This is a genomic window from Scleromatobacter humisilvae, from assembly GCF_023231945.1.
In the GTDB taxonomy this organism is placed as follows: domain Bacteria; phylum Pseudomonadota; class Gammaproteobacteria; order Burkholderiales; family Burkholderiaceae_C; genus Scleromatobacter; species Scleromatobacter humisilvae.
Genome location: NZ_JAJLJH010000010.1, coordinates 166,689 through 223,389 on the forward strand (window position 1 = coordinate 166,689; position 56,701 = coordinate 223,389).

Consider the following 56,701-nt stretch of genomic DNA (forward strand, 5'->3'; position numbering starts at 1 on the left):
TGGACGTGCCGGCCGCGGTGTTGTTGACGAAGTTGATGCCGTGCGCGTTGTTCAGGTTCTTGCCGTAGATCGACAGCTTCACCTTCGAGATCTCGATGCCGGCGTTGAGGTCGAACGTGTGGTACGCCGGCACGTCCAGCGGGTACTTGCCGAGCGTCGTGTTGCTGAAGTTGGAGATGCGCTTGCCGATGTAGTTGTACGAGCCGCCGGCCCATGCCGGATGGCCGGCGAGCGCGAAGCGGTAGTCGGCCGCGAGCGAACCCGTCCACTTCGCGGTGAACGGCATCGGATCGCCGCTGATGCCGCCGAGCGCGGGCGCGGCTTCCGTCAGGCGCGAGTTGGTGTAGGCGCCGGTCGCGCGCAGCGTCAGGTCGGGCACCGGGAACAGCAGGTAGGTCGCCTCCGCGCCCTTCGAGCGCGCGTTGCCGCCGTTGGTCAGGTACTGGTAGGTGACGCCGTCCTTGGTGGTGGACGTCTGGGCCTGCACGTCCTTCCACTCGGTGTCGAAGATCGCCGCCTCCAGCGACATCAGCTTGCCGCCGAAGCCCGACTTGAAGCCCACTTCGTAGCTGGTGACCGAGTCCGGCTTGAAGGTCGTCGAGCCGTTCGCGAGGATCCCCGGCGGCAGCGCGCTGGGGCCGCCGACGCGATAGCCGGTGGCGACGCTGCCGTAGATCGACATGTCGGCCGCGGGCTTCCACTTGGCGCTCAGCAGGTAGTTCGTCTTGTCGCTGTCGGCCTTCTGGTCGATCAGCGCCGGCGTGCCGACCAGCACCGACTTCTGGTAGTCCTGGTGGTACTTCTGCGTCGAGCTCGCGTAGCGCAGGCCGGCCATCAGGTCGACGGTGGGCGTGACCGCCCACGTGGCGTTGCCGAAGACCGAGACCTGGTCGAACTTGGTGCCCAGCATCGCGTTGAACAGCGGGCCGCCCAGGCCCGCGAAGGGCACGCCGGCGACCAGCGGCAGCAGCGGCGGCAGCCTGTTGACGCTGTCCTCGTGCGTGTAGAACAGCCCGGCCTCGTACTCCAGCTTGTCGTCGAACAGGCTCGTGCGCGCGCGCAGCTCCTGCGAGAAGCGCTTGGTGGAGATCGTCTGCCGCTCGGGCAGCTCGATGCCGGGGATGGGCAGCAGCGCGCCCAGCGTGGGCGTGAGGTCGACGTTGGTCTCCGCCGCCAGCTTCTGGTACGTGGTGGACGAGACGAGGTCGAAGTCGCCGGCGCGGCCCTTGAGCGTGCCGTTGTAGACGTCCAGCGTGATGGCCTCGTTCTCGGGCAGCACGTGGCTGTGCTCCAGCTCGCCGGTGACGGGCGTGAACGCCGCGGTCTTGACGTCCTCCATGCCGATGCCGCCCGACTTGAAGTGCTGCGTCAGCGCCGACAGGTTCAGCGACCAGTCGTTGCTGATGCTCCAGCCGAGGGCGACGCGGCCGCCGCGCGTCGTGGCCTTGTTGTCGTCCTTGGTGCCCAGTTCCGGGTTGTCGATGTAGCCGGCGTCCTTGCGATCGAGCACGCTGACGCGCAAGGCCAGCTTGTCCGTCATCAACGGGATGTTGAGCGACGCGCGGCCTTCGCTGCCGGTGCCGCCGTCGGTCACCTTGTTGGCGCCGGCCGAGATCGAGCCGCCGAAGGTGTGGCTGTCCGGCTGGATCGTCACGTAGCGCACCAGGCCGCCGACGGCGCCGGCGCCGTACTGCGTGCCCTGCGGGCCCTTGAGCACCTCGATGCGGCGCAGGTCGGCGGGATCGAGGTCGGGCGTCAGCGTGCTGCCGGTCGCGTAGGACGTGATCGAGCCGACCGGGGCCTCGTCGATGTAGAACGCGGTCGATGGCGTGGCCTGAGAGATGCCGGTCGAGATGCCGCGCAGCACGACCGACGTGTAGCCGCGGCTCAGCGCGATGATGGACATGCCGGGCACCTCGGCGACGTAGTCCTCCAGCCGGTCGAGGCCGCCTTCGGTCAGCCGCGACGCGCTGATCGCGGTGACCGAGGCCGGCACGTCGATCAGCGCCTGTTCGCGCTTCTGCGCGGTGACGATGACCTCGGTGATCGCCTGCGACTGCGATTGCGTCTGCGCCGGCGCGGACGCCGGTGCAGAAGCCGCCGCCGCCTGCGCGTGCGCCTGGTTGGCGTGCAGGGCGAGGGCCGCGCACAGGGTGGCTGCCGCGATGGCGGTCGGGCGGGCGATCGGGGCGTGCATGGCGCGGGTGGATTGCGCGGTCTGGGCGGTCTTCAAGGTGTTGTCTCCATCTGATTGACGTGAGTCGCCCCCGCGCGGTCGTGGTGCCGCGCTCCAGGAGGCTGGACGAAAGCTGCCGGGGGTGGCTAGAAGATCTTTCCGGGATTGAGGATCGATTTCGGATCCCACGCACGCTTGGTGTCGCGCATGAGGTCGACGACGGGCTGTCCGACCTCGGCGATCAGCTTGGTCTTCTTGCCCATGCCGATGCCGTGCTCGCCGGTGCAGGTGCCGCCCGCGGCGAGCGCGCGGTCGACCATCGCGGCGTACACGCGGTCGACCGCCTCGCGTTCCTGCGGCGCATCGGGCATCGCCAGGAACAGCACGTGGAAGTTGCCGTCGCCGACGTGGCCCAGGATCGGCGCGACGAGGCCTTCGCGGTCGATGTCCTCGCGCGCCTGCGAGACGGCGTCGGCCAGCGCGGAGATCGGCACGCAGACGTCGGCGACGATGCAGACGCAGCCCGGACGCAGCGCCAGCGCCGCGAAGTAGGCCATGTGGCGCGCGCGCCAGAACTGCGTGCGGTCCTCGGGATGCGTGGCCCACTTGAAGTCGATGCCGCCGTTGGACGCGGCCACTTCCTGCGCCAGCTCGGCCTGCTCGCGCACGGCGGTCTCGCTGCCGTGGAACTCGAGGAACAGCGTGGGCTTCTCGGGCAGGCCCAGCTTCGAGTGCAGGTTGCACGCGCGCACCTGGTGCTCGTCGAGGAACTCCATGCGCGCCATCTGCGCGCCGCTCATCACCAGCTCGGTGACGGTCGCGACCGCGTCGTGCAGCGTCGGGAACGCGCAGCTCGCGGCGGCGACGTTGGACGGCAGCGGATGCAGCCGCAGCGTCAGCTCGGTGATGATGCCCAGCGTGCCCTCGGCGCCGATCATCAGGTGCAGCAGATCGAAGCCCGCGGACGACTTGCGCGCGCGCGTGCCCAGGCGCACGAGTGTGCCGTCGGCCAGCGCCACCTCCATCGCCATCACGTTGTGCTGCATCGAGCCGTAGCGGATCGTCGTCGTGCCCGACGCGCGCGTCGAGGCCATGCCGCCGATCGAGGCGTTGGCGCCCGGGTCGACCGGGAAGAACAGCCCGGTGCCCTTCAGCTGCGAGTTCAGGTCCTCGCGCGTGATGCCCGGTTGCACGACGCAGTCGCCGTCCTCGGCGTGGATCGTGATCAGCGAGTTCATCAGCGACATGTCCAGGCACACGCCGCCGAACGGCGCGCTGACGTGGCCCTCGAGCGAGCTGCCGGCGCCGTAGCCGATCACCGGCACGCCCAGCGCGTTGCAGCGCGCGAGGATCGCGCAGACCTCGTGCTTGTCGCGCGGCCACGCGACGACGTCGGCGGGCAGGTGCGTGTCGAGCGCCTCGCCGCGCGCGTGCTGCTCGCGCACCGCGCGGCTGGTGTTGACGCGGTCGCCGAGCGCGCCGCGCAGGAAGGCGACGATCTCGTCGATCGCGGCGGGTTGGACGTCGAAGGCGGTGGTCATCGTGGCCTCAGGAAGTCTTGCGGACGCGCTTGGCCGCGGCGGCCTTGGCGAGGGTCGCGACGGGCGCGGGCGCCGGCGACTCGACGATCTCGAGCGGCTGCGACTCCTGGCGCATCACGTGGATGATGGCGAGGTCGAAGTGGCACGACATCGCCGACGCCGCCCCCATCGAATCGCCGGCGCAGATGCGTTCGACGACGTCCTCGTGGCCGTCGATCACGCGGGTGAGCTCGTGCGGCATGCGGCGGTCGTCCAGGTGCATGCGCGCGGACGCCTCCACCGGCGTGCGCAGCGCGTGCAGCAGCATCGAGTTGAGCGGGTTGCCGCTGGCCTCGGCGATCAGCGCGTGGATCGCCATGTCGCAGGCGACGCGGCGCGTCTGGTCGGCGCCGGCCGCGCGCATCTGCGCGGCGAGTTCGCGCAGGCAGCGGCGCTGCGCGTCGGTGGCGTAGCGGGCGGCGAGCTGCGCGGTCTGCATCTCGATGGCGCGGCGCGTCTCCAGCACGTGGGCGACGGTGACCTGCGCGGTGTTGAGCGCGTAGTCGAACACCTGCATCAGCACGTTCGGGTCGATCGGGCGCAGGCGCGGCTGGCGGCCGGCCTCGATCTCGAGGATGCCGAGCGCGGCGAGCGTGCGATACGCCTCGCGCACGCTGCCGCGGCTGACGGCCAGGTCGCGGCTGATCTGCACCTCGCTGGGCACCGGCATGCCGGGGCGCAGGCCGTCGCGGTTGACGAGTTCGAGCAGGTGGCGCGCGACCTGCGCGGACAGCGTGGGTCGTTCGAGGGGAGACAGCGGCGTGACGGAATCCATGGCGGTCTTGTCCGGTGTGTGAGTGAGGTTCAGCAATTGACGGCGTCGGCGAGCGGACGTCCCGGCGCCAGCAGCGCGGCGTGGAAGCGTTCGCCGATGCGGCGGTAGCCGGCGGCGTTCGGATGCACGCCGTCGGGTTGCAGCGCGGCGTCGGCGTGGCCGAACAGCGCGAGCCCGTCGACGTAGTGCAGCGCGGCGTCGCCGTGCTCGCGGTGCGTCGAGACGATCTCGCGCAGGATCTGGCGCATGTGCGACGCACTCAGGCCCTGCTGGTCGCCCGCGTCCTCGCCGGCCTGCAGAAGGAACGGCGAGACGATGGCCATCGGCGTGCGGCGGTGCCGTTCGCGGATCAGCGCGATCATCGCGTTCGCCGAGTCGCGGAAGGTGCGCTCCTTGAGCATGCCTTCCGACCAGACGTTGACGCCGAGTTCGAGCACGATCGCGGCGGCCGGCTCGTCGCGCAGCATGCGGGCGGCCGAGGCGCTGAGCAGGCATGAGCCGGCCCAGCCGAGATTGAGCAGGCGCGCGTCGGCCATCGCGCAGGCGACGGCCGGCCACGATTCCGACCCGCCGGCCGCGCTCGCGCATTGCGTGTTGGAGCTGCCGTGGAACACGAGGCGCGGCCGCGCGTCGGGCCAGGGTTCGATCACGGCGCCGTCGTCGACGGCGATGCGTTCGATCGCGATGGTCGCGGCCGTCGGGAACCACAGCTCGATGCGCTTGTCGCCAACGGGCAGATCAGCCAGCGCGAGCTGCGCGCGGTCGTCGCCCAGCACCTCTCCGAGCGGGATGCGGTTCGCGCCGCCTTGCGAAGAGACGCGGCGCACGCGCTCGCCGTCGACGAACAGGTCGTAGTGCGACGGCCACTCGGGCTTGTCGGCCGCCCAGGTCTGGCGCTGCTGCGTCCACAGCTGCAGCGAGCGCGAGTCGGTGCGCAGCCGCAGCCGTACCCCGGACGGTATCGCCGCGACCCAGCGCGTGAAGCGATCGTGCAGGTGCCGATCGGCCAGCGGCATGCGCAGCGGCTGCACGGCGGCGCCGCGCGGCAGCAGGCCGACGTGGCCGTCGAGGAACTCGCCGAGGCGGTGCAGGGGAACGCCGGTCATGACGCCGCCAGGCGGTCGAGGCGGCGCAGCCGCAGCGTCGCGGCGTCGAGCGCGCCGTCGGGCACCGCGACCCGCAGCGTGCGCGATTCGCCGGCGCGCAGGTCGAAGTGGTTGTCGGAGAACGTCGTCGCCGGATGCGGCGCGAGCAGGTGCACGTTGCAGGCGTAGGCGTCGCTGGAGATCGCGACCTCCAGCGTGCGCGCATCGACGCGCTCGCTGGTCATGCGCAGCGTGGCGTCCGGCAGCGGCAGGTCCTTGAACGGCGTGAACAGCAGCCGGTTGGCCGGCGCCCGCGGCGAGCGCAGCATCAGCACGCGATCGGGCGCGGCCGCGACACGCGCCGCGTCCGCGCGCCAGATCGGCCGGCTCGCGTGCGGTTCGATGTCCGCGACGACGTCCTCGTGCCAGCACGCGCTTCCCGCGAGCGTCGCGAGGTCGATCGCGATCCGGACATCGATACCCTTGGCTGTATCGTTGGACAGCCACAGCTCGACGCCGCCGTCGTCCAGCACCTTGATCGACGCCACGACCGGCGCGAACGCGCGCTTGACCGCGAAGTACGCCGCCTTGCAGGTGCGGTCGAAGTCGACCAGGCTCCAGCTGATGCCGGGCCAGCAGTCGTTGAACTGCCACACCAGCGCGCCCGAGCAATGCGGCATGCGGCGACGGAAATGCTCGATGCCGAACTTCAGCCCTTCCGCCTGCGTCAGCTGCGTGAAGTCGACGTACTGTTGCAGCGTCGCGGGCAGGCCGGTGCTCGTCACCAGCAGGTCGTCGACCTTGTTGTTCGGCTTGTCCTTGATGCGGTTGAGGAAGGCCGTGCTGCCCAGATCGAGCGAGCCGGGCCGCGTCCAGCGTTCGAGCGTGGCCAGCGCCGGCGAGGCCTGGATGCCGAACTCGCTGACGAAGCGCGCCGTGTCCTCGGCGTAGCGCGTGTAGGCGACCGTCTCGGGCGTGCGCCGGATCACGCCGATCATCGTTTCCTCGGGCACCGGCGGGATGCCGTGCCAGACCGTCCAGTTGTGCTCGTCGCCGATGCGCATGCTGTTGGCGTTGGCGCCGCCGAACGGGCTGCTGGGCCGGTAAGGCGTCGTCGGGTCGAGGGCCGCGAGCACCTCGGGCATCAGCTCGTGGAACAGCGATGCCCCCTGCATCGCGTTCGGGCCGGTGCCTTCGAGGTGGTCGGAGATGTTCTGGATCACCTGGCACTCGTTGTTGCCGCACCAGACGGCCAGCGACGCGTGATGGCGCAGCCGTCGCACCTGGTGCCCGACCTCCGCGCGCACGTTCGCGATGAAGGCCGCGTCGTCGTCGGGGTAGCGCGCGCAGGCGAACATGAAGTCCTGCCACACGAGCAGGCCGAGGCGGTCGCAGGCGTCGAAGAAGTCGTCGGACTCGTAGATGCCGCCGCCCCACACGCGGATCATGTTCATGTTGCCGGCGACGGCGCGTTCGAGCAGCGGCGTCGTGTCGCGCCCGGTCAGCGCGCCGACGAGGCTGCTGGCCGGCACCCAGTTGGCGCCGCGCGCGAACAGCGGCACGCCATTGAGGACGAAGCGGAAGAAGCTCGCGCCGGGCTCGTCGGCGTCGGCGCGGGTGTCGATTGCGATGGTGCGCAGGCCGACGCGCAGCGAGCGTTCGTCGACGACGTCGTCGCCGTGGCGCAGCGTGACGGCCAGCGTGTAGAGCGGCTGCTCGCCGAGGTCGGCCGTCCACCACAGCCGCGGCTGCGCGACCTGCAGCTGCAGCCTGCCGGTGCGTGTCGCGAGATCCAGCGCGGTCTGCGCGACGACGCGGCCGTCGGGATCGGCGAGCGCGATCTCCGCGGCCAGGCCGGTGGTGACGCCGAACGCGTCGGCGGCGATGTCGATCTCGACCTGCGCCGAGGCGGCGTCGCATTGCAGCGTGCGCAGCGCGACGTCCGCCAGCGCGGCGTGGCGCGCGCGTTCCAGCCGCACCGGCTGCCAGATGCCGACCGTCACCAGGTGCGGCGCGAAGTCCCAGCCCCAGCCGAACTGCGCCTTGCGCTGCAGGTTGCGCTTGGTGATGGCCGTCGGCGACGAGGCGAGCGCCCAGCTCGGCGCCTCGCGGTCGGCGGTGACGATCGCCGGCGGCGTGAAGCGCACCGCGAGCGTGTGCGTGACGCCCGCGCGCACGCGCGACGTGACGTCGAAGCGCGCGGCCAGGAACATGTTGTCCGACTCGCCGAGAAGTTCGCCGTCGAGAAGGATCGTGGCGTGGGTGTCGAGGCCGTCGAAGACGAGCGTCAGGCGCTCGTGCGCGGTGGCGGCGGTCGCGGTGAACGTCGTGACCCACCACCACTCGCGGCCCTCGACCCACGCGCAGGCGGCCTCGTTCTCGTCGCGCAGCGGATCGGGCAGGCGGCCGGCGCGATGCAGCGCGGCATAGGTGTCGTCGGGAGCGGTCGCGGCGATCCAGCGGTCGTCGACGGCGGGCATGCCGGTGCCCGGTTCGACGTCGCGGATCAGCCAGTGCTCGAGCCGCATGTCAGGCCTCCGCGCCGCCGGTGATCGTGGCGACCACGCGCGCGAACGACGCCTCGGTGGCGCGCAGCACGATCGAGCCCACCGCGCCCATCACCACCGCCAGCGCGACGATCGCGATGACCAGCGCGTTGGGCGAGATCGCGCTGAGCTTGTCCGACAGCCCGCCGATGGCCAGCGGGCCGACGACCTGGAACAGCTGCCCGACCATCAGCATCACGCCCGCCGTGCGCGAGCGCATGCTGGCCGGCGCGAGATCCTGGATCGCGTTGGGCGAGATCAGCACGTTGGCGATCAGCGGCGTGACGATCAGGCCCAGCACGCAGAACACGTCGAACGACGAGCGCACGAACAGCAGCAGCACCGTCAGCGAAGCGAAACCGAGATTGCCGAGTGCGAGCAGGCGCAGCGTGCCGGCCGGGCCCATGCGCCTGCGTGCCCACTTCATGCCGATGACGGCCAGCGCGGTGCCGGCCAGCGTCGCCAGGAAGAACGACGCGCCGACGCCGTTGCCCAGCTGCTGCGGCGAGACGCCGAAGCGGCGCGCGACCATGATGGGGATCCAGCTGCCGACGGCCGAGAAGCCGACCATCGTGAAGCCGGTGCCGCAGACCACGCCCGCCAGCGTGCGCCAGTGCGCGCGGATGTAGGCGCCGAATTCCTGGCGCGAGACCTGTTCGGCGGCCTCGGTGTGTGCGTCGTAGCGGCCGCGCGTGGCGCGCGGCATCACCAGCACGAGCAGCGCGGTCGGCACGCCGGCGGCGGCCGTCGCGAAGAAAGCGAGGCGCCAGCTCTCGAGGTGCTGCATCGCCGCGGGCAGGTGCGGGCGCGCGGCGTCCGACAGCGTGACGGCCGCGCCGCCCAGCGCCGAGCCGATCGACGCCGCCAGCAGCGTCACGAGCCCGAAGATCGTGTTGGCCGCGACGCGCTGCGAGCGCGGGAACAGGTCGGGGATCAGGCTGTTGTTGACCGGCAGCGGGCTGCCCTCGGCCAGGCCCAGGCCGACCGACGCGAAGAACAGCGTCGAGAAGCCGTCCGACGTGCCGCGCAGCGCGCCGCACGCGCTCCACAGCACGACCGAGCCGGCAAGCACCCAGCGGCGGTCGAAGCGGTCCGCCAGCCAGCCGAACGGCGCCATCGTCACCGCGGTCGCCAGCGTGAAGGCCACGCCCTGCAGCAGGCCCAGCTGCGTGTCCGACAACGCCAGCGTGTGGCGCAGCGGCTCGGCCACCAGCGTGAAGATGAGCTTGTCGACCAGGCCCAGCACGACGACCATCGACAGCACGCCCAGCGAGAACCACGCACTGAGCGGCGCGCGCTGCTTCGCGACGGCAGGATCGTCCGCGACGGGCGCGGCGCCCATCAGGCCGACGTGCGCCGTCATGCGGCCTCCTTCAGCGCGAGCCGTTCGACGAAGCGGTTGACCGCGCCGGCGAACTCGGCCGGCAGCCACAGCGAGACGCCGTGCTCGCACGGGAAGCGCGCGACGTCGGCGTGGCGCGCGGCGGCGAGGAACTCGGCCTCGCCGGCGACGGGGCCCGCGTCCTTGTCGCCGTTGATGAACAGGATGGGCGCGGCGATCTTCGGCACGTCGGCCAGGAAGTCGCGATTGCCGAGGCTGTCGACGGCCTCGCCCCAGGCCGCCAGGCGCAGGCCGCCGGCGACCAGCGCGTTCACGTCGTCGGGTCCGAGCAGGCCCTTCTTGACGAGTGCGGCGCTGCTCTTGGCGATGAGCCGCTTCGGGCCCAGCAGCGCGGCCATCATGCGCATCATGACCTTGCGTGTGCGCAGCTGGCGCAGCGTCTTGCCGGCGATGTTCTGCGTGCAGCCGCCGATCGCGAGGCCGGCGACCCGGTCGGTCGGCAACGCCAGCGCCGACGCCATCGAGGTGTACCCACCCAGCGAGTCGCCGACCAGCGCGACGCGGGCCGGCGCCAGGCGGCGCACCTCGGCGGCGACGGTCTCGACCGCGCCCTCCAGCGTGAAATGGCTGTCGCTCTTGCTGCCGTGGCCGGGCAGGTCCAGCGCGACGACGCGCCAGCGCGGATCGAGATGGCGGCGCACCGGGTTCCACATCGCCTGGTTGCCGCCGGCGCCGTGCAGCAGGATCAGCACGGGCGCGGTGCCGGTGTCGAGGGTCGTGGAAGTCATTGTTGGCGGTCTCCGTACATGTCCAACCTGTCGGACATGTTGTCTCTGTGACGCCATTACGCGGCGAATCTGCCTGGCTGTACACCCCGTGTTTCCACTAGTTGGGCTGTCGAGAACTCCCGACCTGTCCAATAGGTTGGCGCTTGTCGAGGCCGTCATTGCGCCGACAGCAGAACACGGCAGACTCTCGCTTTTCGCTCGACAGCTCCTCGATGAATTCGCCCGCGCCCAGCGTCGCCGCCCCGTCCGAACGGCCTTCCGCACTCGCCGTCCTGCTGGTGTTCCTGCGCCTGGGCCTGACGTCCTTCGGCGGCCCGGTTGCCCACCTGGGCTACTTCCGCGCGGAATTCGTCCAGCGGCGCCGCTGGCTGGACGACCGCGGCTTCACCGACCTGGTCGCGCTGTGCCAGTTCCTGCCCGGGCCGTCGAGCAGCCAGGTCGGCATCGCGATCGGCATGCTGCGCGCGGGCTGGCTGGGCTCGCTGGCGGCGTGGCTCGGGTTCACGCTGCCGTCCGCGCTGTTGATGACGGGCGTGGCCTACGGGCTCGCGGGGCACGCGCAGCTCGCGCAGTCCGGGGTCGTCCACGGGCTCAAGCTCGCTGCGGTGGCGGTGGTCGCCCAGGCGGTGTGGGGCATGGCGCGGAGCCTGTGCCCCGATCGCCCGCGGGCGGGCCTGGCGATCGGTGCGGCACTGCTGACGCTCGCGCTCCCCGGCTGGATCGGCCAGGTCGCGGCGATCGCGCTGTCCGCCGCCGCCGGCCTCGGGTGGCTGCGACCCGAGGGGGAACCGGCGGCCGCGCACCAGGCCTTCGGCGTGTCGCGCCGCGCGGGTGCGGTGTTGTTGTCGATCTTCGGGCTGCTGCTCGCTGGACTGCCGCTGCTGGCGGCCGCGCTCCGATCGCCGGTGCTGCACCTCGTCGACGGCGTCTTCCGCGCGGGCTCGCTGGTGTTCGGCGGTGGACACGTCGTGCTGCCGCTGCTGGAGGCGGTCGTCGTGCCGTCGGGCGCGGTGAGCAACGCGGACTTCCTCGCCGGCTACGGCGCCGCCCAGGCGCTGCCGGGGCCGCTGTTCGCGTTCGCCGCCTTCCTTGGCGCGTCGATGCACGCGGCGCTGACGGGATGGCTCGGCGCCGTCGTGTTCCTGCTCGCGATCTTCGTTCCCGCCTGGCTGCTCGTGCTGGGCGCGCTGCCGTTCTGGGACTCGCTGCGGCAGCGCGCGAGGGTGCGCTCGGCGATGGCGGGGGTCAACGCGGGCGTCGTCGGCGTCCTGCTGTCGGCGCTCTACGATCCGGTGTGGACGAGCGCCGTCCACACCCGGGGCGACTTCGCGCTGGCGCTCGCGGCGTTCGGGCTGCCGGTGACGGCGCGGGTCTCGCCGTTCATCGTCGTGGCCCTGGTGGCCGCCGCCGGCGCGCTGCTCGCGACCGGCTGAAGCCCCGGATCAGCATGGGAGAATTCGGCCATGCCCGACTTCTCCGCCCTCAGGCTGCGCACCGCCCGCCTCGACCTGCGCCCGCTGGCGCCCGCCGACGCGCCGTTCCTGTTCGCGTTGAAGTCCGACGCCGTCGTCCAGCGTTACGGCAGCCACTCGCCGTGGACGGACCCGCAGCAGGCCGTCGACTACATCGAGCGCGATCGCCGCAGCGTGGCCGAGGGCCGGCACGTGCAGTTCGCGATCGTGCGCCGCGAGGACGACGCGGTCATTGGCACGTGCACGCTGTACCAGCTCGACGCGCAATGCCGCCGCGCCGACGTCGGCTATGCACTGCTGCCGTCGGCCTGGGGCCGCGGCCATGCCAACGAGGCGGTGACGACGCTGCTGGACTGGGGCTTCGAGCACCTGGATCTGAACCGCGTCGAGGCCGACATCGATCCACGCAACGCGGCTTCCGCGCGCGCGCTGGAGCGCCTCGGCTTCACGCGCGAGGGCCATCTTCGCGAGCGCTGGATCGTCGGCGGCGAGGTCTGCGACTCGCTGATCTACGGCCTGCTGGCGCGCGAGTGGAAGGCGCGGCCATGAACCAGCCCGGCGTGCTGCAGGACCGGCCGCACCTGTGGGCCTTTCTCGTCGGCTGCATCGCCGTCACCGCCGGCGTGGCGATGCACCTGCCGATGTTCTGGATGGGCCGCTTCAACCATTTCCACCTGGCCGAGATGCCGATGGACGGCGGCATGCTGTGGGGCATGGCGCTGATCGTCGGCGGGATCCTCGTCGCTGGCTACGGCCTGCTGCCGCGCGACGCGATGCACCCGGTGCACGCCGATGCGCTGCTGCAGATCGCCGCGCCGGAGGACGCCCCGCTGGGCGCCGCGCACTGGCGCCTGATGGTGGTGTTGACCGTGGCGCTGGTGATCGACGTGATGAAGCCCGCGAGCCTCGGCTTCGTGCTGCCCGGCATGCGCGCCGAGTACGTGGTGAGCAAGGCGACCGTCGCATGGCTGCCGTTCGCGGCGCTCTCGGGCACGGTCGTCGGCTCCGTCATCTGGGGCTGGCTGGCCGACATCTACGGACGGCGCGCGTCGATCCTGCTGTCGGCGGTGATGTTCGTTGGCACCGCGATCTGTGGCTCGATGCCGAACTTCTGGTGGAACGTCGGCATGTGCTTCCTGATGGGCGCGGCCGCCGGCGGCATGCTGCCCGTCACCTACGCGCTGCTGGCCGAGACGATGCCCTCGCGCGAGCGCGGCTGGGTGCTGGTGCTCGTGGGCGGACTGGGCGCGGTCGGCGGCTACCTCGCGGCCAGCGGCTGCGCGGCGTGGCTGGAGCCGATCTTCAGCTGGCGCATCCTGTGGTTCCTGAACCTGCCGACCGGCCTGCTGCTGATCTTCCTCAACGCGTTCATTCCCGAATCGCCCAAGTACCTCGCGGCGCGCGGCCGCATCGCCGAGGCGATCCGCACGCTGCGTGGCTTCGGCTGCGACGTGCATGCCGAGCCCAAGGCGCCCGCGCCGCCGGCCGCGCCCGGCGCCAACGCGCACATGACGCACGAACTCGCGGGCCGCACCTGGGCGCTGAGCATCGCGGCCGTCGCGTGGGGCCTGATCAACTTCGGGCTGCTGCTGTGGATGCCGATCCACCTGGTCGAGAAGGGCTACAGCATGGCGGTGTCGAGCCGGCTGTTGTCGGCCTCGGCGCTGATCGCCATCCCCACCGTCTTCGTCGCCGCTTTCCTCTACAGCCGCTGGAGCAGCAAGGGCGCGCTGCTCGGCTCGATCGGCGTCACCGCGCTGGGCCTGGCCGGCGTGATGCTGCTGGAGTTCGCGCCCGCCGGCACGATGAGCCCGGTGGGCCCGATCGCGCTGCTGATCGTCGGCATCAACGCCATCATCGCCATGCTGCTGCCGTACGCGGCCGAGAGCTATCCGCTGGCGGTGCGCGGCCGCGCCACCGGCTGGATCGCGGCCTGCACCAAGGGCGGCGGACTGGTCGCACAGCTGCTGAGCCTGCTGGCGCTGGTGCCGGGGCTGTTCATGGCGGCCATGGCGATCCTGGTGCCGGTCGGGCTGTCGCTGGTGCTGGTGTGGCGCTTCGGCGCCGAGACGCGCGGGCGCGACCTGCGCGACTTCGAGGCGGGCTGATGGCCGGGGTCGGCGTGCGGTCCTGCACGGATTGAGCTTCACCATCGCTTCATGGGTGCCGATATCGAGAGCTGATCGGAGGTTCGCTGGCTCCGACCCATCCTCACCCCTGGAGCCCGAATGCACTTGTTCCCGACGCGCTGGATCCCCACGGCCATCGCCGCAGCCTCCCTCACCGCCCTGACCGCCTGTGGTGGCAGCGACTCCCCGGCCGCGCAGGCCACCGCCTCGAACGACGCGGCCACCGTCCCCTGGAACACCGCGACCACGCTGGCCGTCACGTCCAACGACACCATCGCCAACGGCAGCGCGAGCATCGCCGTCACCACCGCGCCGGCGCACGGCACGGCCGTCGTCAGCGGCACCGGCATCGTCTACACGCCCGCCGCCGGCTATTTCGGCGCGGACACCCTGCAGTACACGCTGACCGTCGGCGACAAGACCTCCGTGGCCGCCGTCGCGCTGTCCGTCGCGGCGCACATGACGGTCAAGGGCACGGTGCGCGACGCCGCGATGCCCGGCGCGCAGGTCGTGCTGACCGTCGGCGGCACGGCGCTGCCGGCCGTCACGGCGGACGCGGACGGCAACTACTCGGTGGACGTCACGACGACCACGCCGTCCGCCTTCATCACGCTCAAGGCCACGGGCGTGGGCGCGCAGGCCAACGTCGTGCTGTCCAGCCTGGTGGGCGACGCCAGCGCCACCGCCGCCGTCGCCGCGACCGATGGCAGCGTCACCGCGGCGGCGCTGCCGGCAGCCAACGTCACCAACGTCACCACCGCCGAGGCCGTGCTCGCCGCGCAGGCGCTCGGCAAGACGCCGGCCAGCAGCGCGGACATCGCCGCCGCGCAGGGCCAGTTCTCGTCCGCGCAGACGCTGCAGATGGCCACCGCCATCAAGCTGGTGGCCGATGCCGGCGTCGCGCTGCCCAGCGGCGCGGCCAACACGCTGGCGCTCGTCGCCGATCCGACCGCGTACGCGAGCTTCGTCACGACGCAGGCGACGACCAATGCCACCGTCTTCAACGCGACGCAGGCGGCGGTGCTGGCCGATCCGGCGATCGCCGTCGCGCCGCCCGCGCCCGCCGCCGGCGCGGCGGATGTCGACATGGTGCTGACGCTGGGCCAGGGCGCGGGCGCCAACGGCGTCACGAAGATGACGCTGAAGGCCGACGGCACCGCCGTCGTCGCGGGCGCCCCCGCGCAGACCGCGACGTGGCAGGTCAACGGCTCGGAGATCGACGTCGCCTACGACAAGCCGATCACGTCCACCACCTACGACATCGCTTCCGACGGCAACCAGTGGCCGGCGACCGAGACCGACTTCGGCTTCAAGGTGCGCCAGCTGGGCACCGGCACCGCCACGCAGGCGTTCGTCGGCAGCACCACGTTCACGCAAGGCCCGGACAACGGCAACACCAAGGCGCTGCCCGAGACCTGGCTGACCGAGACAATCGTGACGGCGACGCAGGCCTTCCACGACACCGACTTCGCGGTCGGCACCGAGTGGGCCGGCGTGCTGACCACGGACTTCGATCCGGGCACCGCGAACTACACGAACCAGGACACGCTCAAGATCGTCGACGCGACGCACGTGCTGTACGAGCGCACCGGCGTCACGGGCACGTACGCGATCACCGGCGGCAGCCTGGTCGTGACGCTGCCCACCGGCGCGTCGTTCAGCTACACGCGCCTGTTCACCGGCCCGAAGGGCGAGGAGCGCTGGCTGACGTCCGGCCTCGTCAACGGCGCGCAGACCTGGGTCTACGACGCGGCGGTCGTCAAGGTCACGCCGGGCCTGTCGTTCACCACGGCCAGCGCCACGAACGACTACCTGAGCTACATCAACGCCGGCCTGGCGACCGGCCAGTTCTACATCGACCTGCTGCAGAACGGCACCGGCGCCGGCTCCAGCGTTCCGGGGTCTTCGGCGCTGCAGACGCCGCTGGGCACGTGGACGGTGCTCAAGGACGGCACCGAGTCGCTGACCCGCTACTACTGCGAGTCGGACAGCAGCGGCGTCGGTTTCTGCAGCCCTGGCGACATCGCGTGGAACGTCGCCAACGGCTACAACTGGGGCCAGACGCGCACCTGGACGCTGCTCGCGACCTCGGGCAACAACGTCTACGTGATGGAGCGCCTGACCAACCTCGACGGCAGCTACGACCAGTACCGCACCAACGTCTATACGAAGACGAACTGATCGCGCCGCGACCCGCCGCCAAGGGTGCGTCCGCGAGGGCGCGCCCTTCTTCTTTCAGCCTTCCGATTCCGGTTCGGCGTCGACGCGCGCGGGAATCGTCTGCAGCGCCAGCTCCGCGCTGTTCAACGCGCCCTCGATGAAGCCCTGGTAGTCGGAGTAGGCCTCGCCGACGATGTGCACGTTCTTCGCGCCGCTGCCGAAGTCGAAGGCCTTGAAGCAGTCCATCACCTTCCAGCTGCGCACGCCCGGCTGCCAGCCGTGGTTGGCGGCGCCGTAGGGCGCGCGCGCCCAGTCGCGCAGGCCGTACGTGATGATGGAGTTGCGGATGTAGGCGGTCGCCTGGTCCAGCGTCATGTCGTTGAACAGCTTGCGCGCGCTCTCGGTCAGCCGCACCGGGCGCTCGCCGTCCTCGTGGCCCTCGAGCGCGCGCTTGACGTCGCGCGCGACGAACAGCGCGAACGCGTCGACGATGCGGCCGTTCTGGTCCAGCTCCGCGCGGTCGTGGCGCTCGGTGTCGATGACGTAGTGGCGCCAGAACTCGGTGGCCGGCGTGTCCATGTACAGCAGGATCATGCCGTGGCCGTCGGCATCGGCTTCGCGCGGGCGGCGGAAGTAGTGGATCTCGCGCGTGGGCATGCAGTTGGCGTGCTGCTGCGGCGGCTGGTCGTAGTCCCACCAGGGCGCGTTGCTGACGAAGAAGACCTTGAGCATCGGAAAGCCGTTGACCGAGTCGAGCTGCGAGGCCACGTGCTCCGGCAGGTGCTGCGCCAGCTTGACCAGCGGCAGCCGCGGCATCGCCAGGATCAGCCGCTGCGCGACGAGGGTCGCCGTGCCGCTGTTGGTGCGCACGTCGAGCTCCAGCGCGCGCGCGCCGAGGCCGCTCGGTCGGAAACCCAGCAGGGTATGCCCGCCGGCCAGCGTGACGTTGGGATGCGCGCGCAGCACGTCCATCAGGCCGTCGGACAGCCGCGACGACCCGCCCGCGATGCTCGCGAGCTGCTGGCCCACCGTCTTCAGCGCGCGCAGCCACCAGATGATCCACTCGGCGGCGTTCAGGTTCTCCGGGATCATGTGATAGAAGGTGCCGGTGTCGCGCAGCTTGACGACGGCGCGGTGGCTGAGGATGCCCTGCGCCGACAGCGCGTTCCAGAAGCCCGTGGCCCACAGCGGCTGGCCGTGCAGCTGCGCGTGCTTGCGCAGGCGCGTGTAGTCGACCTCGGTGAGGCCGTCGATCCAGGCCTGGTCGTCGGGCGCGCGGCCCATGATCAGCATGATGCCGCGCCGCAGCAGCTGGAGCGAGTTCAGGCCCTGTTCCTCGGGCGTGAGGTCGTCGTCGGGCGCGACGATGGTCTCGCCGGTCGGGCCGGCGAAGTCCACCAGCTCGACGCCCAGCTCGCCGCACAGCTTGGCGAAGCGCGGCTGCAGCGTCGGCTCGAAGCGCATCGGGCCCATCTCGGCGATGAAGCCGTCGAGATCCTCGGTCTCGATGCGGCCGCCCCAGCGGTCGGACGAGGCCTCGAGGATCAGGATGCGGTGGCCGGCGTCGGCCAGCTGGCGCGCGCAATACAGGCCGGCGATGCCGCCGCCGGCGATGACGATGTCGTGGGAGTTCATTCGGGACGCGATTGCGGGGATGCGGCGCATTGTCCCCCGCGCCCACGCGCCGCGTCACCTCGCCTTGGTGATGCTGCCCAGCCCGCCGCCGTGCGTGTTGACCGTCTTCGGGTCGCCGTAATAGGTCAGCGAGCCCACGCCGCCGAGGCTGGCGTCGAGCTCGTTGCTGGCCCACACCTTGACCGAGCCGACGCCGCCCACGTTGACCCTGGCCGTCTCGGCATGCAGCTCGCGCGTGTCGATCGAGCCGACGCCGCCGACGTTCATCGTCAGGTTCTTCACCGTGCCGTCGGCCTTGAGGCTGCCGGCGCCGCCGAAGCGCACCTCGAGCCTGTCACCGCTCATGTGCGTGATCGTCGTCTCGCCGGCGCCTGCCATCGTGAACGCGGTGAGCTGCGGCACGGTGATCGTCACGTTGAGCGCGTCGTGGTTGCGGTTGAAGTTGGTGGTGTCGCGGTTCATGTGCAGGCGCAGCTCGTTGTCGACGACCTCGGTCCGCAGGTCGGCCACCAGGTCGTCCGTCCCGCTGACCCGCACCGACTGCACCTTGCCGACCTCGATGTGCAGATTGACCGGCCCCGAGTTGGAGATCGCGCTGAACGGCGCGACGCTGCGCATCTCGTCGGCGGCATGGGCCTGCAGCGCGAACAGGGCGGCGGCGGTGGCAAGCGAGAGGGTCAGGGCGTGGCGCATGGCGTTCCTTGTGATGAGGTGGTCGGATGAAATCGATTCTAGGAACGCGATTCGCGCGCGGCCACGCCGGTGCGACGAGGTGCGGCTGGGCGGGACGCGACGTCTTTGCGCGCGACGGAGCGAGGCTCAGGCCATGGGCGACAGCTGCGGCGCGATCACCTGCGTCAGCCAGGCCATCACCGCCTGGACGCGCGGCGCGAGCTGGCGCCGGTGAGGCAGCATCAGCGAGACCGGCATCGCCGGCGCGCGGAACTCCGGCAGCACGTCGACCAGCCGGCCGGCGGCGATCAAGGGCTCGGTGCCGAGCGCCGGCGCCTGGATCAGCCCCAGCCCGGCCAGCGCGGCGGCCTGGTAGGCGTCGGTGCCGTTGACCGTCACGTGCGCACGCATGGGCAGCGTGCGGTGCTGGCCGCCGGCGTCGACATAGTCCCAGCCCGCGCCCTGTGCGTTGAGCGAGGGCATGTAGTGGACGACGCGATGCTGCGCGAGGTCGGCCAGCGTTTGCGGCGTGCCGTGCGCGCGCAGGTAGGCGGGGCTGGCGACGTTGCGCATGCGCAGGAAGCCCAGCGGGCGCGCGACGAGGTCGGAGTCGACCAGCGCGCCCACGCGCAGCACGCAATCGAAGCCCTCGTGCACGAGGTCGACGCGGCGGTCGGTGGTGCTGATGCCGACCTCCAGCAGCGGGTGCGCGGCGAGGAACTCGGGCAGCCGCGGCAGGACGAAGTCGCGGGCCAGGGTGTTGGGCAGGTCGATGCGCAGCCGGCCGGTCAGTCCGCTGGACGCCGGCTGGAACATCGCCTGCAGCTGCTCGGCCTCGGTCAGCAGCTCCTTGCAGCGGTCGAGGAAGCGCTCGCCGTCGGGCGTCACGCGCACGCTGCGCGTCGTGCGCTGAAGCAGCCGCGTGCCCAGCTGCGCCTCGAGCTGTTGCACGGCCGTCGACACGCGCCCCTTGGCCAGGCCCAGCTGTTCGGCGGCGCGGCTGAAGCTCGCCAGCTCGGCCACGGTGGCGAAGATGCGCAGTTCGTGCAGGTCCATGGCGGCAATTGTTCTGTTTGGCGGAACAGTGTGGCGTTGGTTGCGGACTTTATCCGCCAGGCGGAAATTCCTAAAGTCCCTCCAATCGATTCAACAACCGGAGCACCGACATGACCACGACCCCCACCATCGCCCTCGTCACCGGCGGCAGCCGCGGCCTCGGCCGCAGCGCCGTGCTGAAGCTCGCCGAGCGCGGCGTCGACGCGATCCTCACGTACAAGAGCAACGAGGCCGAGGCGCACGAGGTCGTGCGCCAGGTCGAGGCGCTGGGCCGCAAGGCCGTCGCGCTGCAGCTGGACGCCGGCGACAGCAGGAGCTTCGCGGCGTTCACGCAGCGCGTGAAGGCCGCGCTGTCGGCGACCTGGCAGCGCGCGGACTTCGACTACCTCGTCAACAACGCCGGCATGGGCGTCGCCCACGCCACCGTCGCCGAGACGACCGAGGACGACTTCGACCTGCTGTTCAACGTGCACTTGAAGGGCACGTTCTTCCTGACGCAGAAGCTGCTGCCGCTGATCAAGGACGGCGGCCGCATCCTCAACACGTCCAGCGGCCTGGCCCGCTTCGCGCTGCCCGGCTACGCGGCCTATGCGGCGATGAAGGGCGGCGTCGAGGTGCTGACGCGCTACCTGGCCAAGGAGCTGGGCGCGCGCGGCATCGCCGTCAACACGATCGCCCCGGGCGCGATCGCCACCGACTTCGGCGGCGGCCGCGTGCGCGACAACGCGCAGCTCAACGCCTTCGTCGCCTCGCAGACCGCACTGGGCCGCGCCGGCCTGCCCGACGACATCGGCAACGCGGTCGCCGCGCTGCTGACCGACCCGAGCGGCTGGATCAACGCGCAGCGCATCGAGGTGTCGGGCGGCATGTTCATCTGAACACCCCCTGCGCCACGAAAGACGCGGGAATCGAGCCCGCGTTTTCATTGGCAGTGCGCGCGATCAGTGCGGACGGATGTGCCCGTGCTCGCCCATCTTCGGCGGCTTGCCGGTGACCGAGGCCTCGGCCATCTTGTACAGCTGGACGAGCTTGCTTTCCTTGACGTCCCAATAGTCGGCGTGCTCGATGCGCACGCGCACCAGCGCGAGGTCGGGGTCGGTGATGCCGCCCTTGAACCAGGCCTCGGCGCCCTTGTTCCACAGCGCCTGCTTCCTGGCCTGGTCCTCGACGATCTCGGCCACGCCCGAGACGGAGACGTACGTGTCCGAGCTCGGGTTGGCATACGACACGTTGACCTGGTCGTCGCCCTCGAACTCGGCGACGGGGTCGCCCGAGCGCGACATGAAGAACCACAGCGCGTTGTCGTCGACGTGCCTGGCGTTCTGCGTCGTCATCGGCCGCGAGTGCAGGTGGCCGTGGTTGGGCTTGTGCGTGGTGAACATCGCGAACTTGATGTCCTTGATCAGCTCGGTGAGCTTGCCCTGGCCCTGGGCCGTCTGGTCGTGTGCGTCGTACATGCGATGAACTCCTGTAAGGTGTCGTGTTTGCCTGCTCGCGGCAAGGCCGGGGCCCGCGCATCCGATGACCGACACGCCGCCTTCCTCGACCCGACGCGCACGCTGCGAGCGCTGCGGCCTGCCCGCGCGCACCTGCGTGTGCGCGCTCGTGCCGCGCGTGGACAACATGGTCGAGGTGCTCGTGCTGCAGCATCCCGACGAGGCCGGCGAGGCCAAGAACAGCGCTCGCCTGCTGCGCCTGGGACTCGTGCGCTGCCGCGCGGTCGTCGGCGAGTTCTTCGAGCCGGCGGCGCTGCTGGCCTTGCTCGACGGTGATGTATCCGGCAGCGCACTCCTTTACCCGGCGGATACGGCAGCGGGTACGGGACTGACACAAATCTTCGCGCCGCCGGCGCCGCCGGCGCGCCTGGTCGTGCTCGACGGGACGTGGCGCAAGAGCCTTCGCATGCTGCATGCGAATCCTTTGCTGCAGTCCTTGCCGAGATGGGTGATCGAACCGCCCGCGCCGGCGCGCTATGCCGCGCTGCGCAAGGCGCGCCGGCCCGCGCAACTGAGCACGCTCGAGGCGGCCTGCGCGGCGCTCGCGCGCATCGAGGACGCGCCGGGACGCTATGCGCCGCTGCTGGCCGCCTTCGACCGCTTCGTCGCGGACGGGGCCTCGCGCGCGTCACGCGGGCGTGGCCCGGAATGAAGATCGCCGCCGTGCCGGACGGACACGGCGGCGATCGGTCCGCGCTCCGAAGGCCCGCCCTCGCGGGCGAGCGGGGAGCCCGGGTCACTCGGAACGGCGCGCTCAGTTGCGGTCGGAACGCGGCGCGGGCGTGGCGTCGGCGGCCGGGGCGACCGAGGTGTCGGTGGACGAGGCGGCCGGCGCGGCGGTGGTGTCCGTCGTGGTCGTGGTCGTCGTGTCGGTCGGCGCGGTGCTGTTCAGCGTCGAGGCCGGATCGGCCGTCGTGGTCGCGCTGTTCGACATCGAGCTGCTGTCGGTCGTCGCGGCCGGCGTGGATTGGGTGGTGGTCGTCGTCGTGGTGTCGGTCGACTGGGCGACGGCAGCGCCGATGCCGGCCAGCAGGGCCGCGGCGGCGGCGACGGCGGACAGCTTCTTCTGATAGCTTTGCATGGGGATCTCTCCAGAGTTGAGTGTGTTGCGGAAGCTCGGCACCCGCCGGGATTCCTGGCGAAGGAAAACGCGGCAAACCGAGTGCCGCTCCTGTAAGGAAACGCTGCTTGCGTAACGCGGCGGCGCTGCGGTCGAGTTGCCCCCGCCGTCGCGCGGACTCGCAAACTCTGCGAGCATTGCAGCCCTCACTCAAGCGCAAGCGCGGAGATCTTCATGGAGATGACCCACGACCTGATCGTGATCGGCGGCGGCTCGGGCGGCGTGGCCGGCTCGCGGCGCGCGGCGGCGCTGGGCGCCAAGGTCGCGATCGTCGAGGCCGACCGCTTCGGCGGCACCTGCGTGATCCGCGGCTGCGTGCCCAAGAAGCTGATGATGTACGCGGCCGGCTTCGCGCATCAGTTCCGGGACGCCGAAGGCTTCGGCTGGAGCGACGTGCAGGCGCGTTTCGAGATGCCGCGCTGGGCCGACGCGAAGAAGCGCGAGATCGACCGCCTCGAGAAGATCTACGACGAGATGCTGGCCAACGGCGGCGTCGAGATCGTGCGCGGCCGCGGACGGCTGGCGTCGGGCTGCGAGGTCGACGTCGACGGCCGCCGTCTCGCCGCGCCGCGCATCCTCGTGGCGACCGGCGGCGCGCCCTCGGCCGACGCGTTTCCCGGCCTGGCCGCGGCGATGACCTCCAACGAGGTGCTCGACCTGCGCGAGGTGCCCGAGTCGCTGCTGGTGATCGGCGGCGGCTACATCGCGGTGGAGTTCGCGAGCATCCTGGCCGGGCTCGGCGCGAAGGTGACGCTGGCCTATCGCGACAGCCATCCGCTGCGCGGCTTCGATGCCGAGCTGCGCGGACGCCTCGCGCTCGCGCTCGGCGAACGCGGCATCACGCTGGCCTGCGGCGTGGCGTTGACAAGGCTCGAGCGCGATGACGCCGGCTTCGCGCTGCACCGCGCCGACGGCAGCGTGCTGCGCGCCAAGGCCGCGCTCAACGCCACCGGCCGCAAGCCCAACACCGCGGGCCTCGGGTTGACGGACGTCGGCGTGCAGCTCAACGCGAAGGGCGCGATCGTCGTCGACACCGAGAGCCGCACCGCCGTCTCGACGATCTGGGCCGTCGGCGACGTCACCGACCGCGTCAACCTGACGCCGGTGGCCATCGCCGAGGCGCGCGCGTTCGCCGACACCGAGTTCGACAAGGATCCGAAGCGCGTCGACCACCGCGTCGTCGCCAGCGCCGTGTTCACCGATCCGCCCATCGGCACCGTCGGCCTGACCGAGCAGCAGGCCGCGCTCCGCGGGCCGGTGGACATCTACGCCGCCGACTTCCGCCCGATGAAGACGGCCTTCGTGGGCGGCACGCAGCGCACGTTCATGAAGCTCGTGGTCGACGGCCTCGACCAGCGCGTGCTGGGCGCGCAGATGATCGGCCCCGACGCGCCCGAGATCATCCAGAGCCTGGCCGTGGCCGTGACCTGCGGCGCGAGGAAGTCGGACTTCGACCAGACAATCGCCGTGCACCCGACGCTGGCCGAGGAGTTCATGCTGATGCGCACGCCGGTGCGCCGCGTCGCGCAGGCCGTGCAGCCGCCGGCCGCTCCAGTCGCCGGTTAGGAGTGCGCGCCATGGAGCGATTCACCGGCGGCTGCCTCTGCGGCGACGTGCGCCTCGTCGCGACGGGCGAGCCGCATCGCGTCGGCCTGTGCCATTGCCTGGACTGCCGCAAGCACCACGGCGCCCTCTTCTACGCCGCGGCGATCTTCCCGCAGGACGCGGTGGCGATCGCGGGCGACACGCGCGACTGGGCCGGACGCCATTTCTGCCCGCGTTGCGGCTCGTCCGTCTTCGCGCGCTTCGGCGATGAAGTCGAGGTGCACCTCGGGTCGTTGGATGCCCCCGACCAACTGGTGCCGACCTACGAGAACTGGGTCGTCCGCCGCGAGTCGTGGCTGCCGCCGTTCCCGCTCGCGAAGCACTACGAGCGCGATCGCGAAGGAACGGGACGGTCGGAAGGCTAGGCCGCGGAACGAGGCGTCGCGAGTCGCTCTGTCAACGCGAACAGTCCCTGCACGAGCAGCGCCAGCACCGCGGCCGGCACCGCGCCGGCAAGCAGCATCGCGTGGTCGTTCAGGGCCAGGCCGGTGACGATGCGGTCGCCCAGGCCGCCGGCGCCGACGAAGGCCGCGATGGTGGCGGTGCCCACCGTGATGACGGCCGCGGTGCCGATGCCGGCCATGATCGTCGGCAGCGCCAGCCGCACGTCGACGGCGCGCCAGCGCTGCGCGGGCGTCAGGCCCAGCGCAGTGCCGGCCTCGCGCAGGCCGGCGGGCACGCCCAGCAGGCCGGTGGCCGTGTTGCGCGCGATCGGCAGCAGCGCATAGAGCGTCAGCGCGACCAGCGCGGGCCCCGTGCCGATGCGGCCCAGCAGCGGGATCAGCATCGCCAGCAGCGCCAGCGACGGGATCGTCTGCAGCACACCCACCGTCGCCATCACCGGGCCCTCGCTGCGTGGCCAGGCCGCGGCCGCGGCGCCCAGCGGCACGCCCAGCAAGGTCGCGCAGAGCACGGCCACGGCGACAAGCAGCAGGTGCTGGCCCAGCAGCGGCATCAGGTCGGCGGCGAGCAGGCGCGCGAGGAAGCGCTGCCCGATGTGGCCGCTGTGCGCGTCGTCCGCGACGGGCGCGGAGACGTCGAGGTGGCCACCCAGGAAGTCCTTGGCGATGTCGGCGAAGGGCTCGTGGCGCAGCTCGGCGCGGCCGTTCATCGCGATCATCGCCGCGGCCGGGATGCGGTTGGCCAGGCCTTGCAGCGCCTGCCACTGCGCCGGGTGGCGCGTGGCGGCGTCGAGGCGATACAGCAGCACGGCGTCGTAGTGCGGGAAGTAGTCCTTGTCGTCGGCCAGCACGCGCAGGTGGCGCGGCGCGATCTGGGCGTCGGTGGTGTAGATGTCGGTGACGGCGATCTTGCCGCTGGCCATCGCGTCGTACGACAGGCCGTGGTCGATGCCCAGCGGCCGCGCCGTCAGGCCGTAGCGCTTCGACAGGCCGGGCCAGCCGTCGCCGCGGCCGAGGAATTCGTGCGACAGGCCCAGCACGATGTCGGGGTGGTCGGCGAGGTCGCTGATCTTCGCGATGTGCAGGCGCTCGGCCTCGTCGGCGGGCATCGCGAGCGCGTAGCCGTTGGCGAAGCCCAGCGCCGCGCCCAGCCCCAGCCCTTGCTCGGCGAGCTCCCTGGCGATGACCTCTCGCGAGGCGGGCGCGCGGTGGCCCAGGATCTCGGCATCGATCGTGCCCAGGTATTCGGGGTAGACATCGATCGCGCCGGCCTTCAGCGCGGCCAGCACGACGGCGGTGTTGCCCAGGCCCTGCCGGTGTTCGGCCGGGCCCGCGGTCGCCGCGGTCTGGCGCAGGATCTCGCCCAGGATGTACGACTCCGTGAAGCGCTTGGAGCCGACGATCAGCGCGCCCTCGGTGCTGGTCGACGCCGCGGACGCCGGCGCCAGCGCGAGCGCGCGCGGGACGGCGTTGATCTGCTTGTCCGCGGCGCGCGCGATCGGTGCGATGGCGAACAGCGCGGCGGTGGTCGCGGCGGCCGCCAGCGACGCGAGCAGGCGCTTGGCGGCCGGCAGGCAGGCCAGTCTCATGCGGGATCCACGGCAGTTGCGAAGGAGGGCTATCGTCGCACGGCCGTGGCCCGAAAGCACGGGCTGCGGGAAAATGCAGCATTCGCTTACCTCGTGCCGCCCCGTGTCCCCTGAATCCGTTGAAACCGCCGCCGACGCCGCCTCGCTCAATGCCGGCACCGCGTCGCTGGCCGATCTCGCGCAGCGCGAGCGCTTCCTCGACGCGCTGGCGCAAGGCGTCGCCGATGGCAGCGTCACGCGCGTGCTGCTCAGCAAGCCGGTGGCCAAGGGCGACGACCTCGAGCGCGTCACGGCGCGCCCGCTGCTGCTGCGCGGCGAGCGCGTGCTGTCGTTCGTGTTCAAGCATCGCACCAGGGACATCACGAAAAACGAGCCGATCGACGCGGCGCTCGAGACGATCGCCGCGCTCGTGGGCGCGCGTTTCGCGCACGCGCACCTGTTCGCGCGCGACGCCGAGCTGCAGCTGATGATGAGCCGCAAGGGCCGCTACACGCTGCATCGCGCCAAGGCCAATGCGGACGATGCGACGCGCGATGCGGTCGCCGCCGCGAGCGACGACGAGCCCGCGTCGCACGACCGCCAGAAGCACCGCTACCTGAGCCTGGACGCGCCCTTCCTCGTCGAACTGGGCGTGACCACCGCGCGCCACGAGCTGGTGCCGGCGATGGCGCGCAAGTGGAAGCAGATCAACAAGTTCGTCGAGGTGATGTCGCACGCGCTCGAGTCGGCGGGCATCGCCGCGACCGCGCCGCTCAACGTCGTCGACTTCGGCGCCGGCAAGGGCTACCTCACCTTCGCGCTGCACGACTGGCTGCGCCGGCAGGCGGCCGGCGCGCCGCGTGCGCTGGACGTCGTCGGCGTGGAGCTGCGGCCCGATCTCGTCAAGCTGTGCAACGACGCGATCGCCAGGTGCAAGCTGCAAGGCCTGCGCTTCGAGGCCGGCGACGTCAGCAGCTTCGTGCCCGAGCGGCTCGACGTGATGATCGCGCTGCACGCCTGCGATACCGCCACCGACCACGCGCTGCACACCGGCATCCGCGCGGGCGCGTCCATCATCATGTGCTCGCCGTGCTGCCACAAGCAGATCCGGCCGCAGATGCAGATGCCGTCGCTGCTCAAGCCGATGCTGCAGCATGGCATCCACCTGGGCCAGCAGGCCGAGATGGTGACCGACGGCCTGCGCGCGCTGCTGCTCGAGGCGCACGGGTACGACGCGCAGGTGTTCGAGTTCGTCGCGCTGGAGCACACCAGCAAGAACAAGATGATCCTCGCGGTGCGCCGACCAGGCCGTCAGGACACGCCGCAGGCCGAGCGCCGGCGCGCCGACGTGCTGGCGCAGATCGCGGAACTGAAGCAGTTCTACGGCATCCGCGAGCACTGCCTCGAGACGCTGCTGGCCGAACCCGCCTAGTCGACCGGGTGCCGCCTGAACTGGGCGAGCAGCAGCAGGTCGTAGGTGATCTTCAGCACGCCGCAGGCGATCAACGGCGCGGCCAGCACGCCGCTGGCCAGCAGCGAGGCGCCGATGGTCGGACCCAGCGCCGACGCGAGGCTGCGCGGCACGGCCGTGAAGCTGGCGGCGGCCGCGCGCTCGGGCGGCGTGACGACGGCCATCACGAAGGCGTTGCGCGCGGGCACGTCCATCGACGACAGCACCCCGCGCAGCAGCAGCAGCACCAGCGCCATCGGCAGGCTGGTGGCGAACGACGCCGCGATCAGGAACAGGCTGGCCGGGATGTGCGTGAACGTCATCGTGTTGACGAGTCCGAAGCGGCGCGCGAGCGGCGGGGCGAGCAACTGCGAGGCGGTCATCATCAGGCCCGACGCGAAGAAGAACTGGCCGGTATGCGCCAGCGACAGCCCGAAGCGCTGGAACAACCACAGCGCCATGATCGAGTTGACCAGCAGGCCGCCGGCGAACGAGTCGATGCAGAACAGCCCGGCCAGCCGCATCACGATGCCGCGCGACGGCCCGAGCGGCTGCGGCGCATCGAGGTTCGCGGCCGACGCGTCGCCGGCCGCCGCGCGATCGCGGTGCTCGTGCGCGATGAAGCCGCGATAGAGCAGCGCGACCACGCCGCCGATCAACGCGTACAGCACGAACATCGCGCGCATCGCGGCCTGCACGTCGCCGCCGACATGCGCGCGCCACCACGCCGGCCAGGCCGAGGCAAGCGCGCCGATCGCCGCGCTCAGGCCGCCCGCGAGCGCGTAGCGCGAGAACAGCGCGGTGCGCGCGCGGCTGTCGGCGGCCGCGCGCGCCAGCCGCGCGTGCTCCAGCGGCAGGAAGACGCTGACGTCGCCCGAGCTCGGATTGAGCGTACCGACGAAGGCCACCAGCGCAAGCGGCCAGAAGGCGCTGAAGCCCGCGAAGCCCAGGCCGGTGGCCACCATCGTCCACGCCGCGGCGAGCATCAGGCGCGATGCCGGATAGCGGTGGCCGAGCGCGCCGACCGCGATCGTCGCGGCCGCCGAGCCGGCCAGCGTGAGCGTGCTCAGCACGCCGATCTCGACCACGCTCATCCCCAGCGAACGCAGGTAGGCCGGCAGCAGCACCGCGACGTAGCCATCGGCGAAGCCGCGCAGCATCCGGCTGGCCAGCAGCCAACCCGCCGCGGGTTCGACACCGGCCGGCAGCCACCAGGAGGGAGTTCGCATGACGTCGATTGTGCGGCGAGGGGTGTCGTGGCGCGCCAAATGGTCGATTAACCGACCGAATTACACCGGGGGACGTGGCCATCCCTTGAACAGGCGACTTCGTGGCTTGGGCGATCCGGGACGACATGGAAGCATGGCGCTCGCTCGTGTCGGCGGCGTCGAGCTGGGTCGATGCCGCACGACCGGGCATCAACTCAAGGAGGCACCTGGATGGATTCGTTCGCTGAACTCGGCCCGCTGGCCCGGGATGCGGGCCGTTGGCGCTCGTTGGGCGCGCTGTTCACGCTGGCCGCGGCCAGCGCGTTGACGGGTGCGCTGGTGGCCTGCGGCGGGGGCGGTGGTGGCGAGGCTCCCACCCCGTCGCCGCCGCCGGCCCCGGCGCCCCCTGCGCCCACGCCTTCGCCGGCCGCGCCCATCGCCGCCCAGCTCACGGTGCCGACCCCCGTGGACTACGACGCCGATCGTCTCGCCGCGTTCAAACGGCTCAACGAGATCCGCCTGTCGGCCGGGCTGGGGATGCTGGCGCAGAACACGAAGATGGATCAGGCGGCGCAGTCGCATGCGGCGTGGATGGTCACGAACGACTCGTTCACGCATGACGAGGTGTCCGGCACGCCGGGGTTCACGGGCGTGAACTGGGCGCGGCGGGACGAGGCGTTTGGCTATGTGCCGATTGAGGGAAGCGAGGTCATGGCCCAGGGCCCGGCGTCGGCCGGCGTCGACATCCTGGTCAATTCGGCCTATCACCGCGCGGCACTTCTCGCATTCGAGCCGGTGGACGTCGGGGTCGGACGGTCCGGCGCCAGCGCGGCCAGCGTCACGACGCCGCTCGTCATCGACCTGACCAAGCCCGGATACGACACGGTTCGCGGGGCGGGCCAGTCCGCACAGCCATCGATCAACGGCGTCGCCGTGTGGCCCCTCGACGGGGCGAGCAACGTCCCGCTGCGCCTGGGCAACGAGAGCCCCAACCCCGTGCCGACGCAAGACGTCCTGACCTTGGGAACACCCGCCTCCCTCAACGTGGCGGAAGGCCAGAGCATCGCGGCGACGCAATTCACCTTGACCAATGTCGCGACCGGCAACGTCGTGCCCACGCATCTGCTGACCAACGCGAACGATCCGAACTTCGCCACGCCCGAGTCGTTCATCGCCGCCGTTCCACTGGCGCCGCTGTCGCCCGGCACCACCTACCGGGTCGTCTTCTCGGGGAGCACCCGTCAGTTTCCGACCGGTGCGATCCAGTCCGTGAATCGCACCTGGTCGTTCACCACGGGGTCGCCATGAATGGCGCTACCGTTGCGCCTGGCAGTTGTTGAAGGCACCAGCGCGGATGTAGTTGTCCCAGTTCAAATAGAACGGCCCCAGAAGGCCATTCGAGAAGTGGTCGCCGTCCGAGCAGGCCGCGAAGGTGCCATCCCAGCAGTAGCACGACCCGAGCACCGCGGGGATCTCGGTGGCCTCCTCGGGGTGCGTCGGCATGCCGACCTCCTCGAGCGTTGTCATCGAGCCGAAGGGGACGCTGACGGTGAGTCGCGGATTCCACGAATCGTACATGTTGATCACCCAACCGTAGCCGATGCCCGGCGCAAAGGTCCACGAGACCCAGGCCAGGTCGCCGGACCTGGTGTAGAGCGGACCGAGCGTGCGCCAGCCGGGGCCGGTCTGGAATTGCACGCCGGGCAGGCAGTTCCTTTCGCAGGCGTGATCCGTGGGGAAGTTGAAGCTCAGCGTGATGGTGACCGGGACGGTGCTGCGGTTGATGAATTCGTCGAGACGCACCGGGCTGGAGGCACCGGTGGCGTCCGCCACGAAGTCGAAACCCCAGTACGCGTAGTTGGTGGGCGGAACGCCGCCCAGCGGGCCGTCGTAAAGGATCGATCCGGTCATGAAGGATGGCGGCGGAGCCGCCACCGGCGCCCTGGCCACGCTCGTCGCGCACGTACTGTCCGCATCCCTCGGCCCGCAATCGCTTGGCCTCACGTTCGAACCCAGCCCCGGCCCCGCCAGCGCCGACTCGGCAAGCACGGCCAGACACAGCCCCCGATAAAGACTCTTGAATTGAAGCGACATGGCGCACGCACACCGTTGAAGAACCGCGACGCCGGTGCAGCGACGAACAGCGTTGTCCGCACCGGTCCATGCGATCGATTCTCTACAGCCCTGGCCAAACTGCCCCGCGCCAAACGGCCGGTTTCGCCGTGTTCCTGCGCGCCGTCGATGAGCCGCGATCAGCCCTGCGGTTCGACGATCCGATAACCGACTCCGGGCTCGTTCATCAGCAACTGCGGATCCGCCGGGTTGTCCTCCAGCTTGCCGCGCAGCTGCGCCATGTACAGCCGCAGGTAGTGCGTGTGCTCCGTGAACTCGGCGCCCCACACGTCCATCAGCAGCTGCCGGTGCGTGACGACCTGGCCCGCGCTGCGCACCAGTCGCGCGAGCAGGTTGAATTCGGTGGGCGTGAGATGCACCTGCTCGCCGGCGAGCAGCACCTCGCGCGTGCCGAGATCGATGCTGAGCGCGCCGACGGCGTAGCGCGTGATCGCCGGCGAGACACTGGTGCCGCGATGGCGCAGCCCCACGCGCATGCGCGCGAGCAGCTCGCGGATGCTGAAGGGCTTGACGAGGTAGTCGTCGGCGCCGGCGTCGAGCAGGCGCACCTTCTGGCCGTCGCTCTCGCGCGCCGAGATGACGATCAGCGGCACCGCGTGCTTGCGGCGCAGTTCGACCAGCAGCTGTTCGCCGTCGCCGTCGGGCAGGCCCAGATCGAGCAGCACCATGTCGACCGGCGCGCCGCCGGCGGTCGGCCGCGCGCCGAGGCCGGTCATCAGCGCGAAGGCCTCGCTGAGGCTGGCGGCAGTGAAGACCTCGTAGCCTTCCGCCGTCATCGCGTCCTTGAGCGTGCGGCACAGTTCGCGGTCGTCCTCGACCAGCAGGACACGCAGCGTCATGGGCGCCCTCCGTCCAGCGTCGATTCGCGATCCTCGACGCCGGGCGAGTCCTGCTCCGGCAGCCAGCATTCGAAGCTCGAGCCGCCCTGCGCGGGCTGGCGCAGCCTGAGCTCGCCGCCGTGCGCGAGTGCGATCGAGCGGCAGACAGCCAGCCCCACGCCGGCGCCGCGCTGGGCCGCGCTGTTGCTGCTGCCGGAGCGCCAGTCGCCGCGCTGGAAGACGTCGAAGATCTTCTCGCGCCATTGTGGCTCGATGCCGGGGCCGTTGTCGCGCACGGCGAAGACGATGTGCTGCCCGTGGCGGCGCACCGTCAGCTCCACCGGCGCGGGCGGATCGCTGTACTTCATCGCGTTGTCGATCAGGTTTTCCAGCATCTGCGAGAACAGGACGGCGTCGCAGCGCACCAGCGGCAGGCCCGGTTCGGCCCACACCTTGATGCGGCGCTCCGGGTCGTGGTGCTTGCGGGCGCGGTCGATGGCTACGCCGGCGAGCTCGTCGGGCGATTCCCAATCGAGGTGCAGCTGCACGCCGGGCGCGTCGAGGCGCACGAGTTGCAGCGTATTGTCGGTGAGACGGCTCAGCTGGCGCGTCTCGGTGACGATGCTCTGGGCCAGGCGCTGGCGCTGCTCCGGCGCGAGCTTGCCGCCCTGGTCGCGCAGCGACGACGCCGCGCCCATGATGGCGGCCAGCGGCGTGCGGTAGTCGTGCGAGATCGCGGCCAGCAGCGCGTTGCGCACCGCCTGCCCCTGCGCACGCGCCTGCGCCGACTCGGCCTCGCGCTGCGTGCGGGCGCGATGCAGCAGCTGGCCCATCTGGTCGCACAGCGCCTGGGCCTGCACGAGCACCTCGTCGTCGACGGGCTCGGCCGGGTTGACCGCGATCATCGCCGCGCCGAAGGCCTCGTCCTCCGTGCCGCGCAGCGGCAGGTAGAGCGCCGGAAGCTCCTGCTCGTGGCCGGTGCCGGGGCCGAACTGGCGGCACAGGCGCACGCAGTGCCACAGGCCGACGAGGTCGTCGGCGCTCGGATCGCCCAGCGTCGTCGAGGCGTCGTCGTCCGCCGGCGCCGGCGTCTCGTTGCGCAGCAGCAGCAGCCGCGGCGGCCCGCCCAGCAGGTCCTGCAGCGACGCGCGCAGCGCCTCGCCGCGGCGCAGCGGGTCTTCGGTGTCGCGCAGCGCATCGCCGAGGCGGCGCATCTGGTCGGCGTGGCGGGCGCTGCGGCGCGCGCGCGACGCGAGCACGCGGCCGCGCGCGAGCAGGCCCGTCACCACCCAGCTCAGGACCAGGATCTCCGCGAGCAGCAGCATGTCCTCGGTCAGCTCCACCGCGAACGCGTGCTTGGGCGGCACGAGGAACCAGTCGAAGGCCGCCACGGCCAGCGTGGTGGTGGCCAGCGACGCCAGCGTCGGCAGCCAGATCGCGGCCAGCGCCGACGCCAGCACCAGCGTGATCGCCGCCTGCGCCAGGCCGATGTGCTTGTCCAGGCCCAGCATCAGCAGCCAGGCTGCGGCCCACACCGCGCAGGCCCAGGCCCATGGCCAGCGGGCCATGCGGCGGGGGGGAATCGCGTCGTCGTCCGTCATCGTGGCAACCGTACCAGACATTGCAGCCTCCGCCAGCGCGCGCCAGAAGCCCGCCGATGCCGCGCTGCCCGGCCGCGCCATCACAGCGTCGCGAAGCGCGCCTTCAGCGCCGCGGCCAGTTCGCGGAATTCCGCACGCGACTCGATGTCGGGATCCCACGCGAGCCCCATGCCGGCCAGGTCGTAGGTCTGCTGGATCGAGGCGCCCCCGCTGGGCTGGCCGCTCGCGTCGCGGTTGCGGCCCAGCAGCCACAGCGTGTCGGAGATGCGGATGGCGCTCTCGATGTCGTGCGTCACCACGATGATGGTGTTGAGCTCGTGCGTGGTCGACACGTCGACCAGCGTCTCGCACACGGCCGACTTCGCGAGCGGGTCCAGCCCCGAGAACGGCTCGTCCATCAACAGGAAGTGCGAGCTGCACAGCAGCTGCTGCGCGATCGCGACGCGCTGGCGCTGGCCGCCCGACAGCATCATCGGGTGGCACTTCGCGTGGTCCAGCAGGCCGAACTTCTCCAGCAGCGCGACGCAGGCATCGGCGGCGTCGTGCTGGTTGCGGCCATGGCGCGTCGCGGCCAGCATCAGGTTGCCCCACACGCTGCGGTGGTTGAACAGCGGATAGTTCTGCGCGACGACGCCCACCTCGCCCGCCTGCACCTCGCGCTGCGAACCGTTGAGCCGGACGCTGCCCGACGTCGGCTTCTGCAGGCCGGCGATGCAGCGGAACAGCTGCGACTTGCCGATGCCCGACGGCCCCAGCAGGCCCACGACCTGGCCCTGCTGCAGGCGCTCGCGCCGGAGGTTGTCGATGCGTCCGCTGACGCCTTCGAGGATGGTGCGGTCGTGGCGCACGCACACGTTGTCGATCGTGAGCAGGCGTTCGCCGACCGTGTAGACGGGGTGTCCGGTCATGTCGTTCCTTGTTGCTTGCCGAGCGCGCTCCACGGGCACGCGGCGTCCTTGACCAGCGAGAGCAGCGCGTCCTGCGCGAGGCCGAACGCGAGGATCGTGGCCTGGATCGCGAACACGCCGGCGAGCAGGAAGTAGCGGTTCTGGTTCAGCAGCATCGCGCCGATGCCGCCGGCCGAGCGCGTCATGCCCTCGACCAGCGTCAGCAGCGTCCAGCCGACGGCGGCGTTCTGGCGCATCAGGTCCAGGATCACGTCGGCCTTGCCCAGCACCACCACCTCGCCGGTGATGCGCCAGTGGCGCATGCCCAGCGTGCGGCAGTGGTCGACCGGATCGCGCGACGTGGCCGCGAGGTCGGCGAGCAGCGCCGTCACCATGAACACGAACATGCCGAAGGCGAGGATCCAGACGCGCAGCGCGGTCGCGTCGCTGGACATCAGCATGAAGACGTAGGTCAGCCCCGCGAAGCCGAGGAAGCGCATCGTGGCCGCGAGGCGCGCCAGCGGCATGAACACGGGCGCCGTCGCGAGGCAGGCCATCGCGACGGCCGCCAGCGTCGACAGCACGAGCGCGACCACGCTCACCTTGACGCTGGCCCACAGCTCGAACAGCAGGCCCTGGTGCTGCACGAGATCGATCCACGCGCGGCCGACCTCCATCGGCGACGGCAGCGTCCTCGAGCCGCTCAGCGCCCACAGCGCGACGGCCGCGACCGCCTGCACGGCGACCATGGCCTGCACCCAGCGCGCGCGCACGGGCGTGAAAGGCAACAGCAGATTGACGGGTCTCAAGAGTCTTCTCCGTGGCGAGCCGCCCGCGTCTGTCGACGGGGCGGCTCGCGCCTCAGGCATCGCGCGTCATTCGGTGCGGACGAGCGCGATGTCGACCCGGCGGTTGCGCGCCCGGCCCTCGGCCGTGTCGTTGGCCGCCACCGGCTGCTGGTCGCCGTAGGCGCGCGTGCGCACGCGTTCCTTCGGGAATGACGAGGACGCATTGGCCTGCAGCCAGGCGCTCACTGCCTCGGCGCGGCGCTTCGACAGTGCGAGGTTGGACGCCGGGTCGCCGACGTTGTCGGTATGCCCCGACACCTGCACCGTCAGCCCCGACACCGCGACCTGGTCGAGCATCGCGTCGAGCACGGGGATCGCCTGCGGGCGGAACGTCGCCTTGCCCGTGTCGAACTCGATGGCCCACGAGCGCTTGGCGAACGTGGACGTCGCGGGCGCGCTGGCGTCGAACACCGGCGTGGCGGGACGCGCCGACGCCGCGGCCGTGGCCTCGCTGGCGAGCGCCTGCACGTAGCTGGCGTTGACCACCTGCTCGTACGGCAGCACCACGGGCATCTCCTGCGGATAGAGCGACTTCGCGATGCCGCCGTAGACCGTGTAGACGCGCTTGTAGAGGTTGTCGTTGCCGTTCAGGCCCAGCAGGTAGAGGTTGTCGGCCAGGTTGTTGGTGGTCGAGCCGCCGAGGCGGATGTCCAGGCCCTTCGAGTCCTTCTCGACCACGCCGCGGTGGTACTTCGCCCACCATTCGGGCGTCTGCTCCTTCATGACCTTGGCCATCACCGTCGACGCGGCGAGCAGGTTGGCGTCGTTGGCCTTGATCGCGTCGCTCGCCTCGAAGGACGCGGCCAGCAGGTTCTTCACGAACGCCGGGTTCTGCGCCATCCATTGCTTGTTGCCGATGATGGCGGCAGGCATCTGCCACATGTATTCCCGGGTCGACGCGACGGCTGCCAGGCCGCCCACCTCGCGCGCGATCTTGACGTCGCCGGGCGTCCACGTCGCGGTGCCGTTCTGGCACACGCGGCGCGACTCGCCGGTCAGCTTGCCGGCGCTGACGACGGGACGCGTCTCGCACGCGCCCTTGCTCGCGGCGATCAGCTTCTCGTCGGCCTCGGTGAACGCGCCGACGGAGACGAAGTTCATTGCGTCCGGGTCATACGTCTTCGGATCCGCGTTGACCGGGATCCTGTTGTCGGCCGCGTACTTGATGCAGATGTTCCAGTCGCCATCGCGCAGCACCGCGCCGATCAACGAGCCGCGCGCCTTCTGCGGGTCGGCGACGACCTCGGCCGGTAGCATGCATTTGTCCTCGCCGCGCGAGTAGCCGAGCGCGCCGACGACCTCGATCTGCTGGCCGAGCTTGTCGAGCGCCGCCTTGGCCGACGCGGCATAACCGGGCAATGCGTCGCCCATGATGACGACGAAGGCCGCGCCCTTGGCCGGGCGCGCGACGCCGTTGGCGACCTCCTGCGCGAACAGCGCCTGCTCGGCGACCATCTGCGAGTAGTCGTCCTGGCGCTCCAGCGCGAGGTGCACGCCGTGGCGCGCCATCAGGCTGTCGGCCGCGGTCGTCGCATCGCCGTTCGCAAGCGCGATGCCCGCCTCGGCGTTCCACGGCAGCAGCAGCGTGCGCGCCGTGTAGTCGCCGGTGGCGGGGGCCAGCGTCGACGTCACGAGCGTGGGCTGCGCGGCCGTCGCGGTGCTGCCTGCGACCGGCACGTCGGCCTGGCTCGGCACGCTGCTGGCGCTCACGCTGTGGGCGTGCGCGACCTGCGTGTAGCGATTGATCCCGACCCAGGCGCCGCCGACGGCGGCGACGATCAGGAGAAGTCTGGGGAGCGGCTTGATGGCCATGATGATTCCTTTCGATGCGTTGTTGTTGCTGACGTTTGACTCAGTTGCTGGACGGGTTGAACCAGTCGAGCCCCGGCGTGTCGCTGCCGGTGTTGCGGGGTCGCGTCGGGCTGCCGCGCGTCTCACGCGCGGCGCCCTCCGGGTGGTTCTCGATCAGCAGGCGCTTGGCGTCGCCCAGCACGATCGAGTCGGCGTTGCTCTCCCAGTCGGCGAGCATCTGCACGGCCTGCTGTTCGTACACGCCGTTGCGCAGGTCGATCGACTGCATGAAGGTGTCGGACATGCGCACGAAGTCCTCGATCTCGCCGATGCGCATCGCGTAGTCGGCGGCCACGTACTCGTTGGCCATGTCGTAGAGCTCCTTGGCGCTCGGGTCGCCATGGATGATGGCCATCGCCGACTTCATCGCGGAGTACGCCTCCTTGGCCATCGCGCGCTTGCGCTCCTTGATGGACACCTCCTGCGTCATGTCCTCGATGAGGAAGGTCGAGACCTCCTGGTATTTCACGAGCACGCGATGCAGCAGCTCCATCTTGGCCAGCAGGTCCTGGTAGCTGAGGTTGGCCTCGGCCATGCGGCCGGCCTTGCGCGACTGCGCGGCCGCCACCATCGTCAGGCCCTTCTTCTTCGCCTCGCTCACGAGGCCCAGCGCGCCGCTCTTGGCCTGGTCGTTCTGGCGGATCTCTTCCTTGCAGGCGCGGATCATTCCGGACAGCCGCGAGATGCGGCCGTTCATGTCGGCCAGCTTCTTCTTCAGGTCCTCGATGTAGTTGCGCATGATCCCGATCGGATCGATCTCGACGAAGACCTGCGTGAGGCGACGCATCGCGCTCATGTAGGCCCACGCGCCCAGGCGCCAGAAGCGGCGGTCGGTGATCACGAAGAACAGGGCGGCCGCGGCCACGCCGAGGATGGCGGCGTAGACCGTGTTCTCCAGCAGCGCGATGATGGTGGGCAGCGCGCGGTAGAGCAGCGCGCCGGCCCCGCACACGAGCGCGACGCCGACGATCTGGCCGGTCACGCCTTCCTTGCGCTCCCAGAAGCTGCGCGGCTTGTAGTCGGTGGGAATGAGGTCGTTCATGATTTCTCCTTTCGTTGTTCAGCCCAGGTGGCGCAGCACGGTCGCCTTGGCGGCGTCCAGCGCCTGTGCCACCGACTTCGCGGCCGCGTCGAACTGGCGCTGCACGCCGGCGAGCTCGTGGCGCTTGCCGTCGATTTCCTGCGTCAGCTGCGCCTGGCGCTCGCGGTCGCGCGCGACGGCCGCCTCGATCTGCTGGATGCGCGCCGCGGTGTCCGCACGCAAGGTGGCCACCTGCTGGGCGGCCGCTTCGATGTGGGTCGTCAGCGTCTGCAGCTCCTGCGAGCGCGCGCCGATCTCCTGGCGTTCCTTGTCCTCGAGCTGGGCACCGAAGCGCGCGGCCTCGGCCTCGAGCGCGGGCACGTGCTGCATGGCGATCGCCTGCACCACCTGCTCGACGCTGCGCGAACTCTTGATCAGCGCATACGCCGCCTGGTATCGCGTGCGCTCGTCCAGCACGATGGCCTCCAGCGGCGCGAGCTTGTCGGTCAGCGCCGTGTAGGCCGTGGCCTTCGACAGCACCTGCGCCATCAGCGCCTGCGCCATCGGCGACATCGCCGCCGGCGCCGCATCGGGCGCGGCCGGCTTGTCGGCCGGCGTCCGCGTGCCCTGCAGCTTGGCGCGGCGCGCCGCCGCGACCGGGTCCTCGTCGATCAGGGCGTCCTTCACCGCGCCCCACAGTTGCGCGCCCAGGCCGTGCCGGGGTGCGGTGTCGTTGCTGTCAGCCATGTCGTTCGCCTCGTCAGAGCGCGCCTCGTGTCGGCGCATGACGTGACTAGACCGGAGCGGCCGTATGGGCCGCATATGGCGGCGTCAGGATTCCGTTAGGAAGAGGCCGGCGCGCGTCATCCCGACGCGCACGAAGCTTCAGGCGATGTGCCGCACGATCATGTCGACGAGCTGGCGGAAGTCGATCGGCTTGGCGATGTGGTCGACCATGCCGGCGGCCAGGCACTCGCGGCGTTCGTCGAGCATCGCGTGCGCGGTCTGGCCGATCACCGGCAGGTCGGGCGCGAGCTCGAGGATGCGGCGCGTGGCCTCGTAGCCGTCCATCTCGGGCATCTGGATGTCCATCAGCACGACGTCGTAGGACTCGCGGCCGTCGGCCAGCACGCGGTTGACCGCCTGGCGGCCGTCGCCGACGATGGTCGTGTCGGCGCCCTCGATCTCGAGCGCGCGTTCCAGCACGATCTGGTTGACCTCGTTGTCCTCGGCGACGAGCACGCGCACGCCGTCGAGGCGGCGCGGGCTGTCGGCCCAGGACGAGTCGCGCGTGAGCTCCGGCGGCGTGCCGGCGGCCGGGATCCACGGCAGCCGCAGTTCGAACACGCTGCCGACGCCCGGCTCGCTGCGCACCTGCACGGCGCCGCCCATCAGCTCCGCCAGCCGCTTGCTGATCGCCAGGCCCAGGCCGGTTCCGCCGAAGCGTCGCGTGGTGGACGTGTCGGCCTGCTGGAAGGCGTCGAACAGGTGCGCCAGCTGCTCGGGCGCGATGCCGATGCCGGTGTCGGCGACGCGATAGACCATGCGCACGCCCTCGGGTCCGGTCTCGAGTCCGGCCCACACGCCGACGCTGCCGGTCTCGGTGAACTTGATCGCGTTGGACAGCAGGTTGACGAGCACCTGCTGGGTGCGCAGCGCGTCGCCCATGCAGCGATCGGGCAGCGCGGGGTCGAAGGTCAGCTCGAGCGCGATGTGCTTCTCGATCGCGCGATCGCGCAGCAGCGCCACGGCCTCCTCGGCGAGCGCGTGCGGCGAGATCGGCCGCTGCTCCACGCGCAGCTTGCCGACCTCGATCTTCGAGAAGTCCAGCACGTCGTTGACGATGCCCAGCAGCAGGCGGCCCGAGTTGAGGATGGCGGCGAAGTTGGCCGCGGTGCGCGGGTCGGCGGTGTCGCGCTGGCCGATCTGCGCCAGCCCGAGCAGGCCGTTGAGCGGCGTGCGGATCTCGTGGCTCATGTTGGCGAGGAACTCGCTCTTGGCGTTGGCGAGCGCCACCGCGTTCAGGCGCGCGCGCTCGCGATCGGCCTCCAGCGAGTGGCGGTCGGTGATGTTGCGCACGAACATGATCACCTGGTCGGTGCCCAGCGGCAGCGTGCGCGCCTCGAAGTAGCGCTCGCCCTCGGGGAACGGCAGCGCGTATTCGACGACGACGATGTCCTTGGTGGCGATGGCCTCGGCGATGGCCGAGTGCAGCGCGTCGGAGGCCGGCGACGGCAGCAGCTGGTCGATGCGCCGGCCCAGCAGGTTGGCGGTCTGGGTATACATGTCCTCCTCGCGGCCGATGCGGAAGTCGACCACCGTGCCGTCCTGGCGCATGCGGAAGTAGCGGTCGGGCATCGCGTCGAGCACGCGGCTCAGTTCGGCGGTGCGCTGCGAGACGATGCGCTCCAGTTCGAGCTTGCGGTCCTCCAGCGTGCGCGTGGCCAGGCGCTGGGCGGTGAGGTCGAAGTACGAGGCGAGCACCAGGTCCTCGCCGCCGATGGACACCCGCATCGCCGAGAACGACGCATGGAAGATGTCGCCCGAGCGCGTGCGGAACGGCGCCTCGATGTTGCGCACCTCGCCGTCGCGCTCGAGCGCGGCCATCGCCTCGCCGCGCAGCTTGATGTCGACCCAGGTGTCGAGCTCCAGGCCGTTGCGGCCGATCGCCTCGTCCGGGCCGTAGCCGAACATCGAGATGAAGGCGTCGTTGACCTCGAGGTAGCGCTTGTCGTCGTAGCGCGCCAGGCCGAGGCCGGACGGGCTCATGCGGAACATCGTCGAGAAGCGGGCCTCGCTGTCGCGCAGGTCGTTGATGGCCTGCTCGCGCTCCTCGGCCAGCTCGTAGCCTTCGAGCGCGCGGCCGATGTCCTCCGACAGCCGTTCCAGCAGCGCGAGCTCGCCCGCGTCGAAGAACTGGATGGCCGACGAGTACATCGTGAACACGCCCACGGTGCGGCCGCGCGACTTCAGCGGATAGGCCGACGACGACCGGTAGCCGAGCGCCAGCGCGCCCTCGCGCCAGGTGGCCATGCCGGGGTCGCTGCCGATGTCGGTGGAGTGCATCGCGCGGCCCTCGCGGAACGCCTGCACGCTGGGCGCCAGCCCGCGCGGGCCTTCGGCCAGCGAGGCGTGCGGCGGATCGAGGTAGTCGCCGGTCTTGCCCGCCCAGGCGACGGGCACGAGCTCGCCGGCGTCGGTGTCGGGGCGGCCGATCCAGGCCATGCGCAGGCCGCCGTCGCGCACCATGATCTGGCAGACCGCCGCGAACAGCGGCTCGGGCGCGCGCTCGCGCGCGATGGCCGCGTGCACGTTGGTCAGCACCTGGTAGAGGCGATTGAGGCGCCGCAGGTGGCGCTCGTCGTCGCGCCGCTGCGTGACGTCGCGGCCGATGCTCAGCACGCCGGTGAGCTCGCCGTGCGAGCCGAACACGGGCGTGTGCAGCGATTCCACCAGCTCCTGGTGGCCGTCGTGCGCGTAGGTCAGCGTGAACTGGTGCGGCACCGGCGCGCGCACCTCGATCGCGCGCTGGTCGGCCGCGGCGAACTCGGCGGCGACGGCGGCCGGCAGGAAGGCGCTGGCGGGATGTCCGAGCAGCTCGTTCTCGGGCGCGCCGATGAAGCGCTCGAAGCGCACGTTGCAGGCGAGGAACTTGCCGTCCAGGCCCTTGAACCAGACCAGGTCGGGCAGCGTGTCGATCAGCGTGCGCAGGCGCCGGGCCTGGCTGTCGATCTCGGCCGTCTTGTCGCGCACCGCGCGGCGCATCGCCAGGCCCCACAGCACAGCGACGACCGCGGCCAGCGCGAGCGCCGCCAGCGCGATCACGAAGGCCCGCAGCCAGCGCTCGCCCACCAGCGGCGCGCCGAACCATTTGTCCTCCAGCGCCTTCTTCTCGCCGGGCGAGATCTGGTCGAAGCCCTTCTCGATCAGCGACAGGGTGCCCGAGTCGCCGCGCCGCACCGCGCGGTGCATGTGGCCGTAGTACATGACGAACGCCTCGCGGAAGCGCTGCGACGCGTTGGCCTTGTACAGGTAGTACTCGGCCGAGGGGCCGTCCATGCAGAAGATCTTCGGGCCGCCGGCGACCGCCGAGGCGATCAGGCTCTGGTAGCTCGGATAGGTATCGATCAGCGTGACGCCGCCGGCGCGCAGGCGGTCGATGCACAGGTCGCCCGACAGCGCCGCCACGTGGAAGCCCTTGAGCGAGTGCAGGTCGACCAGCCCCTTGACGCTGCTCTCGGCGTAGATCGGCTCGCGCACGTCGGCGAACGGCGCGGTGAAGTCCATCGTGCGCGCGCGTTCGGACGACCAGAAGATCGTGTCGATGACCTCTGCCTCGCCGTTGGCCACCCGGCGCATCGCGTCGGCCCAGTCGACCGGCTGCAGGTCGACGTGCACGCCGGTCTTCTTCTCCCACAACGCCCACTCGTCGGCCACCAGGCCCGCGGGGCGGCCGTCCTCGTCGCGGAACAGGTAGGGCGGGTAGTTGTCGGCGCCCACGACGTGGATCACGCGTGGCGGAGGCGTCGAGGCCGGGCCGGCCGGCGCCGCCGCGACACCGGCGGGCGATGCCGCTTCGGATACCACATCGGGTATGGCCTGCGAGGCCGGCGCGGCGTCCGCCATCAGCGGCAGCACGAGCAGCGACAGCGCGACGCGCATGCCCAGGGCATGTCGCGCGAGGGAGACGAAAGCGGGTTCCAGGGCGCTAGTCCGAGAGTCGGGTCACGCCCTCGAGCGCGCAGGCGTAGACCGCGTTGCGCAGCGCCGCGATGGCCTCGTAGCGTGGGAAGCTGCGCCGCCAGGCCAGCACGACGCGGCGCGTGGGCACCGGCGCCTCGAACGGGATGTAGGTGACGAGCGCGTGCGACTGCGGGTCGTCCATGCCGTGCGCGATCGACAGCCTCGGCACCACGGTCACGCCCATGCCGGATGCCACCATGTGCTTGATTGTCTCCAGCGACGAGCCCTCGAAGCTCTTGCGGATGCCCTCGGCGTCGTTGGAGAAGCGCGCGAATTCCGGGCACACCTCCAGCACGTGGTCGCGGAAGCAGTGGCCGGTGCCCAGCAGCAGCATCGTCTCCTGCTTCAGGCGCTCCGACGAGATCGACGTCTCGCCGGCGAGCGCATGCGTGCGCGGCACGGCGACCATGAACGGCTCGTCGTACAGCGGCGCGATGGCCAGGCCGCTGTCCGGGAAGGGCTCGGCCATGATCGCGCAATCGAGCTCGCCGGTGCGCAGCATGTCGAGCAGCTTGACGGTGAAGTTCTCCTGCAGCATCAGCGGCATCTGCGGCGTCAGCTCGATGGCGTGGCGCACGAGCTGCGGCAGCAGGTACGGGCCGATCGTGTAGATGATGCCCAGCTTGAGCGCGCCGGACAGCGGATCCTGCCCGCGCTTGGCGATCTCCTTGATCGCCGCGGCCTGCTCGATGACGCTCTGCGCCTGGCGCACGATCGCGGTGCCCAGCACGGTCAGGCTGACCTCGTTGCTCCCGCGCTCGAAGATCTTGACGTCGAGCTCTTCCTCGAGCTTCTTGATCGCCACCGACAGCGTGGGCTGCGACACGAAGCACGCCTCGGCCGCGCGGCCGAAGTGGCGCTCGCGGGCGACCGCGACGATGTAGCGCAGCTCGGTGAGTGTCATGGCGCTATTGTGATGATTCCGAACGTAAACAGGGGACCCGTATTGACCCGCTCCACGATTCGTGGGCCGATACCGCAAGCCGGGGATTGGAGAGGCTGCCGGCGCTGCCGCTGGGACTGACGCCCGAAGTTCAAGGGAGCGGCGGAACCGGCTCTGCCGGGCCGCTCGCGGCGGCCCCTCGGGGGCAGGGAGCGCCAGCGACCGTGGGGCAGTCATTTCTAGGCCTTCATCCATTCGAGCTTGCCGCCCAGCCAGCGTTCGACGTGGGCCGACGCCGCGCCCGGCGCCCGCGCGAGCAGCTCGGGCGCCACTTGCCGGACGTGCGCCAGCAGCGGCGCGTCCTCCTCGAGATCGGCAAAGCGCAGCAGCTGGTCGCCCGACTGGCGCGCCCCCATGAACTCGCCCGGGCCGCGGATCTGCAGGTCGCGCCGGGCGATCTCGAAGCCGTCGGTGGTCTCGGCCATCGCCTTCAGCCGCTCCTTGCCGATCATCGACAGCGGCGGCGCATAGAGCAGCACGCAGACGCTGGCGGCGCTGCCCCGCCCCACCCGGCCGCGCAGCTGGTGCAGCTGCGCCAGGCCGAAGCGCTCGGCGTGCTCGATCACCATCAGGCTGGCGTTGGGCACGTCCACGCCCACCTCGATGACGGTGGTGGCCACGAGCACCGGCAGCTCGCCGGCCTTGAAGCGCGCCATCACGGCGGCCTTGTCGGCCGGCTTCATGCGGCCATGCAGCAGGCCGACGCCGATGCCCGGCAGCGTCTCGGCCAGCGCGGCGTGGGTGTCGGTCACGTTCTGCAGCGTCAGCGCCTCGGCCTTGCCCGCGTGTTCGGCGGCGGCGTTCTCGGCGTCCTCAGACTCCTCGATCAGCGGGCAGACCCAGTAGACCTGGCGTCCGGCGGCGATCTCGTCGCGGATGCGCTCGACGATCTCCGGCCGCCGCGTGTCGGCGAACACGCGCGTGACGATGGGCGTGCGCCCGGGCGGCAGCTCGTCGATCGTGCTGACGTCGAGGTCGGCGAAGTAGGTCATCGCCAGCGTGCGCGGGATCGGCGTGGCCGTCATCATCAGCAGGTGCGGCTCCAGGCCCTCGATGGCCAGCTTGCGACGCAGCGCCAGCCGCTGCTGGACGCCGAAGCGGTGCTGCTCGTCGACGATGGCCAGCCCCAGGCGGGCGAATTCGACGCCCTCCTGGATGACGGCGTGGGTGCCGACGACGAGCCTGGCCGAGCCGCTGGCCGCCTGCGCCATGGCCTTCGCGCGCGCCTTGCCCTTGCGGCTGCCGCTGAGCCGGGCGACCTCGATGCCCAGCGGCTCCAGCCACTGCACGAGCTTGGCGAAGTGCTGCTCGGCGAGAATCTCGGTGGGCGCCATCAGCGCGCACTGCCAGCCGGCGTCCATCGCGACCGCCGCGGCCAGCGCGGCCACGACGGTCTTGCCGGCGCCCACGTCGCCCTGCAGCAGCCGGTGCATCGGCCGCGGGCCGGCGAGGTCGGCGGTGATCTCGTCGACGACCCGACGCTGCGCCCCGGTCAGGCCGAACGGCAGCACGCCCAGCAGCTTCTCGTGCAGGCCGCCGGCGCGCGGCGCGATCTCGGGCGCGCGCAGCAGCGCGCGTTCCGCGCGCGAGGCCAGTTGCGAGATCTGCTGCGCGAGCAGCTCCTCGAACTTCAGGCGCTGCGCCGCCGGATGGCTGCCGTCCTCCAGCGCGTGCAGCGAGACGTCCGCCGGCGGATGGTGCAGCGTCTCGACGGCCGCGCGCAGCGACGGCAGCCCCGCCGGCACGACCTGCGGCGGCAGCACCTCCTGCAGCGGCGCGCGCCCCAGGCTGCCGGCGATCGCCTTGCGCAGGTAGGGCTGCGGCAGCTGGGCGGTGGTCGGATAGACCGGCGTCAGCGACGACGCGAGCGGCGCGCCGGGCGTCACGGCCTTGAACGTCGGGTGCACCATCTCGCGGCCGAGGAAGCCGCCGCGGATCTCGCCGCGCACGCGCACCAGCTGCCCCGGCGCGAGCGTCTTCTGGTGCGACGGATAGAAGTTGAGGAAGCGCAGCACCAGCTCGGCCTGCGACTCGTCCGTCATCTTGACCACGAACTGGCGCCGGCCCCGCAGCTCGACGCGCGACTCGACGACGACGCCCTCGACCTGCACCTTCTCGCCGGTGCGCGAGCGCGCGATCGTCGTGACCTGCGTCTCGTCCTCGTAGCGCAGCGGCAGGTGCAGCGCGAGATCGATCGGACGCACGAGCCCGAGGCGCAGCAGCGCGCGCTGCGGTGCCGAGAGCTCCGCCTTCGCGGCGGGCTCGCGCGAGTCTTCGGCGACGGGCTGGTTCGACATGGTCGCGATTCTCGCGCCTGCCGTGTTGTTTTCCTGGCGAGCAAAGCGGGCGAATCGAACGATTCCGAACACGCACGTACAAGCCGATACCCACCCGGCTCGATAGTTGCCTGAAAATATCGGCTGCCGCCCAGCGGCTTTTTCTCCATAACGTCCTGCCTCGCTCGACGAGCGCCGGACCTGCAGCTCAACATGCGCCTCATTGCCCGTTTCGTGTTCCTGATGGTTGCCGTCTTCGGCGTGAGCCTGGCCTTCGCGTGGGCCTGGGACAAGTCCGACGCGCCGCAGGACACCGTCGCCGCCCACGCCGCGAACTGATCGCCGTCGCGGCGACAATGTCGCGATGACTCGCGACGCCGTCCACCTGCCGCCGCCTTCCGGCCCTTTTCGCCTCGGCGACTTCGATTTCGAGCTGCCCGACGAGCTGGTCGCGCAGCACCCGGCGGCCGAGCGCAGCGCCTCGCGCCTGCTCGACGGCACGACCACTCCGTTCACCGACCGGATCTTCCGCGACTTCCCGCGCCTGCTGAACCCGGGCGATCTGCTCGTGTTCAACGACACCCGCGTGATCAAGGCGCGGCTGTTCGGCGCCAAGGCCACGGGCGGCGGCGTCGAGGTGCTGGTCGAGCGCGTCCTGCCGCCGAACGACGCCTGGGCCCACATCCGCGCCAGCAAGTCGCCCAAGCCGGGCAGCGCGCTCACGTTCGGCGACGCGGCCGCCGGCACGGCGTTCGAGGTGCAGGTGCTCGGGCGCTGCGGGCCGGAGGACTCGATGTTCCACCTGCGCTTCCCGGGCGACGTCTTCGCGCTGCTCGAACAGCACGGCCACGTGCCGTTGCCGCCCTACATCGCGCACGCCGACGAGGCCGACGACGTGCGGCGCTACCAGACCGTCTTCGCCGACCGCCCCGGCGCCGTGGCCGCGCCCACGGCGGCATTGCACTTCGACGAGGCGCTGCTGGCGGAGATCGCGGCGCGCGGCGTGCAGTCGGCACGCGTCACGCTGCACGTGGGCGCGGGCACCTTCCAGCCGGTGCGCAGCGAGGATCTGGGCCAGCACCAGATGCACACCGAGTGGTTCGACGTGCCGCAGGCCACCGTCGACGCCGTGCTGCGCGCGCGCGCCGCGGCCGGGCGCGTCGTCGCGATCGGCACGACCACCGTGCGCGCGCTCGAGTCGGCCGCCACCGCCGCGACCCAGGCCGGCTCGCCCGGGTCGCTGCGGGCCGGCCCGGGCGAGACGCGCATCTTCATCACGCCGGGCTACCAGTTCCAGGTTGTCGACCGCCTGGTGACCAACTTCCACCTGCCCAAGAGCACGCTGATGATGCTGGTGAGCGCGTTCTCCGGCATGGAGCGCATCCGCGCGCTGTACGCGCACGCGATCGCGCAGCGCTACCGCTTCTTCAGCTACGGCGACGCGATGCTGCTCGATCGCGTCGATCCGGCGGCCTGATCAGCAGCTCTCGCAACCCGCGGCCGCGAGCCACGGATCGCGCTGGTTCTGGCCGAACGTGGCCAGCAGGAAGTCGACGAACGCGCGCGTGCGCATCGGCACGTGCTTGCGCGTGGGCATCGCGGCGAACAGCGTCACCGTGCGCATGTGCCATTGCGGCAGCACGCGCTCCAGCGCCTGCTCCATCAACGCATCCTCGGCCATGAAGGACGGCAGGCCGGCGATGCCCATGCCGGCGAGCGCCGCGGCGTAGAGCGTGTCGCTGTGCATCGTCATCAGCGGCGGCAGCTTCTGCAGCTCCACCAACTCCGGGTCGCCGCCGCCCCACGCCGGGGTGAAGGTCAGTTCGCGCTGCTCGCTGGGCGGGATCGGCATCAGCGTGTCGTGGCTGGCGAGGTCGCGCGGATGCCGGGGGCGGCCGTGCTGGTCGAGGTATTCCGGCGTGGCGCACAGCACGACTTCCGCCGTGGCGATGCGACGCGCGATGAACGCGCCTTCGATCGGCTTGGCGCGCTGCACGATGATCGTCACGTCGTGGTTCTCGTCCGGCGTCTCCACCGACGCCGACACGGTGAGCTCCAGCGACACCTTCGGGTGCAGCGCGCGGAAGCGCGGCAGGTGCTTGGCGAGCTGGTGCACGGCGAAGCCGGGCGGCACCAGCACGCATAGCCGGCCGCGCGCCTCGGCCGTCGCGATGCCGGCGACGGCCTCGGCGTCGTCCACCTCGCTCAGGATGCTGCGCACGCGTTCCAGGTACTCCTCGCCGACATCGGTCAGCGCGAGGCGGCGCGTCGTGCGATTGATCAGGCGGGCGCCGAGGTGCTCCTCGAGCTCGGCGACCAGGCGGGTCGCGACGGCCGGTGCGATGTCGAGCGCGTTGGCAGCCTTGGCGAAACCGCCGGCATCGATGACGCGGGAAAACACCCGCATGGCGCGAAGCTGATCCATCTGATTCTTTCCGAAACGGGAATAAACAATTCTACGGTCGCTTCTTTATCCCCGAAGTCCTCAGGAATACAGTGAATACATCGATGAAGCGCACACACCCACGCGTCACCGAGGCCCGGTGAAAGCCCTCAAGGCGATTCTCCGGACATCCTCAAAACCGTTGAAGAAAGAAGTTCATCATGCAAGTCCGTCAAGTCATCGCCGCCGCCCTGCTCGCCGTCACCGCCGTGGGCGCGATGTCGCAGGAAATCGACCGCAGCGAGAACCTGCAAGGCAAGAGCCTCGCGGCCGCTGCCGCCCAGGCCGACAACGCCGGTCGCACCCGCGCGTCGGTGGTTGCCGAGACGCGCAACCTGAAGGCCGACGGCCAGCTGAACGCCGTCGGCGAGCGCGCGGACGCCCCGGTCGTGACGGTCGTGCCGCAGACGCAGATGGCCGGTCGCACCCGCGCCGACGTCAAGGCCGAGCTGGCCCAATGGCGCCAGACCCACAAGCTGGTCGTCGGCGACCTCGGCTGACCCGGTCGGCGGATGTCCTGAGCATCCGCACTCGAAACGAGAGCCCCCGCGGGCGACGCGACACGATCGCGCCGCCCGTTTCCGTTGGGGCGGCGACAATACGCGGATGTTGAAATTCGAGATCCTGGGCACCGACGCCCACGCGCGCCGCGGGCGCCTGACGCTGAACCAAGGCGTCGTCGAGACCCCGGTCTTCATGCCGGTGGGCACCTACGGCACGGTCAAGGGCGTGCTGCCGCGCTCGCTCGAGGAAATGGGCGCGCAGATCATCCTGGGCAACACCTTCCACCTGTGGATGCGGCCCGGCCTCGACGTGATGGCGCAGTTCGGCGGCCTGCACAAGTTCGAAGGCTGGAAGGCCCCCATCCTCACCGACTCCGGCGGCTTCCAGGTGTGGTCGCTCGGCGAGATGCGCAAGATTTCCGAGGAAGGCGTGCGCTTCGCATCGCCCGTCAACGGCGACAAGCTGTTCCTGACGCCCGAGATCAGCATGCAGATCCAGACGGTGCTCAACTCCGACATCGTCATGCAGTTCGACGAATGCACGCCGTACGAGACCAAGGGCGTGCTGACGACCGAGCGCGAGGCGCGGCTGTCGATGGAGCTGTCGCTGCGCTGGGCCGCGCGCTGCCGCGACGAGTTCGCGCGTCTCGAGAACCCGAATGCGCTGTTCGGCATCGTGCAGGGCGGCATGTTCGAGTCGCTGCGCGAGTTCTCGCTCGACGCGCTGGTGGCGATGGATTTCCCCGGCTACGCGATCGGCGGTGTCTCGGTGGGCGAGCCCAAGGAGGACATGCAGCGCCTGGTCGCCCACACGCCGCATCGCCTGCCCGCGCACAAGCCGCGCTACCTGATGGGCGTGGGCACGCCGGAGGACCTGGTCTACGGCGTCAGGCACGGCGTCGACATGTTCGACTGCGTCATGCCCACCCGCAACGCGCGCAATGGCCACCTGTTCACGCGCTTCGGCGACCTGAAGGTGCGCAACGCGCGCCACAAGAGCGACGAGTCGCCCGCGGACATGAGCTGCGCCTGCTACACCTGCCAGAACTTCAGCCGAGCCTACCTGCACCACCTGGATCGCTGCGGCGAGATGCTGGGCCCGATGCTCAACACCATCCACAACCTGCATTACTACCTGAACCTGATGCGCGAGGTGCGCGCGTCGCTCGACGAAGGTCGCTTCGCCGAGTTCCAGGTGAGCTTCGCGCGCGATCGCGCGCGCGGGGTCTAGCGACCCGAAAAAAAGCGCCTGCTCGACCTCCGTCGAACAGGCGCCTTCGATGGCCTCTGGCAGGCTTACTGCGTCTGCGCGGCCGAGATGACCGTCACGTTGGGCACCGGCACGCACGAGCCGTCGTTGATCCCGACGAGGGTCGGGCAGACGCTGGTGCCGCCCTGAGCGATCGCGGCGATCTGCGTGAGGATCGCCTGGCTGCCGCTGACGTCGGCGAACACGGCGTAGCCGGGGCCGGAGGTCGTGTCGAAGGCCGCCGAGTTGTTCTTCACGTTGAAGAAGAAGCCGGAGGTGGCCGAGTTCGCCGCGGCGGTGCGGGCCATCGCCGCGGTCCATTGCACGTTGGTTCCGCCCGTCGTCTCGAGTGCGATCGGTGCGAACGTGCCCGCCTTGGCGGCCGGCAGCGTGCCGCTGGTCGCGGCGCCGTAGGTGCCGCCCTGGATGACGTCGTATTCGGGGCCCGCTTGCGGGTTGTTGAAGTCCACCACGCGATGGAAGATCGTGCCGGCGTAGAAGCCGTTGGTGGGGCTCGTGCCCGAATTCACGTACGCCAGGAAGTTGTCGACCGTGATCGGCGCGACGTTGCCCTTCAAATTGAAGACGATCGTGCCGTTGATGCTGCCGCTCGGGCCGCCCGTGACGGTCATCGTGACGATCGGCGGCAGCACGGTGAGCGGCTGCTGCGCGATGGTGCCGCCGTTGGACACCGCGAGGATGGTGCTCGAATAGGCGCCGGACGGCGTGCACGAGAAGTACGCGGTGGTGTCCGAGCTGGCAGTGGGCGCCGCGGTCAGGCGCGTCGCGTTCTTGCAGCCGCTGGCCTGCAGGTTGAGATTGCTGAGGTTCGTGCCGACGATGGTGACGAGCGCCGGCGTGCCGTACTTCGTGGCCGCGACGGTCATCGAACTCACCGTGGCGGTGGCGGAGTTGCCGCCGCCGCCGCCGCCGCAGGCGGTGAGTGCGGCGAGCGTGGCGGCCGTCAGGGCGCCCGCGACTAGGGTGTGCGCGGACGCGGAGACGTTGAAGCGTTTCTGCATGATGGGAGGTTGAGCCAAAAGCGACGATGGTAGGCGATGCCGGGGCGTCACACTGTTAAGTGATCGTTAATGATGAGCAGCGTGGCGGCCGCGCCACCGTGCGGGTAAGCTGGCTTCGCATGACTGGCCCGCCGCACCCCGTCTGGACCGCGCTCAAGACCGTCGGCCGCGGCGCGGTCGCGTTGTTGATCCTGTTCGAACAATGGGGCTGGCTTCCGCTCGCGCGGGCGCTTGGGCAACTGGCGCGCTGGTCCGTCGTCGCACGCCTCGAACGGCGCATCGCCGCGCTCGGCCCGCGCGTCGCGCTCGCCGTGCTGTTCGTGCCGGCGCTCGCGTTGCTGCCGATCAAGCTGGCCGCGCTCTGGTTCGTCGCGCTCGGCCGCGTGGCGTTGGGACTGGCGGTGCTCGTCGTCGCCAAGCTGCTCGGCACCGCGCTGGTCGCCCGCCTGTACCTGTTGACGCAGCCGCAACTGATGCGCCTGGGATGGTTCGCGCGGATGCACGGCCGCTGGATCGCCTGGAAGACACGCATCGTCGCCAGCCTGGTGGAATCGCCGGGCTGGGTTGCCGCGCGCGCGTGGGCGCTGCGCGTGCGCGCGCGCTGGCCGTCGCGCTGAGCGGCGATCGGTCGCGCGCCGGTCAGACGACCTTGGTCGCGAGCAGTTGGCCAACCTCGTGGTGCAGGGCCTCGGGCGTGACGGCCTCGGCCGCGATGCCGCGGCCCACGTTCAGGCCGACGCGGCTGAACAGGCCGCGGCGGAACGGCTTGCTCATCGCCGTGCCTTCGACCCTCGAGAAGAACGAGCCCCACAGGTTCTGCAACGCCAGCGGGATCACTGGCACCGGACGTTGCTCGAGGATGCGCATCACGCCGCCCTTGAACGGCTTGAGCGTGCCGTCGTCGGTGATGCCGCCTTCCGGGAAGATGCCCAGCAGGTCGCCTTCGGCCAGCACCTGGTCGGCGGCCACGAACGCGGCGTCGTAGGCCGCGGGATCCTCGTTCTTCGGCGCGATCGGGATCGCCTTGGCGAGGCGGAAGAACAGGCCCAGACCCGGCGTGCGGAAGATGCGCGAATCCATCAGGAAGCGGATCGGCCGCGGGCTGGCCGCCATCAGCAGCACCGGGTCGACGAAGCTCACGTGGTTGCACACGATGATGGCGGGGCCGGTGGTCGGGATGTTGGTGTCGCCCTGGATGCGGAAGCGGTACACGGTGCGCGTCAGCACGAAGGCGATGAAGCGCAACAGGTACTCGGGCACCAGGCAGAAGATGTAGCCCGCGACGAGCGCGTTGGCGATGCCCGTGATCAGGAAGACGCCGCCGATGCTGACGCCGAAGTGCAGCAGCGCGCCGGCGATCAGCGAACTGGCGATCATGAACAGCGCGTTGAGGATGTTGTTCGCAGCAATGATGCGAGCGCGGTGGCTAGGAAGCGCTCGCATCTGGATCAACGCGTACATCGGCACGCTGTAGAGCCCGGCGCTCAACGACAGCATGAACAGATCGATCATCGGCCGCACGTGCTGGCCCTGGCCCAGGAAGCCCGCCAGCGTCCACAGCTCGGCGGCCGGCGCCGCGAGATGGTGGACAGCGAAATACAGGTCCACCGCGAAGACGCTCATGCCGATCGCGCCCAGCGGCACCAGCCCGATCTCCACCTGCCGTCGCGACAGCATCTCGCACATCAGCGAGCCGATGCCCACGCCCACCGAGAACAGCACGAGCAGCAGCGACGCGACGTGGACGTCTCCGTGCAGCACGTCCTTGGCGAAGGACGGGAACTGCGACAGGAAGGTTGCGCCGAAGAACCACATCCACGAGATGCCCAGCAGCGATCGGAACACGACGATGTCGGTGCGCGCCAGCCGCAGGTTGCGCAGGGTCTCGGACACCGGGTTCCAGTTGATCCTCAGCACGGCGTCGTGCGGGGGCGTCGGCGGGATCGCCTGCGCCGTCAGTCGGCCGATCACGGCGATAGCCAGGCAGGCGCCGCCGGCGAGCTCCGGCCCTATGCCGGGCACGACCACCAGCAGCCCGCCCGCCAACTGCCCCAGCAGGATCGCGACGAACGTGCCCATCTCGACCATGCCGTTGCCGCCTGTGATCTCCTGGTCGTTGAGATGCTGCGGCAGGTAGGCGTACTTGACCGGGCCGAACAGCGTGGAGTGCACGCCCATCAGGAACAGGCACAGCAGCAGCACCGGCACCAGCTGGCCGACGAAGCCCCAGAGCGCCAGCAGCATGATGAGGATCTCGAAGGACTTGATGAAGCGCATCATCGAGGCCTTGTCGTACTTGTCGGCCAGCTGGCCGCTGGTGGCCGACAGCAGCACGAACGGCAGGATGAACACCGCGCTGATGACGAGCCCGGCCTTGTCGGACGGCAGCCACGAGACCTGCAGCTGGTAGGTGACGAGCACCGTGAACGCGAACTTCAGGACGTTGTCGTTGCCCGCGCCGAAGAACTGCGTCCAGAAGAACGGCGCGAATCGACGCTGCCGCAGGAGCGCGAACTGGCTGGGGTGGGATTGGCTCATGGGAACGGCTTCCTGTGACGCTGAGCGCCGGTTGGCGGAACTGTAGCCGCAGGCCGGCGCGAGCGCCTGCGGCGTCACCCTCGATTTGCGGGCGTATGTCCGCGCTCAGCGCACGACGGTGGGCGGGCCGGCGATCTGCGTGCGCTGCATCCACGCGAACATCGATTCGACGGTCACCGTCTCGATGTGGTCGCTGAAGCGCTTGGCGTTCGGGTGGTCGTCGAACGCGACGTTGGCGCGCGTGATGCGTCCGCCCAGGCGCGTGAGCGCGTCGATGTGCAGCACCGTGGGTTGGTAATCGTGCAGCTGCAGCCAGGCCTGCGCGCGCTCGCGCGTGCTGGCGGCCGGGTCGAGCGAGCCAGCCAGTGTCTCGAGGGCCCACTGGTTGCTCTGCTGGTACTTCGTCGACCAGGGATAGGCGACGACGCTGTAGGCCGGCGTGTGCCATTGCACGAGGCGCTGGTCGTCGGCCAGCACCTGCATCAGGGCGGCCTGCACCTCGGGCGCCGGCACGACGTAGGCGGCCTCGTAACGGAACGGGCGATCGAGGAAGAACTCGGCGAGGCCCTGGCGGAACACGGCGGCGTCCGCGGTGCCGCATTGGTTGAGCTTGTGGACGATGCGCCAGGTGCCTCGCGTCGTCGGCCGCACGATCAGGCCGTCGGTCGACGGCACGCCGATCTGGCCCATGACGGCGGAACGGCTGGTGAACGCTTGCGGCGGCGGCGTGTCCTCCCGGTAGGCGAATGCGAGGTGCGACCAGTTGAGGCCGTACTTGCGCAAGTCCTGTCCCGCGCGCGCGACGATCACCACCTGCGCGCCGCTGGCGTCCAGGCTCTGCTGCAGGCGCTCGGCCAAGCCTAGCGCACGCGTCATGCTGACGGTGTCGGGCGGCGCGTTGTCGCAGGTCTGGCCGGCGGTCGCTACCGTGGCGGTGGCGATCGCCAGGGCGGCGATCAGCGCGCGAATCAGGCGTCGGGCGGCGCTCATCGCGACACCCGCTGGTTGTACGACAGCGAGCGGCCGACCTCGTTCGGAATGAACGCGATCACCCGGCCGGCGTTGCTGAGCACCATGCCGGTCGCGACGGCGGTGACGACGACGACGGTGCCCACCGCCACGGCCGCGGTGCCGACCACCCTCCCGGCAAAGCAGATGCTGCCCTTCACGCCGTCGGCGACGTTCTCGACGATCCACACGGTGCCTTCCGCACTCGCCTCGACGCCGGTGACCACGATCGAGCCGACGCCGGCCACGAGGATGACCGGCAGCGCGACGGAAATCGCGACGGGCACCAGCGAGGCCTCGCTGAGTTCGCCGGACGACTCGGCCTGCACGTTGGCGCTGACGGTCAGCAAGATGGCGGCAGAGATGGCTGCGAGGCGGCAGCGGATGGCAGACGGAGGTTTCACGTGAAGCAATCGCAGTGGAGAGGTGGCGATGTTGCGCACCTGCGGACTGCCGGGCAACGGGATTGCGACGAGTGCCTCGACTCGCGTCGTAAGGTATCGTCCATGAATACTTTCAGCCGCTGCACATGAGCACCACCGTCGAGATCGTCAATGTCCTCAAGAGCGAGCTCAAGCTCGCCCGCCTGACCTACGCCGACCTGGCGCGGGAGCTCGGGCTGGCCGAGTCCAGCGTCAAGCGCATGTTTGCCAAGGGCGACATGCCGCTGAAGCGCATCGACGAGATCTGCCGCGTGCTCAAGTGCGACTTCTCCGAGCTGGCGCGCAAGGTGGCCGACCTGGAGCTGCTGCGCGACGAGTTGACGCTGGAGCAGGAGCATGCGGTGGTCGCCGACAGGCGCCTGCTCGTGATGGCGCTGTGCGCATTGAGCCAGTGGCCGTACGAGCAGATCATGGCCATGTACGCCTTCACCGACGCCGAGGCCGTGAAGCACCTGACGCAGCTTGACCGGCTGGGCATCATCGAACTGAAGCCGCTCAACCGCTATCGGCTGAAGGTCGCCAAGACCTTCCGTTGGCGCGCCAACGGCCCGGTGATGCAGTTCTTCCGCGACCACGGCGTCGTCGACTATTTCTCCGGCGGCTTCAACGGCGAGAGCGAAATGGTGAGCCTGGTGCACGGCCACATCAGCCTGCCCATGGCCAAGGTGTTCCAGGAGCGACTGCAGCGAATCGCGCAGGATTTCGCCCAGCAACACCTGGCCGACCAGCGCCTTGCGCCCGCTCACAAGCGGGGCTTCACCGCCGTGATGGCGTTGCGCTCATGGACGTTCGGGCCGCTGCGCGACTTGCTGCGCGATCCCACGATCGAGCCCTGACGGGCCGGCGGGGTCAGCGCAGCTCGGCGGTTGCCGGATGCTTTTCGCGCTCGACCATTTCCCTGGCGAACTCGATGAACGCGACGGCTCCACGTGAAGCCGGATCCCACACGACGCCGGGCTGGCCATAGCTCGGAGCCTCGGCCAGGCGGACATTGCGCGGGATGACGGTGTTGAACACCTTGTCCCCGAAGTGCGCCTTCAGCTGGTCACTGACGTTGACCTGCAGCGTGATGCGCGGATCGAACATCACCCGCAGCAGGCCGATCAGCTCCAGGTCGCGATTCAGGTTGGCGTGGACCTGGCGGATGGTGTTGACGAGGTCGGACACGCCCTCCAGCGCGAAGTACTCGCACTGCATCGGGACGATGACGCCGTGCGCGCTGCACAGACCGTTGAGGGTCAGCAGGTTGAGCGACGGCGGGCAATCGATCAGCACGAAGTCGTACTGGTCGTCGACCGCCTTGAGCGCGCGGCGCAGACGTTCGTTGCGACGCTCCAGCGCGACCAGTTCGACCTCGGCGCCGGCCAGTTCGCGGTTGGCGCCCAGGACGTCATAGCCGCCACTGGTGGAGCGTTGGGCGGCTTCCGGAATCGTCGCGCTTTCGAGCAGCACGTCGTAGACCGTCAGCGGCAGGTCGCGCTTGTTGACGCCGGAGCCCATCGTCGCGTTGCCCTGCGGATCGAGGTCGACAAGCAGGACGCGCTGTCCCACGAGTGCCAGTCCGGCGGCCAGGTTCACGGTCGTCGTGGTCTTGCCGACGCCGCCCTTCTGGTTCGCGATGCAATAGATTCTCGCCATGGATGACCGTGAAAAGCGCTGATGGGAGGAAATGCCTGGCGCTATTGTCGGGGCTAGTCGCCCGCGCCGACAGCGGGTTGCTGCGGCCTCAACCACACCAGGCAGCGCTTTTCGTTCAATTCAGGCACGTCGAGTTGTTCCACGTGGAACATTTCGACATCGGCGGGAATGTCGGCCCGCTCTTCGGTCGAGAGATTCGCCTTCATCGCGGCCCAGTGGCCTCGCGGCGCCAGCAGTGGTCGAGTCAGCGTCGTGAAGTCGTGGATCGACGCGAACGCGCGGGACGTGATCAGGTCGAACTCGGGCGTCTTGAACGTCCCCGCGACTTCGACACGGCCGTGGACGCCGTGGAGATTCGGGATTCCGAGTTCGGCCGCGGCCTGGCGGATGAAGGCCGCCTTCTTCGCAACGGCGTCGATGCAGGTGACCTGCCACGCCGGGTTCAGCGACGCGAGGATCACCCCCGGCAGCC

The 56,701-nt window shown here is 70.5% G+C and carries 48 protein-coding genes (2 of these 48 only partly in view); 16 read left to right on the top strand and 32 right to left on the bottom strand.

The window, feature by feature from the left end:
- The 7 genes from LPC04_RS24295 to LPC04_RS24325 all read right to left on the bottom strand — a co-directional run.
- Window positions 1-2,233 carry the 5' portion of a TonB-dependent receptor gene (locus LPC04_RS24295; RefSeq protein ID WP_275684890.1) on the bottom strand. Its footprint begins 68 nt before the window's first position, so only the first 2,233 of its 2,301 coding nucleotides appear in the window; it begins with the start codon at window positions 2,231-2,233; the stop codon falls past the left edge of the window.
- An 89-nt stretch (window positions 2,234-2,322) separates the two neighbouring features.
- Window positions 2,323-3,717 carry an FAD-binding oxidoreductase gene (locus LPC04_RS24300; protein WP_275684891.1) on the bottom strand — a complete coding sequence of 465 codons (1,395 nt, stop codon included), beginning with the start codon at window positions 3,715-3,717 and terminating at the stop codon, window positions 2,323-2,325.
- Between the two features lie 7 nt (window positions 3,718-3,724).
- Window positions 3,725-4,531 carry a FadR/GntR family transcriptional regulator gene (locus LPC04_RS24305; protein ID WP_275684892.1) on the bottom strand — a complete coding sequence of 269 codons (807 nt, stop codon included), beginning with the start codon at window positions 4,529-4,531 and terminating at the stop codon, window positions 3,725-3,727.
- 29 nt (window positions 4,532-4,560) lie between these two features.
- Window positions 4,561-5,637, bottom strand: coding sequence for an SGNH/GDSL hydrolase family protein (locus tag LPC04_RS24310; protein ID WP_275684893.1), 1,077 nt, complete (start codon window positions 5,635-5,637; stop codon window positions 4,561-4,563).
- Window positions 5,634-8,144 carry a glycoside hydrolase family 2 protein gene (locus LPC04_RS24315; RefSeq protein ID WP_275684894.1) on the bottom strand — a complete coding sequence of 837 codons (2,511 nt, stop codon included), beginning with the start codon at window positions 8,142-8,144 and terminating at the stop codon, window positions 5,634-5,636. Before LPC04_RS24315 ends, LPC04_RS24310 begins: the two co-directional genes overlap by 4 nt.
- A gap of 1 nt (window position 8,145) precedes the next feature.
- Complete coding sequence (locus tag LPC04_RS24320) at window positions 8,146-9,525, bottom strand: MFS transporter (RefSeq protein ID WP_275684895.1); 1,380 nt, start codon at window positions 9,523-9,525, stop codon at window positions 8,146-8,148.
- Entirely contained in the window at window positions 9,522-10,292 is a 771-nt protein-coding gene (locus LPC04_RS24325; RefSeq protein WP_275684896.1) for an alpha/beta fold hydrolase, read from the bottom strand. Before LPC04_RS24325 ends, LPC04_RS24320 begins: the two co-directional genes overlap by 4 nt.
- Before the next feature lie 212 nt (window positions 10,293-10,504).
- On the opposite strand from LPC04_RS24325, the gene chrA reads away from it, so the two are divergent.
- The 4 genes from chrA (at window position 10,505) to LPC04_RS24345 (ending at window position 16,074) form a co-directional block, all read left to right on the top strand.
- The gene (gene chrA, locus LPC04_RS24330; RefSeq protein WP_275684897.1) at window positions 10,505-11,725 is read left to right on the top strand and encodes a chromate efflux transporter; all 1,221 of its coding nucleotides are present in this window, start codon (window positions 10,505-10,507) and stop codon (window positions 11,723-11,725) included.
- Window positions 11,726-11,755: 30 nt separating this feature from the next.
- Window positions 11,756-12,313 carry a GNAT family N-acetyltransferase gene (locus LPC04_RS24335; RefSeq protein ID WP_275684898.1) on the top strand — a complete coding sequence of 186 codons (558 nt, stop codon included), beginning with the start codon at window positions 11,756-11,758 and terminating at the stop codon, window positions 12,311-12,313.
- Complete coding sequence (locus LPC04_RS24340; RefSeq protein WP_275684899.1) at window positions 12,310-13,872, top strand: MFS transporter; 1,563 nt, start codon at window positions 12,310-12,312, stop codon at window positions 13,870-13,872. Before LPC04_RS24335 ends, LPC04_RS24340 begins: the two co-directional genes overlap by 4 nt.
- A 120-nt stretch (window positions 13,873-13,992) precedes the next feature.
- Window positions 13,993-16,074 (top strand): Ig-like domain-containing protein, encoded by a 2,082-nt coding sequence (locus LPC04_RS24345; protein WP_275684900.1) that lies wholly within the window; start codon window positions 13,993-13,995, stop codon window positions 16,072-16,074.
- Between the two features lie 54 nt (window positions 16,075-16,128).
- On the opposite strand, the gene LPC04_RS24350 is transcribed toward LPC04_RS24345, so the two are convergent.
- From LPC04_RS24350 to LPC04_RS24360, 3 genes are all read right to left on the bottom strand, one after another.
- On the bottom strand, window positions 16,129-17,688 hold the full coding sequence (locus tag LPC04_RS24350; protein ID WP_275684901.1) for a flavin monoamine oxidase family protein: 1,560 nt from the start codon (window positions 17,686-17,688) through the stop codon (window positions 16,129-16,131).
- A 54-nt stretch (window positions 17,689-17,742) separates the two neighbouring features.
- Window positions 17,743-18,381 (bottom strand): head GIN domain-containing protein, encoded by a 639-nt coding sequence (locus LPC04_RS24355; protein WP_275684902.1) that lies wholly within the window; start codon window positions 18,379-18,381, stop codon window positions 17,743-17,745.
- A gap of 126 nt (window positions 18,382-18,507) precedes the next feature.
- Window positions 18,508-19,416, bottom strand: coding sequence for a LysR family transcriptional regulator (locus tag LPC04_RS24360; RefSeq protein ID WP_275684903.1), 909 nt, complete (start codon window positions 19,414-19,416; stop codon window positions 18,508-18,510).
- Window positions 19,417-19,526: 110 nt separating this feature from the next.
- On the opposite strand from LPC04_RS24360, the gene LPC04_RS24365 reads away from it, so the two are divergent.
- Window positions 19,527-20,294 (top strand): SDR family NAD(P)-dependent oxidoreductase, encoded by a 768-nt coding sequence (locus LPC04_RS24365; protein WP_275684904.1) that lies wholly within the window; start codon window positions 19,527-19,529, stop codon window positions 20,292-20,294.
- A 63-nt stretch (window positions 20,295-20,357) separates the two neighbouring features.
- Here LPC04_RS24365 and LPC04_RS24370 read toward each other — a convergent pair whose 3' ends face one another.
- The gene (locus LPC04_RS24370; protein WP_275684905.1) at window positions 20,358-20,873 is read right to left on the bottom strand and encodes a pyridoxamine 5'-phosphate oxidase family protein; all 516 of its coding nucleotides are present in this window, start codon (window positions 20,871-20,873) and stop codon (window positions 20,358-20,360) included.
- 64 nt (window positions 20,874-20,937) lie between these two features.
- Here LPC04_RS24370 and LPC04_RS24375 point away from each other — a divergent pair, with 64 nt between their 5' ends.
- Window positions 20,938-21,564, top strand: coding sequence for a tRNA-uridine aminocarboxypropyltransferase (locus tag LPC04_RS24375; RefSeq protein ID WP_275684906.1), 627 nt, complete (start codon window positions 20,938-20,940; stop codon window positions 21,562-21,564).
- A gap of 102 nt (window positions 21,565-21,666) precedes the next feature.
- On the opposite strand, the gene LPC04_RS24380 is transcribed toward LPC04_RS24375, so the two are convergent.
- Window positions 21,667-21,993 carry a hypothetical protein gene (locus tag LPC04_RS24380; protein ID WP_275684907.1) on the bottom strand — a complete coding sequence of 109 codons (327 nt, stop codon included), beginning with the start codon at window positions 21,991-21,993 and terminating at the stop codon, window positions 21,667-21,669.
- 213 nt (window positions 21,994-22,206) lie between these two features.
- Here LPC04_RS24380 and gorA point away from each other — a divergent pair, with 213 nt between their 5' ends.
- Entirely contained in the window at window positions 22,207-23,598 is a 1,392-nt protein-coding gene (gene gorA, locus LPC04_RS24385) for a glutathione-disulfide reductase (RefSeq protein ID WP_275684908.1), read from the top strand.
- A gap of 11 nt (window positions 23,599-23,609) precedes the next feature.
- Window positions 23,610-24,002, top strand: a complete 393-nt coding sequence (locus tag LPC04_RS24390) for a GFA family protein (RefSeq protein WP_275684909.1) — start codon at window positions 23,610-23,612, stop codon at window positions 24,000-24,002.
- On the opposite strand, the gene LPC04_RS24395 is transcribed toward LPC04_RS24390, so the two are convergent.
- Window positions 23,999-25,627 carry a glycine betaine ABC transporter substrate-binding protein gene (locus LPC04_RS24395; RefSeq protein WP_275684910.1) on the bottom strand — a complete coding sequence of 543 codons (1,629 nt, stop codon included), beginning with the start codon at window positions 25,625-25,627 and terminating at the stop codon, window positions 23,999-24,001. The genes LPC04_RS24390 and LPC04_RS24395 overlap by 4 nt on opposite strands.
- A 103-nt stretch (window positions 25,628-25,730) precedes the next feature.
- Here LPC04_RS24395 and LPC04_RS24400 point away from each other — a divergent pair, with 103 nt between their 5' ends.
- Window positions 25,731-27,038, top strand: a complete 1,308-nt coding sequence (locus LPC04_RS24400) for a class I SAM-dependent methyltransferase (RefSeq protein ID WP_275684911.1) — start codon at window positions 25,731-25,733, stop codon at window positions 27,036-27,038.
- On the opposite strand, the gene LPC04_RS24405 is transcribed toward LPC04_RS24400, so the two are convergent.
- Complete coding sequence (locus LPC04_RS24405) at window positions 27,035-28,285, bottom strand: MFS transporter (protein WP_275684912.1); 1,251 nt, start codon at window positions 28,283-28,285, stop codon at window positions 27,035-27,037. The genes LPC04_RS24400 and LPC04_RS24405 overlap by 4 nt on opposite strands.
- Before the next feature lie 210 nt (window positions 28,286-28,495).
- On the opposite strand from LPC04_RS24405, the gene LPC04_RS24410 reads away from it, so the two are divergent.
- Window positions 28,496-29,572 carry a CAP domain-containing protein gene (locus LPC04_RS24410; RefSeq protein ID WP_275684913.1) on the top strand — a complete coding sequence of 359 codons (1,077 nt, stop codon included), beginning with the start codon at window positions 28,496-28,498 and terminating at the stop codon, window positions 29,570-29,572.
- A gap of 6 nt (window positions 29,573-29,578) precedes the next feature.
- On the opposite strand, the gene LPC04_RS24415 is transcribed toward LPC04_RS24410, so the two are convergent.
- From LPC04_RS24415 to recG, 11 genes are all read right to left on the bottom strand, one after another.
- Window positions 29,579-30,175, bottom strand: coding sequence for a hypothetical protein (locus LPC04_RS24415; protein ID WP_275684914.1), 597 nt, complete (start codon window positions 30,173-30,175; stop codon window positions 29,579-29,581).
- A 341-nt stretch (window positions 30,176-30,516) separates the two neighbouring features.
- Window positions 30,517-31,236: a response regulator gene (locus LPC04_RS24420; protein WP_275684915.1), complete on the bottom strand. Its 720-nt coding sequence runs from the start codon at window positions 31,234-31,236 to the stop codon at window positions 30,517-30,519.
- On the bottom strand, window positions 31,233-32,816 hold the full coding sequence (locus tag LPC04_RS24425) for a sensor histidine kinase (protein ID WP_275684916.1): 1,584 nt from the start codon (window positions 32,814-32,816) through the stop codon (window positions 31,233-31,235). Before LPC04_RS24425 ends, LPC04_RS24420 begins: the two co-directional genes overlap by 4 nt.
- A gap of 80 nt (window positions 32,817-32,896) precedes the next feature.
- Window positions 32,897-33,724, bottom strand: a complete 828-nt coding sequence (locus LPC04_RS24430) for an ATP-binding cassette domain-containing protein (protein ID WP_275684917.1) — start codon at window positions 33,722-33,724, stop codon at window positions 32,897-32,899.
- On the bottom strand, window positions 33,721-34,512 hold the full coding sequence (locus LPC04_RS24435; protein WP_275684918.1) for an ABC transporter permease: 792 nt from the start codon (window positions 34,510-34,512) through the stop codon (window positions 33,721-33,723). The genes LPC04_RS24430 and LPC04_RS24435 overlap by 4 nt, the downstream gene beginning before the upstream one ends.
- 66 nt (window positions 34,513-34,578) lie before the next feature.
- Window positions 34,579-36,363: an OmpA family protein gene (locus tag LPC04_RS24440; protein ID WP_275684919.1), complete on the bottom strand. Its 1,785-nt coding sequence runs from the start codon at window positions 36,361-36,363 to the stop codon at window positions 34,579-34,581.
- Window positions 36,364-36,403: 40 nt separating this feature from the next.
- Complete coding sequence (locus LPC04_RS24445; protein WP_275684920.1) at window positions 36,404-37,444, bottom strand: hypothetical protein; 1,041 nt, start codon at window positions 37,442-37,444, stop codon at window positions 36,404-36,406.
- 18 nt (window positions 37,445-37,462) lie between these two features.
- Window positions 37,463-38,170 carry a hypothetical protein gene (locus LPC04_RS24450; RefSeq protein ID WP_275684921.1) on the bottom strand — a complete coding sequence of 236 codons (708 nt, stop codon included), beginning with the start codon at window positions 38,168-38,170 and terminating at the stop codon, window positions 37,463-37,465.
- A 138-nt stretch (window positions 38,171-38,308) separates the two neighbouring features.
- On the bottom strand, window positions 38,309-42,085 hold the full coding sequence (locus LPC04_RS24455; RefSeq protein WP_275684922.1) for a PAS domain-containing protein: 3,777 nt from the start codon (window positions 42,083-42,085) through the stop codon (window positions 38,309-38,311).
- 46 nt (window positions 42,086-42,131) lie between these two features.
- Window positions 42,132-43,070: a LysR substrate-binding domain-containing protein gene (locus tag LPC04_RS24460; protein ID WP_275684923.1), complete on the bottom strand. Its 939-nt coding sequence runs from the start codon at window positions 43,068-43,070 to the stop codon at window positions 42,132-42,134.
- Window positions 43,071-43,288: 218 nt separating this feature from the next.
- Window positions 43,289-45,406 carry an ATP-dependent DNA helicase RecG gene (gene recG / locus LPC04_RS24465; protein ID WP_275684924.1) on the bottom strand — a complete coding sequence of 706 codons (2,118 nt, stop codon included), beginning with the start codon at window positions 45,404-45,406 and terminating at the stop codon, window positions 43,289-43,291.
- 192 nt (window positions 45,407-45,598) lie between these two features.
- On the opposite strand from recG, the gene LPC04_RS24470 reads away from it, so the two are divergent.
- Window positions 45,599-45,724, top strand: coding sequence for a hypothetical protein (locus tag LPC04_RS24470; protein WP_275684925.1), 126 nt, complete (start codon window positions 45,599-45,601; stop codon window positions 45,722-45,724).
- Between the two features lie 25 nt (window positions 45,725-45,749).
- Window positions 45,750-46,862, top strand: coding sequence for a tRNA preQ1(34) S-adenosylmethionine ribosyltransferase-isomerase QueA (queA, locus tag LPC04_RS24475; protein ID WP_275684926.1), 1,113 nt, complete (start codon window positions 45,750-45,752; stop codon window positions 46,860-46,862).
- On the opposite strand, the gene LPC04_RS24480 is transcribed toward queA, so the two are convergent.
- Window positions 46,863-47,792: a LysR family transcriptional regulator gene (locus LPC04_RS24480; RefSeq protein WP_275684927.1), complete on the bottom strand. Its 930-nt coding sequence runs from the start codon at window positions 47,790-47,792 to the stop codon at window positions 46,863-46,865.
- Window positions 47,793-47,989: 197 nt separating this feature from the next.
- On the opposite strand from LPC04_RS24480, the gene LPC04_RS24485 reads away from it, so the two are divergent.
- Both LPC04_RS24485 and tgt read left to right on the top strand, forming a co-directional pair.
- Window positions 47,990-48,328: a DUF4148 domain-containing protein gene (locus LPC04_RS24485; protein WP_275684928.1), complete on the top strand. Its 339-nt coding sequence runs from the start codon at window positions 47,990-47,992 to the stop codon at window positions 48,326-48,328.
- A gap of 106 nt (window positions 48,329-48,434) precedes the next feature.
- Window positions 48,435-49,562, top strand: coding sequence for a tRNA guanosine(34) transglycosylase Tgt (tgt, locus tag LPC04_RS24490; protein ID WP_275684929.1), 1,128 nt, complete (start codon window positions 48,435-48,437; stop codon window positions 49,560-49,562).
- A gap of 65 nt (window positions 49,563-49,627) precedes the next feature.
- Here tgt and LPC04_RS24495 read toward each other — a convergent pair whose 3' ends face one another.
- Window positions 49,628-50,602, bottom strand: a complete 975-nt coding sequence (locus LPC04_RS24495; RefSeq protein ID WP_275684930.1) for a peptidylprolyl isomerase — start codon at window positions 50,600-50,602, stop codon at window positions 49,628-49,630.
- Window positions 50,603-50,721: 119 nt separating this feature from the next.
- On the opposite strand from LPC04_RS24495, the gene LPC04_RS24500 reads away from it, so the two are divergent.
- Window positions 50,722-51,219, top strand: a complete 498-nt coding sequence (locus LPC04_RS24500) for a hypothetical protein (protein ID WP_275684931.1) — start codon at window positions 50,722-50,724, stop codon at window positions 51,217-51,219.
- A gap of 22 nt (window positions 51,220-51,241) precedes the next feature.
- Here LPC04_RS24500 and LPC04_RS24505 read toward each other — a convergent pair whose 3' ends face one another.
- From LPC04_RS24505 to LPC04_RS24515, 3 genes are all read right to left on the bottom strand, one after another.
- Window positions 51,242-53,140: an MFS transporter gene (locus LPC04_RS24505; protein ID WP_275684932.1), complete on the bottom strand. Its 1,899-nt coding sequence runs from the start codon at window positions 53,138-53,140 to the stop codon at window positions 51,242-51,244.
- Between the two features lie 105 nt (window positions 53,141-53,245).
- Complete coding sequence (locus tag LPC04_RS24510) at window positions 53,246-54,130, bottom strand: DUF2145 domain-containing protein (protein ID WP_275684933.1); 885 nt, start codon at window positions 54,128-54,130, stop codon at window positions 53,246-53,248.
- The gene (locus LPC04_RS24515; protein WP_275684934.1) at window positions 54,127-54,591 is read right to left on the bottom strand and encodes a hypothetical protein; all 465 of its coding nucleotides are present in this window, start codon (window positions 54,589-54,591) and stop codon (window positions 54,127-54,129) included. Before LPC04_RS24515 ends, LPC04_RS24510 begins: the two co-directional genes overlap by 4 nt.
- 86 nt (window positions 54,592-54,677) lie before the next feature.
- Here LPC04_RS24515 and LPC04_RS24520 point away from each other — a divergent pair, with 86 nt between their 5' ends.
- Window positions 54,678-55,427, top strand: a complete 750-nt coding sequence (locus LPC04_RS24520) for a helix-turn-helix domain-containing protein (RefSeq protein ID WP_275684935.1) — start codon at window positions 54,678-54,680, stop codon at window positions 55,425-55,427.
- Window positions 55,428-55,440: 13 nt separating this feature from the next.
- On the opposite strand, the gene LPC04_RS24525 is transcribed toward LPC04_RS24520, so the two are convergent.
- Both LPC04_RS24525 and rsmG read right to left on the bottom strand, forming a co-directional pair.
- Window positions 55,441-56,229, bottom strand: a complete 789-nt coding sequence (locus LPC04_RS24525) for a ParA family protein (protein ID WP_275684936.1) — start codon at window positions 56,227-56,229, stop codon at window positions 55,441-55,443.
- 53 nt (window positions 56,230-56,282) lie between these two features.
- A protein-coding gene (gene rsmG / locus LPC04_RS24530; protein WP_275684937.1) for a 16S rRNA (guanine(527)-N(7))-methyltransferase RsmG crosses the window boundary here: on the bottom strand, window positions 56,283-56,701 show its 3' portion. The gene runs 286 nt beyond the window's last position; only the last 419 of its 705 coding nucleotides appear in the window; its start codon lies off the right edge, out of view — the gene reads right to left on this strand; it ends in the stop codon at window positions 56,283-56,285.

Coding starts and splice junctions, on each gene's coding strand:
- LPC04_RS24300 (WP_275684891.1), bottom strand. CDS start 3,717: ATGACCACCGCCTTCGACGTCCAACCCGCCGCGATCGACGAGATCGTC.
- LPC04_RS24305 (WP_275684892.1), bottom strand. CDS start 4,531: ATGGATTCCGTCACGCCGCTGTCTCCCCTCGAACGACCCACGCTGTCC.
- LPC04_RS24310 (WP_275684893.1), bottom strand. CDS start 5,637: ATGACCGGCGTTCCCCTGCACCGCCTCGGCGAGTTCCTCGACGGCCAC.
- LPC04_RS24315 (WP_275684894.1), bottom strand. CDS start 8,144: ATGCGGCTCGAGCACTGGCTGATCCGCGACGTCGAACCGGGCACCGGC.
- LPC04_RS24320 (WP_275684895.1), bottom strand. CDS start 9,525: ATGACGGCGCACGTCGGCCTGATGGGCGCCGCGCCCGTCGCGGACGAT.
- LPC04_RS24325 (WP_275684896.1), bottom strand. CDS start 10,292: ATGACTTCCACGACCCTCGACACCGGCACCGCGCCCGTGCTGATCCTG.
- chrA (WP_275684897.1), top strand. CDS start 10,505: ATGAATTCGCCCGCGCCCAGCGTCGCCGCCCCGTCCGAACGGCCTTCC.
- LPC04_RS24335 (WP_275684898.1), top strand. CDS start 11,756: ATGCCCGACTTCTCCGCCCTCAGGCTGCGCACCGCCCGCCTCGACCTG.
- LPC04_RS24340 (WP_275684899.1), top strand. CDS start 12,310: ATGAACCAGCCCGGCGTGCTGCAGGACCGGCCGCACCTGTGGGCCTTT.
- LPC04_RS24345 (WP_275684900.1), top strand. CDS start 13,993: ATGCACTTGTTCCCGACGCGCTGGATCCCCACGGCCATCGCCGCAGCC.
- LPC04_RS24350 (WP_275684901.1), bottom strand. CDS start 17,688: ATGAACTCCCACGACATCGTCATCGCCGGCGGCGGCATCGCCGGCCTG.
- LPC04_RS24355 (WP_275684902.1), bottom strand. CDS start 18,381: ATGCGCCACGCCCTGACCCTCTCGCTTGCCACCGCCGCCGCCCTGTTC.
- LPC04_RS24360 (WP_275684903.1), bottom strand. CDS start 19,416: ATGGACCTGCACGAACTGCGCATCTTCGCCACCGTGGCCGAGCTGGCG.
- LPC04_RS24365 (WP_275684904.1), top strand. CDS start 19,527: ATGACCACGACCCCCACCATCGCCCTCGTCACCGGCGGCAGCCGCGGC.
- LPC04_RS24370 (WP_275684905.1), bottom strand. CDS start 20,873: ATGTACGACGCACACGACCAGACGGCCCAGGGCCAGGGCAAGCTCACC.
- LPC04_RS24375 (WP_275684906.1), top strand. CDS start 20,938: ATGACCGACACGCCGCCTTCCTCGACCCGACGCGCACGCTGCGAGCGC.
- LPC04_RS24380 (WP_275684907.1), bottom strand. CDS start 21,993: ATGCAAAGCTATCAGAAGAAGCTGTCCGCCGTCGCCGCCGCCGCGGCC.
- gorA (WP_275684908.1), top strand. CDS start 22,207: ATGGAGATGACCCACGACCTGATCGTGATCGGCGGCGGCTCGGGCGGC.
- LPC04_RS24390 (WP_275684909.1), top strand. CDS start 23,610: ATGGAGCGATTCACCGGCGGCTGCCTCTGCGGCGACGTGCGCCTCGTC.
- LPC04_RS24395 (WP_275684910.1), bottom strand. CDS start 25,627: ATGAGACTGGCCTGCCTGCCGGCCGCCAAGCGCCTGCTCGCGTCGCTG.
- LPC04_RS24405 (WP_275684912.1), bottom strand. CDS start 28,285: ATGCGAACTCCCTCCTGGTGGCTGCCGGCCGGTGTCGAACCCGCGGCG.
- LPC04_RS24410 (WP_275684913.1), top strand. CDS start 28,496: ATGGATTCGTTCGCTGAACTCGGCCCGCTGGCCCGGGATGCGGGCCGT.
- LPC04_RS24415 (WP_275684914.1), bottom strand. CDS start 30,175: ATGACCGGATCGATCCTTTACGACGGCCCGCTGGGCGGCGTTCCGCCC.
- LPC04_RS24420 (WP_275684915.1), bottom strand. CDS start 31,236: ATGACGCTGCGTGTCCTGCTGGTCGAGGACGACCGCGAACTGTGCCGC.
- LPC04_RS24425 (WP_275684916.1), bottom strand. CDS start 32,816: ATGACGGACGACGACGCGATTCCCCCCCGCCGCATGGCCCGCTGGCCA.
- LPC04_RS24430 (WP_275684917.1), bottom strand. CDS start 33,724: ATGACCGGACACCCCGTCTACACGGTCGGCGAACGCCTGCTCACGATC.
- LPC04_RS24440 (WP_275684919.1), bottom strand. CDS start 36,363: ATGGCCATCAAGCCGCTCCCCAGACTTCTCCTGATCGTCGCCGCCGTC.
- LPC04_RS24445 (WP_275684920.1), bottom strand. CDS start 37,444: ATGAACGACCTCATTCCCACCGACTACAAGCCGCGCAGCTTCTGGGAG.
- LPC04_RS24450 (WP_275684921.1), bottom strand. CDS start 38,170: ATGGCTGACAGCAACGACACCGCACCCCGGCACGGCCTGGGCGCGCAA.
- LPC04_RS24455 (WP_275684922.1), bottom strand. CDS start 42,085: ATGCGCGTCGCGCTGTCGCTGCTCGTGCTGCCGCTGATGGCGGACGCC.
- LPC04_RS24460 (WP_275684923.1), bottom strand. CDS start 43,070: ATGACACTCACCGAGCTGCGCTACATCGTCGCGGTCGCCCGCGAGCGC.
- recG (WP_275684924.1), bottom strand. CDS start 45,406: ATGTCGAACCAGCCCGTCGCCGAAGACTCGCGCGAGCCCGCCGCGAAG.
- LPC04_RS24470 (WP_275684925.1), top strand. CDS start 45,599: ATGCGCCTCATTGCCCGTTTCGTGTTCCTGATGGTTGCCGTCTTCGGC.
- queA (WP_275684926.1), top strand. CDS start 45,750: ATGACTCGCGACGCCGTCCACCTGCCGCCGCCTTCCGGCCCTTTTCGC.
- LPC04_RS24480 (WP_275684927.1), bottom strand. CDS start 47,792: ATGCGGGTGTTTTCCCGCGTCATCGATGCCGGCGGTTTCGCCAAGGCT.
- LPC04_RS24485 (WP_275684928.1), top strand. CDS start 47,990: ATGCAAGTCCGTCAAGTCATCGCCGCCGCCCTGCTCGCCGTCACCGCC.
- tgt (WP_275684929.1), top strand. CDS start 48,435: ATGTTGAAATTCGAGATCCTGGGCACCGACGCCCACGCGCGCCGCGGG.
- LPC04_RS24495 (WP_275684930.1), bottom strand. CDS start 50,602: ATGCAGAAACGCTTCAACGTCTCCGCGTCCGCGCACACCCTAGTCGCG.
- LPC04_RS24500 (WP_275684931.1), top strand. CDS start 50,722: ATGACTGGCCCGCCGCACCCCGTCTGGACCGCGCTCAAGACCGTCGGC.
- LPC04_RS24505 (WP_275684932.1), bottom strand. CDS start 53,140: ATGAGCCAATCCCACCCCAGCCAGTTCGCGCTCCTGCGGCAGCGTCGA.
- LPC04_RS24510 (WP_275684933.1), bottom strand. CDS start 54,130: ATGAGCGCCGCCCGACGCCTGATTCGCGCGCTGATCGCCGCCCTGGCG.
- LPC04_RS24520 (WP_275684935.1), top strand. CDS start 54,678: ATGAGCACCACCGTCGAGATCGTCAATGTCCTCAAGAGCGAGCTCAAG.
- LPC04_RS24525 (WP_275684936.1), bottom strand. CDS start 56,229: ATGGCGAGAATCTATTGCATCGCGAACCAGAAGGGCGGCGTCGGCAAG.